Below are 57671 nucleotides of genomic sequence, written 5' to 3'. Positions count from 1 at the left end.
GTCCAGTCCCGCTGCATGTACCTGGGTGACCATCTCCGGACGGCCATCGGCGCTGATGACCACTCCGGGCACCGGTTCGCCCAGTTGTGTGCGTAGCCAGGCCATGACCTCGGTGCCGGTTTCGCCGTCGTCCAGGTGGTAGTCCACCAGCGCCAATTGCGGGCGGACCCCCTCCTTGAGCAGCGCGGCGCACTCATCACGGTTGCGCGCGGTCCAGACCTGGCAGCCCCAGCGTGTAAGCAGGCTGTTCATGCCGATCAGAATACTGTCTTCATTATCTACGCAGAGCACTTGCCCGCCGTTGAGGGGCTGCCCGTTCAGTTCGGTAGCCTTGTCTGGCGCGACTGCGCTGCTGAGGACCAGGGGCACGCTGACACTGAACACACTGCCTTTGCCAGGCCATGAACGCACCTGCAAGGGATGGCCGAGCACCCGGCACAGGCCGTCGGCAATCGCCAGTCCCAGTCCCAGGCCTTTCTCGGCGCGGGTCTGATGGCTGTCCAGGCGCTTGAATTCCTCGAAAATCACCTGCTGCTTGTCCAGCGGAATGCCTGGTCCCTGGTCCCAGACCTCCAGACTCAGTGAGTCTCCATGGCGACGCGCTCCCAGCAGTACCGGACCCTTGGCGTAGCGGAAGGCGTTGGTCAGGAAGTTCTGCAGGACCCGCCGCAACAGCTTGCTGTCGCTGTCAATACGCAGGCGACTGCCGCGCACGCGAAACTGCAAGCCCTGTTCCTGGGCCAGGGCCTTGAATTCGGTGCCCAGGGTGTCGAACAGTTCATTGAGGGCGAAGGGCTTGCGATCGGGGGTGATCTTGCCGTTTTCCAGGCGCGAGATGTCCAGCAGGTCGCTGATCAGGTCTTCTGCAGAGCGTAACGAACTGTCCAGGTGCTGGACCAGTTGCTGGGCGTCGGCAGACAGCCCATCGTCCTGGTGGGAGAGGGCGGCGGAGAACAGGCGTGCGGCGTTCAAGGGTTGCATCAGGTCATGACTGACCGCTGTCAGAAAGCGGGTCTTGGACTGGTTGGCGGCTTCCGCCGTGCCCTTGGCTTCGGTCAGCGCCGCGTTGAGTTGTGACAGTTCGTGGGTACGTTCGGCTACCCGCTGTTCCAGGCCTTCGTTGGCTTCGGTGAGGGCTTGTTCGGCTTCGCGGAACGGGGTGATGTCGGTGAAACTCATGACGAAGCCGCCGCCGGGCATTGGGTTGCCGATCAACTCGATGACCCGGCCATTGGGGAACAGTCGTTCGGAAGTGTGGGCCCGTCCCTGGCGCATCCAGTGCAGGCGCCGCGCCACGTGGACTTCCGCTTCGCCGGGGCCGCACAGGCCGCGTTCGGCATTGTGCCGAATGATGTCGGCAATTGGCCTACCGACACTGATCAAGCCTTCGGGGTAGTTGAACAGCTCCAGATAGCGACGGTTCCAGGCCACTAGTTTCAGCGACTGGTCCACCACGCTGATGCCCTGGGTGATGTTTTCGATCGCTCCCTGTAGCAGTGCACGGTTGAACTGCAGCACCTCGGATGCTTCGTCGGCGATACGTACCACATCCTCCAGTTGCATCTCCCGCCCTTCGATGGCGGCCTTGACCACGGCGCGGGTCGAGGAGGCCCCAAGGACCCCGGCCAGCAGGCGTTCGGTGTGCGCGATCCACTCGCCGTCGGCGTTCTGGTTGGGGTTGAAGCCTTTGCCCTGGCGGTAGGCGAAGCGGATGAAGCTCTGGCGGGCGCGTTCTTCACCGACAAAGCGGGCTGCCAGCTTCAGCAGGTCGTCGATCTGCACCGACAGCATCGAGCGTGAGCCGAGACGTCCGCTGATCTCCTGGCCGATGAAGCGCCCGGCTTGCCAGTGTTCGGAAACCCGGGTGCGCGATAGCACCGAGACCCAGGCGAACAGCGTGAAGTTGCCGGCCAGGGACAGCACTACGCCTTGGGTCAATGGGGTGATCGGCAGGTTCAGTGGGTTGCCGTGCAGCCAGGCCAAACCTGGGAAGCTGTTCAGGGACCAGCCCAGGCTGTGGGCGGCGATGGGTAGGACCAGGGTGTAGAACCAAAGGAAGGTGCCGGTTGCCAGGCCGGCGAAAACGCCGCGACGGTTGGCTTGTTTCCAGTACAACGCACCGAGCATGGCTGGGGCCAGTTGGGTCACGGCAGCGAAGGCGATCTGGCCGATGGTGGCCAGGCTGGCTGTGGAGCCCAGCAGGCGATAACTGACGTAGGCCAGTAACAAGATGGCGACGATGCTGACCCGGCGTACCGAGAGCATCCAGTGGCGGAAGACTTCGAAAGGCCGTTCGGCGTTTTTGTGCCGCAGCAGCCAGGGCAGCAGCATGTCGTTAGAAACCATAGTCGATAGCGCGACGCTGGCGACGATCACCATGCCGGTGGCCGCCGATGCGCCACCGATGAATGCCAACAGGGCCAGGGCCGGATGGGCCTGGGCCAGGGGCAGGCTGATGACGAAGGAGTCTGGCAACACACTGCTGGGCAGGAGCATTTGCCCAGCCAGGGCGATGGGCACTACAAACAGTGCGGCCAGGGCCAGGTAGGCCGGAAACACCCATTTGGCAAGGCGCAGATCCTGGGGTTCGATGTTCTCCACCACGGTGACGTGGAACTGCCGTGGCAGGCAGATGATCGCCATCATTGCTACACCGGTCTGGACCACCATCGACGGCCAGTTGATGGTTTCCTTCCAGTACTGCTCCAGGCGCGGTGCCAGCATGGCCTGGTTGAACAGGTCGTCGAAGCCGTCATACAGGCCAAAGGTCACAAAGGCGCCCACGGCGAGGAAGGCAAACAGCTTGACCAGGGATTCGAAGGCAATCGCCAGCACCATGCCCCGGTGGTGTTCGGTGGCGTCGAGGTTGCGGGTGCCGAAGACGATGGTGAACAGGGCCAGGATCAGCGACACGATCAGCGCCGTGTCCTGTGCTCGCGTGCCCATGGCGTCGGCTCCGGCGCCGATCAGCAGGTTGACCCCGAGCACGATGCCTTTGAGTTGCAGGGCAATGTAGGGCAGCACCCCCACCATGCAGATCAACGCCACCACCACTGCCAGGGACTGGGATTTGCCATAGCGGGCGGCAATGAAGTCGGCGATGGAGGTGATGTTCTCCTGTTTGCTGATCATCACCATCTTCTGCAACACCCAGGGCGCGAACACCAGCAGCAGGATGGGGCCCAGGTAGATCGGCAGGAACGCCCAGAGTTGTTCGGCGGCTTGGCCCACTGCGCCAAAGAAGGTCCAGCTGGTGCAATAGACGGCCAGCGACAGGCTGTATACCCAGGCCCGTACCCGCGGTGGCAGGGGCGTGCTGCGACGATCACCGTAGAAGGCGATGGCGAACATGATGGCCATATAGGCCAGGGCAACGGCGGCGATCAGCCCGCTGGACAACGACATGGAAACTCCGAAGCAAAGACGCCGGGCACCTCAGCCCGGCCAGACAGTCTGGCACGATGTTGAGTTGGCGTCAGTGTCGACCAAGGTCTCAGCGCGGCCTGATGTCGCACGGCTGTACAGCCGTGCGGGCGGGCTATGGCTGCAGGGCAATCTCGATCAGTTCATGGAGTTCCTGCACCGGCAGCGGTGCGGCGGAGAACAGAATTCGGAACACCGTGGGCGCTACTATCAGGTTCAGCAGGCGGTCGATGCCCGGCAGGTTTTCTTCGCTGCCCGGATAGCGTTCGATAATGCTCTGCAACTGAGCGCTGAGGATGGTCACGCAATAGCCTGGGGTCGCGCTGCATTGCACGTCGCGCATCATGTTGCGTCCAGGTTCCGAACTCATTTCATCCAGGTATTGCTCGGCCCAGGCCTGCAGGTCGCCGCGCAGGGTGCCGGTGTTGGCTGGTTCGCTATCCGGACGCATGCGCGCCAGGGCGACATCGGCTAGCAGGGCTGATAGGTCGCCCCAGCGACGATAGATGGTCGAGGGCGTGACCCCGGCGCGGCTGGCGATCTGCGGTACGGTCAGGGTCGAGCGTTCCTGTTCGTCAAGAAGCTCGCGGACCGCGGTATGGATGGACTCCTGAACCCGGGCGCTGCGACCGCCAGGGCGTAAACCTTCTCTAATAGTCATGGGGTCGAACCTTAACACAAAGAATTTGCTTTAAGCCCGTGACAGTCGCACACTCCACAAAAGCAAAATATTAGCTTTAGTGGAGCGTGTTCATGTCCGGTGTTATCGACACTTGCGTGTCTAACCGTCGCAGTCTGGTGTTTCTGGCCATTACCCTGCTCAGCTTTCTGGCGGCATCCAGCGTACCGACGCCGCTGTATCACCTGTATCAGGAATCCCTGCACTTCTCGCCGGCAGTCTTGACCCTGGTCTTCGGGGTCTATGCCTTGAGCTTGTTGGCGGCCTTGCTGACAGTGGGGTCGCTGTCGGATTACCTGGGGCGCCGGCCGGTGATTTTTGTCGCCTTGCTGATCAATATCCTGGCAATGCTGCTGTTCATCAATGAAAGCAGTGTGCAGTGGCTGATTGCTGCGCGCGTGATGCAGGGGTTTGCCACTGGCATGGCCACCAGCGTGCTCGGTGCCGCGTTGCTGGACACAGACCGCCGGCAGGGGCCCTTGGTCAATAGCGTTGCTCCATTGCTGGGGATGGCTTGTGGTGCCATGGGAGCCAGCCTGCTGGTGGAATTTGCGCCATGGCCGCTGCAACTGAGTTATTGGTTGCTGCTGGGAGTGTTCCTGGTCCAGGCGCTGTATGTCTGGCGTCTGCCGGAAAGTGTCAGTCCGCAAGCGGGTGCCTGGGCTTCCCTGCGGCCCAGGCTGCATGTCCCGCCACAAGCACGGTGGGCTTTATGGCTGGCGTTGCCGGTGGATGTGGCGGTCTGGGCGGTGGGCGGCTTTTATCTGTCCCTGGCGCCGTCCCTGGTGCGGGCCGCTACCGGGTCCACCTCGAACCTGATCGGCGGTGCACTGGTGGCCGTGCTGACACTCAGTGGCGCGCTGATGATCTTCTCCCTGCGTCAGCGCCCGGCGGACAAAGTCCTGCGTTTGGGGGCGGGCTTGTTGGCGGTGGGAGTGATGCTGATTCTCGGTGCGGTGCATAGCGCCAGCCTGATGCTGTTCTTCTTCGGCACCCTGGTGCTGGGCAGTGGCTTTGGCGCCGGATTTCTCGGTGCACTGCGCAGCGTGGTGCCTCTGGCCTTGCCTCACGAGCGGGCGGGCTTGATGTCGGCGTTTTATGTGTTGAGTTATCTGGCCTTTTGCCTGCCGGCGCTGCTGGCAGGAAGTCTCACGCGCAGCTTCGGCCTGATTGCCACCACCGATGGTTATGGGGCAGTGCTGATCCTGCTGTCCCTTGGCGCTCTGTTGGCCCTGATGCGCCGCCGCTCAGCCTCGGCTTGTGGCGCTGGACTCTGAATCAGGCGTCTCAAGGGCGTCGGTACTGCGCCCGATAAGCCGAAGGGGAGAGATGTAGCACTGCATTGAAATGCTGGCGCATGGATAGAGTGCTGACAAAGCCTGACTCCACGGCAATGGCGTCGATGCTCTGCTGGCTGGTTTCCAGCAGGCGCTGGGCATGGTTCAGGCGTCGACCAAGCAACCATTGGCCCAAGGTGGTGCCAGTCAGTTGGCGGAAATGCCGAGTGAAAGAGCGTCGACTCATGGTTGCGCGCTCAGCCAGTGAGTCCAGTGAGTGGTTCCGAGTGAAGTTCTCTCCCAGCCATTGCAACAGCTGCCCCATAGGATTGCGCTCGCCAGCCTGGGGCAGGGGGTGGTCGATGAATTGGGCCTGGCCGCCGGAACGATGAGGAGCGATCACCAAGCGACGGGCCAGCTTGTGGGCGCTCTGGGCGCCGCACAACTGTTGTAGCAGATACAGGCAGCAATCCAGCCCGGCAGCGGTACCTGCGGAAGTGAGCAGGGTACCGGCTTGGGCATATAGCACGTCGGCGTCCAGTTCCACCTCTGGGTATTTTTCGCTGAACGCCCGGGCCCAGTGCCAGTGAGTAGTGGCTTTGTGGCCATTCAAGAGCCCGGTCTCGGCCAGGACAAAGGCCCCGAGGCACAGTCCCACCAGGCGTGCGCCCCGCTGATGAGCGTTGTACAGCGCATCGAGCAGCACTTGGGGCGGTCGCTCCAGGCTGTCGCGCCAGGAAGGCATGACAATCACGTCAGCCTCGTGCAACTCGCTCAGGTCGTGGTGGACAGTGATCTCGAAACCGGCGGATGTTCGCAGTGGCAGGCTCTCGAAGGCACAGACTCGCACCTGAAAGCGTGGCAGTTCGAAATCCTGGTGTTGTTCATCGAATACCAGCAATGGTACTGACAGGTGAAAGGGGCTGATGCCATCAAAGGCGATCACCGCAACGCGCAAAGGTGGATCGACATCGGCGTGCATGCTTGGGCCAAGGTGAAAGGATTGGCCCGATTCTATCGGAAGGTGGCTTTCTGGCCACTTACTAACAGCGCTGACCAAGGTCACCCTGGATGCTCGCTTTTTGCTCTGAAGGAGTGCACACCATGTCCCCTGTATTTCGTTATCTGCTGATCGGTAATGACTGGCGTGCGCTGTGTCTCGCCTGCTACTGGGTTGAAGCCGCTCGACAACTGGGTGGAGCGATGGGAGCGCGGTGGGGGAGTAAGACATGAAGGTCATTCGCAGTGCCGAGTTTGTCGGTGATCGAGCCTGGGCGGCACTGGATATTGCCAGCATGAATGGCATCAGTACGCGCCTGCACTGGACCGACCAGCCCTATCGATGGCACATCAATGACGGCCAGGAAGTTTTTGTGGTCCTGACCGGCCGGGTGCAGATGCACTATCGCCAGGAAGGTCGGGAGCAGGCGGTGATGCTGGAGGTTGGAGATATCTTCTACGCCGACCTTGGCACCGAGCACGTGGCTCATCCGCAAGGGGTCGCCAGAGTGCTGGTGATCGAGTCCGAGGGCAGTGTCTAGCTGTATATTTATAAAATAGATAACAGATAGAGAAATTACCCGTTATATAGATATTCGATTAGGTTCTACCATTGGCTCCACCTCATCAGGGGACAGGAGACACGCCATGACATGTACCCATAGCAGCAAACCCGGCCACCGGCCCTTGAGCCATTTACAACACCCCCGCGAAGCCATTCGCCAATTCACCCCCAACTGGTTCGCGGCCACCATGGGCACCGGCGTCTTGGCGTTGGCCCTGGCCCAGTGGCCGGCCGAGGTTCCCGGGCTGCACCTGGTGGCCGAGGGGTTCTGGTGGCTGACCATCGCTTTGTTCGTGTTGTTTACGCTGATGTATACCGCGCGCTGGGTGTTGTTCTTCGATGAGGCGCGACGGATTTTCGGGCATTCCACGGTCTCGATGTTCTTTGGCACCATTCCGATGGGCCTGGCGACCATCATTAATGGCTTGCTGCTGTTCGGTATCCCTCGCTGGGGCGAGGGTGTCGTGAACCTGGCGCAAGTACTCTGGTGGCTGGATGTGGCGATGTCCCTGGCGTGCGGGATCCTGATCCCCTACATGATGTTCACCCGCCAGGAACACAGCATCGATCAGATGACCGCTGTCTGGCTGTTGCCGGTGGTGGCGGCTGAAGTGGCGGCGGCCAGTGGCGGCCTGCTGGCACCCCATCTGCAGGACGCCCACGGGCAACTGGTGATGCTCAGTACCAGCTATGTGCTGTGGGCCTTTTCGCTGCCGGTGGCATTCAGCATCCTGACCATCCTGCTGCTGCGCATGGCCCTGCATAAATTGCCCCACGAAAGCATGGCGGCCTCGAGCTGGCTGGCCTTGGGGCCGATTGGTACCGGCGCCCTGGGTATGCTGGTGCTGGGGGCCGATGCGCCGGCAATCTTCAGCGCCAACGGCTTGCCAGGTATCGGCGAGATTGCTGCCGGCCTGGGGCTTGTGGCAGGGCTGACGCTATGGGGGTTTGGCCTGTGGTGGATGCTGATGGCGGTGCTGATTACCCGACGCTACCTGCGTGAAGGCATCCCCTTCAACCTCGGCTGGTGGGGCTTCACCTTCCCGTTGGGCGTGTATTCGCTGGCCACCCTGAAACTGGGCAGCACCTTGCACCTGGGGTTCTTCAGTGTGTTCGGCGCGGTGCTGGTGGTGGCCCTGGCGGCGATGTGGCTGATCGTGGCCAAGCGCACGGTCCAGGGTGCATATAAAGGAGAGCTGTTTGTTTCGCCGTGTATTGCAAGCCTACGGAAATAATCGCCAAAGATAGGTAAGGTTGTGGCCTGGATCGACGTTCGACATTCCAATAACAGTATCCACGCCACTCAGGGACATGGAAGATGAGTCACCCCTCGCAGTTCACCTTGCTTCGCAAGCGGCGGTTTCTGCCGTTTTTCATCACGCAGTCCCTTGGCGCTTTCAACGACAACATCTTCAAGCAATCGTTGATCCTGGCCATTCTCTACAAGTTGAGCATCGAGGGTGATCGCTCGATCTGGGTCAACCTCTGTGCCTTGCTGTTCATCTTGCCGTTCTTTCTGTTTTCGGCCCTGGCCGGGCAGTTTGGCGAAAAGTTCGCCAAGGATGCGTTGATCCGCCTGATCAAGTTGGGTGAGATTGCGATCATGCTGGTGGGGGCGGTGGGATTCGTCTTCGATCACTTGTCGCTGATGCTGGTGGCGCTGTTCGCCATGGGCACCCATTCGGCGCTGTTCGGTCCGGTGAAGTATTCGATCTTGCCCCAGGCACTGCGTGAAGAAGAGTTGGTGGGAGGCAACGGCCTGGTGGAAATGGGCACCTTCCTGGCGATTCTGGCGGGCACTATCGGTGCCGGGATCATGATGTCCTCGGCGCATTACGCGCCGATTGTCTCGGGCGCCATCATCGGTGTCGCGGTGCTGGGCTATCTGGCTAGCCGGGCCATTCCCCGGGCCGCTGCGGCTACCCCGGACATGCGTCTGAACTGGAACATCTTCAGTCAGTCCTGGGCTACGTTGCGCCTGGGCCTAGGGCAGACCCCGGCGGTGTCTCGATCGATTGTCGGCAACTCCTGGTTCTGGTTCGTCGGGGCGATCTACCTGACCCAGATCCCGGCGTATGCCAAGGAGTGGATGCACGGCGACGAGACCGTGGTGACACTGATCCTTACCGTGTTCTCGGTGGGTATCGCATTAGGCTCGATGCTGTGCGAGAAGCTTTCAGGGCGCAAGGTCGAGATCGGTCTGGTGCCGTTCGGCTCCTTTGGCCTGACGGTCTTCGGCCTGTTGCTGTGGTGGCATTCTGGTGGGATTCCGGAAAGCGCCAACGGCCATGGCTGGATTGAAGTGCTGGGCTTTACCCATGCCTGGTGGGTGCTGTTCGACGTGCTGGGTCTTGGGGTCTTTGGTGGCTTCTACATTGTCCCGCTGTATGCGTTGATCCAGTCCCGTACTCCGGAGAATGAGCGAGCCCGAGTGATTGCGGCCAACAACATTCTCAATGCGCTGTTCATGGTGGTGTCGGCGATTGTCTCCATTGTCATGCTGAGCATGGTCGAACTGACCATTCCCCATCTGTTCCTGGTGGTGTCGCTGCTCAATATCGCGGTCAACGTCTACATCTTCAAAGTAGTGCCCGAGTTCAGCATGCGCTTCATGATCTGGCTGCTCAGCCATTCCATGTACCGTGTCGAGCATCGCAACCTGGAGCTGATTCCCGATGAGGGGGCAGCCTTGCTGGTGTGTAATCACGTGTCTTTCGTCGATGCCCTGCTGATCGGCGGAGCGGTCCGTCGGCCGATTCGCTTCGTGATGTACTACAAGATCTACAACCTGCCGGTGTTGAACTTCATCTTCCGTACCGCTGGGACCATCCCCATTGCTGGTCGGCACGAAGACCTGCAGATCTATGAAAAAGCGTTCAAGAAGATTGCCGAGTACCTGCGTGATGGTGAGTTGGTGTGCATTTTTCCCGAGGGTAAGTTGACTGCCGATGGCGAGATCAACGAGTTCAAGGGCGGCCTCACGCGGATTCTCGAAGAAACCCCAGTGCTGGTGATTCCCTTGGCTTTGCAAGGCTTGTGGGGGAGTTTCTTCAGTCGTGATCCGAACAAAGGCTTGTTCCATCGCTTCTGGTCGCGAGTGACCTTGGTGGCCGGGCCCATGGTGGCCGTGGAAGCTGCCGAGCCAGTGCAGTTGCAGGCGATGGTGGGGCAGTTGCGCGGACCCCGTCGCTAGTGATCTGACGGATACAAAAACGCCCGCAATGTTGCGGGCGTTTTTATTTCTGCGGCGGGGCTATCAGCTGGCGCTGACTTTCAATCCCACCAGGCCGGCGATGATCAGCGCCACACTGGCCAAGCGCATAATGGCCATGGATTCGCCGAACAGGATAATCCCGGCGATCACTGTGCCAATGGCGCCAACGCCGGTCCAGATCGCATAGGCGGTGCCCAGGGGCAGCTCCTTCATTGCCAGGCCCAGCAAGCCCAGGCTGATGGCCATCGCGATGATGGTCAGGGCGGTGGGCAGCGGACGGCTGAAGCCATCGGTGTATTTCAGGCCGACCGCCCAGCCCACTTCAAACAAACCGGCAAAAAACAAAATGATCCAGGACATGCGGACCTCATCGGTTGATGGGGTCGTCCCCAGAATTAATCACTCGATCGAGTCGCGAGGTCGTCCTCGCGCTGCGCAGTATACTGCTCAGCTTTCATCGGTCGATCAGTTTTTTGCTCAGTCATTGCTGAGTTGTGTTTCCGGTTCTTGCTCGGTTTCGTCGCGCATGCGACGGAAGTAGGTCGAGAGTAGGGCTCCGGAAATGTTGTGCCAGACACTGAACAACGCGCTGGGTACTGCCGCCAGCGGCGAAAAGTGCGCACTGGCCAGCGCCGCGCCTAAACCGGAGTTCTGCATGCCGACTTCCAGGGCCAGGGATTTGCGTTGGGCCAGCGGCAGCTTGAACACTCGCCCAGTGAAGTAGCCCAGCAAGTACCCGAAGCTGTTGTGCAGCATTACTACCGCCATGATCAGCAGGCCGGACTCGGCGATCTTCGCCTGGCTGGCGGCCACCACGGCGGTGACGATGATGACGATGCTGACCACCGAAACCAGTGGCAGTACTTCCACTGCACGTTGCACGCGATGGCCAAGCAGGCGCTGGGCCAGTACCCCCAGCACGATTGGCAGCAGCACCACTTGCAGGATCGACCAGAACAACTCCATGAAGGACACCGGTAACCAGGCTGAGGCCAGCAGCCAGATCAGCGCTGGAGTCAGCAGCGGCGCGAGCAGGGTGGTCACTGCGGCTATGGCCACCGACAGGGCCAGGTCGCCCCGAGCCAACCAGGTCATGACGTTGGACGAGGTGCCGCTTGGGCAGCAGCCGACAAGGATCACGCCGACGGCAATCTCCGGCGGCAGATGGAAGGCCTGGCAGAGCACCCAGGCCACACCGGGCATGATCACAAAATGCGCTACCACCCCCAGTGCTACGCGCCAGGGGTGGCGGGCTACCTCGGCAAAGTCCTCGAGCTTCAGGGTCAGGCCCATGCCGAACATCACCAGCCCCAGGAGGGGCACGATGGCGCCTTTGAGGCCGATGAACCAGCCAGGCTGAAAGAATGCCAGCACGGCAAAAATCAGTACCCAGTAAGCGAAGGTGTTGCCGACAAAGCGGCTCAGTGCAGCCAGTGCGCGCATGACCTGTTCCTTATTATGTGAAAACGCCACCGAAGGCGGTGGCGTCTGTTGCAGAGCGGCTATCCAGGCAAGGCGTCAGATGCCTTGTGGCGTCTCTTCGCCACCCAGGGCTTCGAATAGCGCCGGCAGGAAGTCGCCGAAGGTCAGCATCATCAGTGTGAAGCTGGCGTCCTGTTGGCCGAGGGCCTCATCGCCGCCGTCCTGTTCTGCTTGATCCTGCAGCAGGTCTTCGAACTTCAGGCGCTTGACCACCATCTTGTCGTCGAGCATGAAGGACAGTTTGTCCTGCCAGGCCAGGGACAGTTGAGTGACCACTTTGCCCGTACTCAGGTGCAGCTGGATTTCTTCGCTGGTCAGGTCCTGGCGCTTGCAGCGCACAATGCCGCCGTCTTCGTGGGTATCGCGCAGTTCGCATTCATCGAGGACAAAGAAGTCGTCGGCGGCTTTCTGGGTCTTGACCCAGTCGGTCATGATCGCCGTCGGGGCAATTTTCACGGTCAGTGGGCGTACGGGCAGGGTGCCGAGTACTTCGCGCAGAGTGGAGAGCAAGTCTTCGGCACGTTTCGGGCTGGCCGAGTTGACCAGGATCAGGCCCTGTTTCGGGGCGATGGCAGCGAAGGTCGAGGAGCGGCGGATAAAGGCGCGGGGCAGGAACGCCTGGATGATTTCATCCTTGATCTGATCGCGTTCCTTCTTATAGACCTTGCGCATCTGCTCGGCTTCGATCTCTTCGACCTTTTCCTTCACCGCGTCGCGTACCACGCTGCCTGGCAGAATGCGCTCTTCCTTGCGCGCCGCGACCAGCAGGAAGTCCTGGCTGACGTGGACCAAGGGGGCGTCTTCACCTTTGCCGAACGGAGCGACGAAACCGTAAGTGGTCAACTCCTGGCTTGCACAGGGGCGCGCCAGTTTGGTCGCCAGTGCAGTTTCCAGCGCCTGCGCATCAACAGGCAGATCTTGGGTCAGGCGGTAGATAAGCAGGTTCTTGAACCACATGGGGTGAATCTCTCCTTTATACAAAGGGGGGCATTATTCTCCGCGCAGCTCCATAGGCCAACCCTCCGCTAAGCCTTTGGAAGGCCTGATAAAATTATTTTAAAAAGTGCTTGCCAGAGTAATGGCTGCTCCGTAGAATGCGCGCCACACCGAACGTGAAGGGTGATTAGCTCAGCTGGGAGAGCGTCTGCCTTACAAGCAGAATGTCGGCGGTTCGATCCCGTCATCACCCACCATTCGCATTCAGTGTTACGCGCAGCGGTAGTTCAGTCGGTTAGAATACCGGCCTGTCACGCCGGGGGTCGCGGGTTCGAGTCCCGTCCGCTGCGCCATATTCGGTAACCTGGAACACTGAACGCCAGGTCACCACAGAAAGCCCGCTAGCGCGGGCTTTTTGCTGTAAGCAGTTGTTGTAAAGAGTTCCGTGGGTCGTGTTGCAGTTCATTGAAATTCGATTTTTTTAATAAAATTATTAATTAAATCAACACATTATGAATTTCTGTGGCATAATGCGCCCCGCAACGAAGGTAAAGGGTGATTAGCTCAGCTGGGAGAGCGTCTGCCTTACAAGCAGAATGTCGGCGGTTCGATCCCGTCATCACCCACCACTTACTTTCAACGCTACGCGCAGCGGTAGTTCAGTCGGTTAGAATACCGGCCTGTCACGCCGGGGGTCGCGGGTTCGAGTCCCGTCCGCTGCGCCATATTCGCTCCTTCAGGCCCACTGAACGCCTGGGAGCTACAAGAAAAGCGGCCTATGGCCGCTTTTTTTCGTTCATGGCCCAGCCACTGCATTTCTTGTCTGCTCTTGGCAGCACGCTGTCGATCCAGAAATCCCTCCCAAGCCGGCTCGGTTGTTTGAACGAGTGCGTTGAGGCCGCTCGATGAATTGGCGGTGATCCTCGGTGCATGGGTTGGCAACGGTCGCGACAGCGATATGCTCAACCACCCCGTGGCGCTAGGGGGCTGAGCACTCACAACAGCGCTCGGCTTAGCGGTAAAGCCACTCCCTGTGCCGGTGTCGTTTATGGCCTCAATGACAATCACTCGGTCTACGTCTGCGATACCAGCATCTTCAAGCCGCAGATCGTGTGTGACAGCGATGGTGCAATTCTGCAGTCGGATGTATTCGATAAAAATACATCCACACCTTGGATGCCAACTTCTGCAGCTTCACGTATACCGCCCCGCGCAACCTGATGCTGGGTGCCTGCTACGACTTCTGACGGTTGGCGAGGCATAAAAAAGCCCCGAACTTGTCGGGGCTTTTTTATGCGTGCAGATTACGGTTCGGCATTACGGCGGTGCCGATAGTCGCTGACCGCTTCATACACAGCTTTGCGCAAACGGTTGATGCCGCCAATCGGTCGATGGGCTTCCAGACCGAACCAGGGGTTGAAGGATTGGTTGTCACACGCCAGGTTCTGCGCCGGGGTATCGAAGTCCTGGGCGGGGATCTTCATTCGGGCCACTGTTTCAAACGCTGAATCACTCTCCTTCCACTGGATGCTGGTGTCTTCGATCGGCATGAAGCGGCTTGGGTCTTGGCGCTGGATCTGCAGGACAAAGCAGGCGGCGACTCGATCGGTCGACAGCTGTTGCAGCAGAGCACTGCGCAGGAAGTTCGGCAGGTCCTGATTTTGCGTCGGCAGCTTGTAGCTCGGACAGCTGTCCGGGTCCGGCAGTACTCGGAATTTAGCGTTGGCGTTGCCGAACTTGTAGGGCGAGACGGAAAAGTAAGTGGTCTGGGTCGGGCTGGCCGGTGCCGGTGACAGAGTCGCCAAAGCGATGAGCAGATGGCGGATCTGCCAACTGCGTGGATTCCAGGTGGGGAAGAAGGCGCCGACTTTCTTACCGTCCGCCTGAGCGCCGATGTTCTGTTGATACTCGGCCACATCACTGACGAAGAAGTTCGGATGGTTGAACATCACGAAATCCTGCTCGCGGCGACCCGACTCTGAGGGCAGCAGCTGCCGTCCTGGGACATCCAGCAGCTTGATCGCCATGCCACGGGCATCGCGAATGCTGTCGAACTGTGGATAAGCGTTGCCGTTGGACAGGCGCACCAGCGCTTGCCAGGTTTGCCCGGGAGTGGCGAACACTCCCTGGCGCAGTTGCGGATCCAGCTCCGCGAGCACCTGGACTTCGGCTTTCACGCAGCCGTGGGCCTTGGCATGGGCGTCACGCAGGTAGCGGGTGCCTTCGCGGTGCTGATCCACGATGCGCACGGCGGTCTGGATAATGTCTTGGGTGCGTGCGGTCTCATCCGTCGGAATCTGTTCTTCCACCGCCACCGGGCCGCGGTGCTGCCAGGCAAACCAGGCGCTGGCCAGGCCCCATCCGATCAGTCCGACGCACAGCAGAATCAGTACCAGCTTGCCCAGCAGGGCTCCTAGGCGTAGCCAGAGCCGGCCCAGCAGGGACGGCCGTTTTCTTGCGAGATCGAGTTTCATGGCAATTGCGACTCCAGCGGTCCGCCCAGAACTTTCAGGTATTCCAGCAATGCCCAGCGTTCTTCAGGCTGCAGCAGCGGGCCGATTACACCGTTACCGCGCTGACCGGCGCGGAACTCATGGCCACTGTTGTGGTTGCCACTGATACGGGTATCGAATTCAAAGCCGTTGGCGAATGCCTCGGTGCGATAGCCCAGGTGTTTCGGATCGTATTCGAAGGTGCCGCGATAGAACGTTGTCGAGCGCTCTGATTGCGGTGATAGCAACTGGTAAAGGCTGGGGACCGAGCCATTGTGCAGGAACGGCGGTGTGGCCCAGACCCCGGCCAGTGGGCGTGCCTTGTAGGCGCGCAGTTCACGTACGCCAATGGGCAGCCCGTAGCCGTCCAGGCGTGGGCGTTCTTCTGGGGTGACCTGGGCGTCGCGGTAGGCGCGCTCTTCGACGAAGGCAGTGATATAGGCCAGGCCCTTGGCCGCCGAGAGCTGATGCAGGTCCAGGGGCTCGGTCGGTGTCGGGTGCAGTTGAACGTTGGACTTGGTCAGTTCAGTGATGTCCCACTGCAAGGCACTCAAATCGTAGCGTAGGTCGGCGATGTTGCTGGCGGAGTTCGGGTCGGTGCCGATGACCGCGACAGGCAGCATCTTCAGTTGCTGCACCGGGCGCCCGTTGTTGTCGCTGACGCTGGGGACATGGCACCCGGCGCAATGGTTGGCAAACAGTTCCCGGCCTTTGGCTGCTAGCGGCTGGTCAATGGCTCCCAGCAATTCCTCCGGCCAGGTGGGCGGCTTGAGTCGTTGCAGGGTTTCTTCGATCTTGTTCAGATCGCGGACCCGGACGCTGGATGGATAACGAGACTCACCGCTGAGAGGTTGGCCGGCGTCATCGAACAGGTTCAGGGTTGCACCGACGCCAAGGGCTTCGCCGATATTGCGCGCCATGGGTTGTTGTGCCGAGCCGTTCCACTGCACCCAGTCGAAGGTCCAGATGTCCCATAGTTGTGGGTAATCCACGGGGGCATTGGCCACGCGGTAGTTCTCGGGGGAGATCGCATCACCGAAGCTGGCGTTGGCGATCCGGCCGAAGGCATCGGTGCGGCCGGGGCCCTCTTCGGTGGGATAAAGACCGCGGTGTGTGTCGTTCCAGGCCACCTTGAGGAAAGTGTCCAGCGAGACTTTGAGATCCTTGCGCAATTGTTCGTGTTGGGCGTTGTAGTCCTGGCCTAACACGTTGCGGGCGAAGCGCTCGAATTTCCACGGGTTGTAGTAGGTCGCCGTCAGGCTGGTCACCAGGGCCTGGCCGAAGCTGCCACCGCGCAGGGTCGGTACGCTTGAGGGCAGTACATGCTGGGCCGAGCCGCCATCGATTCGCAGTGCCTGATGGTTGAAGCGTAACTCGCCGGTGTGGCAGGCGGCGCAGGTGATGTCCAGATACTCGGCTTGGCTGCCGGGATTCTGGTGCCGGGCGAAACCCACGGGCAGGTTGCCGGGATTGTCGGCAGTAGCCTTTTGTCCCGGCTCCACCAGGAAGCCGAAGCGTGCCAAGTATTCGGGAGCCGCAAAGGGCTGCTGGGAGAAGGGCAGTTCCAGGGCGGTGAACCACTCATAGCGTAGGCCTTTGACCTGAGTGCCTTGAGGGGTGAAATAGAAGATCTGACGGTCGGCGGCATCCCATTGATTTAGGTAGTGCACCTTCTCGACCGGGATATAGGCGGGGAGTCTCGGATTAGCGATGTAGTACAGGACCACAGCCAGGGTCAGGCCGATCAGCACGGCAATTAACAGCAACACACGGTATAAGAGGCGCAAGATGTACGTCCTTGTCGAATTTCGCTTCCTTATGCCTGAGCTCAACTGACGCGGCAAGTAGCCATTACTTGAGCTAAGGTTACTCGCGCCCTTTCAAACGCCTAGTTGAGTTGTCTGGGCAGGGTGTACCCAGAGCACAAAAACGCTTTTAAAGACGTGAACTTATCGGACATTTACTACTCTTACGCCGGTAGCCATTGGTCGTGGTCGCCTGATAAGCTCGCGGCTTTATTCGATTGCCCTTTAGGCGCATGAACAAGGAAATAGCATGAAACAGCATCGGTTGGCGGCGGCGGTGGCCCTGGTTAGCCTGGTACTCGCGGGTTGTGACTCGCAGACCAGCGTAGAGCTGAAAACCCCGGCGCAAAAAGCTTCCTACGGGATCGGCCTGAACATGGGCAAAAGCCTTGCCCAGGAAGGCATGGATGACCTGGATTCGAAAGCGGTAGCCCAGGGCATTGAAGATGCCGTCGGCAAGAAAGAACAGAAGCTGAAAGATGAAGACTTGGTCGAAGCCTTTGCCGCGCTGCAAAAGCGTGCTGAAGAGCGCATGGCCAAGATGAGTGAAGAGTCGGCTGCGGCAGGCAAGAAGTTCCTCGAAGAAAACGGCAAGAAAGCGGGTGTGACTACTACCGCTTCCGGCCTGCAATACGAAGTGCTGAAGAAGGCCGACGGTGCTCAGCCGAAAGCGACCGACGTAGTGACCGTTCACTACACCGGTACCCTGACCAACGGCACAGTGTTCGACAGCTCGGTAGAGCGTGGCAGCCCGATCGATCTGCCGGTCAGCGGTGTGATCCCGGGTTGGGTCGAAGGCCTGCAACTGATGCACGTTGGTGAGAAGTACAAGCTGTTCATCCCAAGCGACCAGGCTTACGGCGCGCAAAGCCCAAGCCCGGCGATTCCAGCCAACTCGGTACTGGTATTCGAATTGGAGCTGCTGGGTATCAAGGATCCAGCCAAGCAGGACGCCGCCAAGTAACCTGCGTCAGCGCCTGAAGCAACGCCCCGTTTTTACGGGGCGTTGTCGTTTCTGCGGGACGCTGCTGGCAAATAATCCGAACCGGCAGCATCGTAGGCGGTCTGAACAGGGTGTTGGCGATGGCTAGTCGCTGAAGGCTGCCAAGTCAATGAAATTATGGGTTTTTTTATGTGAGTAAAAAACGCCCGATCTGAGCTCAGCCCTTATGAAACGGGGCTTGCAGCCGTGAAAAAGAGCTCTGTTCACAAGGTTATCCACAATTTGTGTGGATAACATTTCAGTGGGAGTGATGATGAAGGCACCCTGGAATTTTGCCCGTTTCCTACCCTTGGCCGGTCGGTTGCTGAGTCGCGGCCGTTTGCCGACGCTGTTGTTCGCGGTGGCCAGCAAAGGTGCCAGCCAGGGTGGACGCCTGGGTAAGGTCAAGGAGGACCTGCGGCTGTTGCAGGCGCTGTGCTTGGCCTACTGGCGGGGCGAGTACCGGGCCATCAGCCCCAAGGCCTTGTTGTCGGTGGTGGCGGGCCTGATGTACTTCCTCAGTCCGGTAGACGCGATTCCTGATTTCATCCCTGTATTCGGCATGCTCGATGACATTGCCGTGCTCGCGTGGTTGATGAAGACCCTGGATGACGAACTCAATGCCTTCCGCTCCTGGCGTAATCGCCAGGTGCCGGAAAAACTCGCGGTGGTCGAACGGCTGCCGGATACACTCCAACAGCTGCAACTGGAGGCACCACGGAAAAACTGAGGTGATTTTCTTACTCCCGTAACAATCATGCTCCCCGCGACCGCCGCCGCTGTTAGGATTACACTTCAAGGGAAAAGTCCGACTCGCTAAGTGTCGTTGTCCTACGGGGTAGTAATGGATATCCAGATTATTGAACGCGATGGCGAGCCCGAGTATGCGGTTCTGCCGTGGGCTCAGTATCAAGCTTTATTGACAGCCGCAGGCTTCACCGATCAAGCACCGCACGCTGCTGCAACGTCTCAGGCAGCGACACCAGCCCAGAGTCTTCCGGGCCTGGATCAACTACGAAATCTGCGTGAAGAGAAGGGCATCGCCATTGAGGCGTTGGCCCGCAAAGTAGGTATCAGTCCGTCTTACCTGGCCCTGATTGAAAGTGGCGAGCGTCTACCCGACGCTGCGATTCGCCGCAGCTTGGCTTGGGAGTTGACGGTGCCGGGGTGGAGGGAGCAATTGTGAGTGTAAGGATCAGTCGTCAGCACTGGGATGGGCTGTTGGGTGAGTTGGATCAGGCCCGTCGTCAACGCCATCTTTTAACCTATCGTGCGTTGCTGGAGCGTTTGCAGTTACCCAGCCCGGCCATGCAAACCTTGACCGCGGCGCTTGAACATCTGGCCGCCCTGGATGCGCGGGCCGAGCAGCCATTGCGCAGTTCCCTGGTGATCAGCCAGGGTGCCAGCCGTTTGCCGCGCACCGGATTCTTTGAATGCGTGGAGCGCCTGGGGCGTTTTTCCGGGCCTTCCGATGGCGTTGCCGCCGCTTCATGGCACGCCTCGGAAGTGGTGCGAGTGTTCGAGTACGAGTACCCCGAATCAGCGGAGGCTTAAATGTTCTGGCGACTCAAGGCACGGCTCAGTTACTGGCTGGCGCGACGGCTGTTTCATTGGCCATGGTTGGTCCGCGAACCTCGTAGTTGGCGCTGGATGGAAGGGCAGTTCGCGCGTATGGCCAACTTGGGCGACGTCGACGCGCAAAGTTTCTACGGGCACATCCTAACCTTTCGTGGGCGAGGGCTTGGGGCGCGGGAGGAGGGCATCCGCCTGCTGCGTCTGGCCGCGCTATCTGGTGACGGCAAAGCAGCCTATCAACTTGGCGTGATCAGTCTTGCCGGATCCACCAGCAAAGCGCCTGACGCTGCAGAGGCGGCGCGTTGGTGGAAGCTCTCAGCCCAGGCCGGGCATCCTCTGGCGGATCTCAAGCTGACGCAGTTAAATCAGTCGGCTGATCCCGATCCCGCGTCGGCTCATTGACAACGCTGGTACCCAGGCAGGCTGCGGTTTCCAGGCTATCGATCACATGGATACTGTAGCCCTGCACATTCTTGGCGTGATGCTTGGCTTGGGAAGCCAGCTCCGCCAATTGGCTGGAATCCAGTTGTCCACAGGCCTGTGGATACAAATGCACCACGCCGATGGACAGTGACAGCAGGGGGAACTCCTGGCGAACCCCTTGTCGATTGAGAGCGACAAAACAGCCGGCTTCCAGGTGTTCGCTGCGATAGAAGCGTCGACATTGGCTATGGAAGTCGTCCAGCAACTGGTTCAGCCGCTTGCGCCAGTCTTCCGGCCCCAGCACCAGCAGAAAATCATCCCCGCCAATATGCCCGACAAAGTCGCGGCTCGGGTCCACCCGATCATTCAGGCATTGCGCCAGGCACAGCAGGACTTCGTCGCCGCGGCCGTAGCCGTAGATATCGTTGAAGGGCTTGAAGCTGTCGATGTCCACATAGCAGATGACTGATTCTCGCCCTTGCTGCAACAGCCGGGTCAAGCACTGCTGGATTGGCACATTACCTGGTAGCAGGGTCAGTGGGTTGGCATAGCGGGCCTGCTGGATCTTCAGTTCGGTGATCAGCTTGAGTACGTCGATCACCCGGCCCAGCCCCAGGTAGTGGCCGTTTAGAGTGATGATGAAGTCTTCTTCAATGCGTTGCCGGGCACGGCTGGTGATCAGGCGGCTGACCTGTTGCAGGGATTGGCTGAGCTCAACGGCGAGGAAGTCATCGTTCATCAGCCGGCTGATGGGTTTGCGGGCGAAAAGATCGGTGGCAAAGGGCTTGAGCAAGGCGTCCGAGAGCGAATGCCGGTGGACGATCCCACAAGGCTGACCCTGCTCGTCAAGGACCGCCAGAGAGTTGAGATTGGCTTGCTGGCGGAAGGCCTCCAGCACGTTGGCGGTCGGAATGTCACGGGCCACCGCCGGCTGTTCTTTAAGCAGCGCACTGAGGTCGCTGCCTTCGTCGTTCAGCGCCACGCTGGTGTTGTCATGCTTGGGCATCATTGCCCGGGCATCCCGAGGTGGTTGTTCCTGAGGACGGCACAACAGGTAGCCCTGAATCAGATCAACGCCCATCTCGGTAAGCACTGCCAGTTCTTCGGCCATCTCGATCCCTTCGGCGATCACCAGGGCGCGGGAGGCCTTGGCGATCTGCAGGATCGAGCCGACGAACTCGCGCTTGAGGGCGTCCTGGTGGATGCCGTCGATGAAGTGCCGGTCGATCTTCACGTAGTCCGGTCGCAGCTCGGACCACAGGCGCAGGCTTGAGTAACCGGCGCCGAGGTCGTCCAGGGCAATGGAAAAGCCCATGTCGCGGTAATGATGCAGGGCATTCTGCAGCAGTTGGAAATCATCAATTGGCGTCTGCTCGGTGAGTTCGATCACCACCTGACTGGGTGGAATACCGAAGTCCTGGAGCAATTGCAGGGTGCGTCCGGGCTGGTGAGCTGCTTCCAGCAGGGATTCCGGAGAGACGTTGAGGAAGAGTTTGCCGGGTAGTTGCTGCTCGCTGAAACGTTTGCATGCGCTGTAGCGGCAGGCGATCTCCAGTTCGCTCAGGCGTCCAGCCTGGCGCGCTACCGCGAACAGCGCGACAGGGGAGTGCAGCGGGCTATTGGAGGGACCCCGACTCAAGGCCTCGTATCCGAGGATGCGTCGCTGCGAAAGGGAAACAATCGGCTGGAACAGGCTGTGTAGACTGCTTTGAGCCAGGATTGAACTCAATGCACTCAGCTGTTCGGTCGTGGTCATGGCGATCTCTGTCGATTAAAAAAGGACCTGCCGCCGCTCCTGATTCGGGAGCGGCGGCAGGTCCTTTATTTCACGACAGAATGATGACTGTTTAATGACGATCCGAGGAGCGATCGAATTAAATTGCCATCATCTTCAGTGCTTGGCCACCGAGGTGTTGAGCTTCAGATAGTCCAACAGAATGCGCCCGGTTTCACTCAGGTAGGCGTCGTCTTCCGGCTTGGTCTTGTCCGGCTCGGCAGCGGCCAGCGCGTCCTCGTCTTCTTTCTTCAGCTCTTTGAGCGGCTCTTCGCCCTTGGCCTTGCGGCGAGCGTTTTCCAGGGCCAGCTGCTTGGCTTCAATATCGGCATGCTGGGCACGGCGATCGGCTTCGTTGAGGCTGACGGTTTTTTCCGCCATCAGCTTCTGCGCCAGAGCCAGCTTGTCACGGATGAACACGAACTCCGGATCTTTCGCCGACCGGGCTTCATGCTCGGCCTTGAGCTGGGACAGGAACGGCTTGAACGGATCTATCGTCGGCTTGATGGCCGGGCGAATGGTGTCCCATGGCATTGCTTCAGGCAGGGCGCTTTCGCCAATTTCCTTGGTGTCGATGATCGACGGGTAACCGATATCCGGCAACACGCCCTGATGCTGGGTGCTCTGGCCGGAAACCCGGTAGAACTTGGCCAGGGTCAGTTTCAGCTCACCGTGGTTCAGAGGCTGAATGGTCTGCACCGTGCCTTTACCGAAGGTCTGGCCACCGATGATCAGCGCGCGGTGGTAGTCCTGCATGGCGCCGGCGAAAATCTCCGAAGCCGAAGCCGAGAGGCGGTTGACCAGCAGCGCCATCGGGCCTTTGTAGAAGGCGCCGGGGTTTTCGTCTTCCAGCACATCCACACGGCCATCGGCGTTGCGTACCAGGACGGTCGGGCCTTTGTCGATGAACAGGCTGGTCAGTTCAGTGGCTTCCTGAAGGGAGCCGCCGCCGTTGTTGCGCAGGTCGATGACCACGCCATCGACCTTGTCTTTCTGCAACTCGGTCAGCAGCTTCTTCACATCACGAGTGGTGCTCTTGTAGTCCGGATCGCCAGCACGGAAGGCCTTGAAGTCCAGGTAGAAGGCCGGGATCTCGATCACCCCGAGCTTGTAGTCCTTGCCGTCCTGCTTGAGGTTGAGGATCGACTTCTTCACCGCCTGATCTTCAAGCTTCACCGCTTCGCGAGTGATAGGTACGATCTTGCTGGTCTGGTCGTTTGGTGCATTGCTGGCCGGAATCACTTCCAGGCGCACCAGGGTGCCTTTCGGGCCACGAATCAACTTGACCACTTCGTCCAGGCGCCAGCCCACGACGTCGACCATTTCCTTGTCGCCCTGGGCGACACCGATGATCTTGTCCGCGGGAGCCACTTGCTTGGTCTTGTCCGCCGGACCTGCCGGCACCAGGCGCACGACCTTGACCTGGTCGTTATCGCTCTGCAACACGGCGCCGATACCTTCCAGCGACAGGCTCATGTTGATATCGAAGTTTTCCGCATTATCCGGCGACAGATAGTTGGTATGCGGATCGTAAGACATGGCGAAGGTATTGATGTAGGCCTGGAAGATGTCCTCGGCCCGGGTCTGGTCCAGGCGCGCCAACTGATTCTTGTAGCGCTTGGTCAGCGTTTCTTGAATCTGCTTGGGGTCTTTACCGGCAATCTTCATCCGCAGCACTTCGTCCTTGACGCGTTTGCGCCACAGGTCGTCGAGTTCGGCGGTGGTCTTGAGCCAAGGGGCGTCCTTGCGATCGATCAGCAAGGTTTCCTTGGCGGTGAAGTCGAACTTGTCGGCGCCTTTGTTGAGTTCAGCCAAGGCGAAGTCCAGACGGGATTTGACCCGGTCCAGGTAACGCTTGTAGATGGTGAACCCGGCGTTCAGGTCGCCGCTTTTAAGGAAGTCGTCAAACTGGGTTTTCCATTTGTCGAACTCCGCGATATCGCTGGCCAGGAAGTAGCTGCGTGATGGATCCAGCAGCTTCAGGTAGCTGTCGTAGATGATCACCGAGCGCGCATCATCCAGCGGCGGTTTGCTGTAATGGTGACGCTTGAGCAGTTCAACGACATTGAGGCTGGCAATTACCTCATCGCGATCAGGCTGAAGGTTGTCCCAGCTATTGGCTGCGAACGTATTGGTCGACATCGGCAGGAGGCCGAGACCAATGAAAAGAGCGAGGGCGGTGCTGGGGAACAAATGCTTCATGCTGATTCGACGCGGGGGCAATTGATAACGCATATTAGGCCGTCTTTGAAGTCGCCGGTTCCATGAGGGCCGGTCGCATAATGCAAAAAGCCCGGTGCTACCGCTCCGGGCTCAGTCCAGACTCACTATGGAGGCACTGTGAAAGCATTGCAAGGCGTTGAAGGTCATGTGGAGTGGGTTGAAGAGCCAAGCCCTGCTTGTGATGTCGGCCAAGTTCGCATTCGCGTGGCGGCGGCGGGCCTGAATCGGGCCGATCTGCTGCAGCGTGCAGGGCTCTACCCTCCGCCTCCCGGGGCCAGCCGAGTGCTGGGATTGGAGTGTTCCGGGGTGATCAGCGAGGTCGGCCCGGGCTCGTCCTGGCAGATCGGTGATCGGGTGTGCGCGCTGCTGGCAGGCGGTGGCATGGCCGAAGAGGTGGTGGTGGATGCACGCCATGTGCTGCCGGTGCCAGAGGGCGTGTCCCTGGCGGAAGCCGCGGCCCTGCCCGAGGTATACAGCACGGCCTGGCTGAACCTGTTCCAGCTGGCAGCGCTCAAGCCGGGAGAGAAGGTACTGTTGCACGCGGGGGCCAGCGGCGTCGGTTCGGCGGCTATCCAGCTGTGCAAGGCATTTGGCAACCCGTGCTGGGTCAGCGTCGGTTCGGCCGATCGTCTGGTCTATTGTGAAAGCCTCGGCGCTCAAGGCGGTGTGGTGCGTACCGAGGGTCTTGAGGCGCTGCGCGACTTTGGGCCTTTTGATGTGATTCTCGACCCGGTAGGGGCCAACTACGCCGTCAACAACCTCAAGTTGCTGGCCCTCGATGGGCGCTGGGTACTGATCGGTCTGATGGGCGGGCGTGAAGCGCAATTGGACTTGGCCTTGGTGTTGGCCAAACGCATCCAATTACTGGGTTCGACCCTGCGCAGCCGCGACGAACAGTTCAAGGCCGATCTATTGAGCGACCTTGGACAGAACGTTTGGCCGCTGTTTAGCGAAGGGCGGCTGAGTCCGCAACTGGCCAAGACCTTCCCGATCCAGGACGCTGAAGCGGCCTTTGCCGAGCTGGCGACCAATCAGGTTTCGGGCAAGCTGGTGCTGGTGATCGACCCCAGCCTCAGCTGATCCTCATGGCCGGCTTGCTCACGAAGCTGTTGTTGGGTCGAAAGACCTCTTTGCCGGCCCAGCTCCTACACTAAGCTGCTTTGGCAATAAGCAACGGGACGGTGTTGCATTATTTCCAGTGGTGGATCGGCCAACCGGCCTTCTCTGCGTGTTCACGCAGCACCGGGTCCGGATTCACCACCTGCGGGTAATCCACCCGCAGCAGCAATGGCAGGTCGTTACGGGAGTCAGAGTAGAAGGTCGCCCCTTCCAGGTTCTCTTCTTCAGCGTCCAGCCACTCCAGCAAACGGGTGATCTTGCCTTCACGGTAGGTCAGGGTGCCGACGGTATGGCCGCTGTACACGCCGTGCAGTACTTCCAGCTCGATCCCCAGCACCTCATCGATGCCCAGGCGCGCGGCAATCGGTTTCACCAGGTGAGTACCAGAGGCCGAGATTACCAGGATCCGGTCGCCGGCCTTGCGGTGGGCGGCAATGGCCTTGCAGGCGTCGCTGAAGATGAGCGGTTCGATCACGTCTTCAACCCAGGGCTCCACCAAGTGCGCCACTTCTTCCGGGGTACGCCCGGCCATGGGTTCCAGGCTGAAGGCCATGAACTCTTCCATGGCCAGCTTGCCGTGACTGTAGGCGTCCATCAGTTCGTAGTTGCGACGCATGAATGACTCTCTGTCGACCCAGCCCATGCGGGCCATCTGCTCGCTCCAGAGCGTCGCGCAGTCGCCGTGAATCAGGGTTTCGTCCAGATCAAAAATTGCCAGGGCCATCAGTGCAGCTCTCTCTTCAAGTTCAATCGCATGAAAGGCATCAGGCTACCTCACACAGGGCCGTCGGATCGATGGAAAGCGCCAGGCGTTGTCCGTCGGCATGCAGGTCATCGGCCGAGCGGTTGAGGACATCGACCACCAGTTCCACGCCGCGTGCCTCGATCCGATAGCGGATTACATTGCCCAGCAGGCTGTGGCTGCGGATCAGTGCGTCGAGTTGGCCTTCCTTGCGCAGTTCGATAGCTTCCGGGCGAATGGCGATACGGCTGTTGACCGGGCGCTGCAGCAGTTTGCTGGCGCTTTCGGCGTCCAGCAGGTTGTAGTTGCCGATAAAACCTGCGGCGAAGGCATCCACCGGTGCGGTGTAGAGGGTTTCGGCATCACCGCTCTGGACGATCTTGCCCTGGTTCATCAGGAAGATCCGGTCGGACATGGTCAAGGCTTCCTCCTGATCATGGGTGACGAAGATGGTCGTCAGGCCCAGCTCCCGCTGGATATTGCGGATCTGTTCACGCAGGTGCTTGCGAATCCGTGCATCCAGGGCCGACAGCGGTTCGTCCAGCAGCAACAGGCGCGGTCGGGTTACCAGGGAGCGGGCCAGTGCCACCCGTTGGCATTGGCCACCAGAGAGTTGGTGCGGATAACGGCTGGCGAAGTCGTTGAGCTCCACCAGTTGCAGGACTTCAAGTCCCCGCTTGTGGCTGTCATCGGGGTTGACCTTCTGCATGCGCAGGCCGAAGGCAACGTTCTGCTCCACGGTCATGTTGGGGAACAGCGCGTAGCTCTGGAACACCATGCCGATCCCGCGTTTCTGCGGGCTCAGGGGCACGATGTCCTGGCCGTCGAGGAGAATCTTGCCATTATCCACCGGGGTCAGCCCGGCGATGCAGCGCAGCAGGGTGGACTTGCCGCAACCGGAAGGGCCGAGCAGGGTGACGAACTCGCCTTTGTGGATTTCGCAGTTGATGTCGCTGAACACCGGGGTGCCCGCATAGTGCTTTTGCAGGTGTTGGACGCTGACGAAGCTCATTGGCTTTTGTCCTTGTTCAAGATGTTGGCGGCCCAGGTCAGAACCAGCACAAAGAAGAAGTAGGAAATCACCAGGGCGCTGGTGAAGTGGCCGCTGCTGTTGCGCATGTTGTTCAGGTACACCTGCAGGGTTTCATAGCGGGTACCCACCAGGATGTTGGCGAACACGAACTCGCCGAACAGGAAGGAGAAGGACAGCAACAAGGCCACCATCAAGCCTTTGCGCAGGTTCGGCAGCACCACCAGGAACGCCGCTTGCCAGGTACTGGCACCGAGCAGTTGGGCGGCGTCCATCAGGTCTCGCAGATTGATCGCCTGGAGGTTGTTGGTGATGGCCCGATACATGAACGGCAGCGCTACGGTGAAGTAGCAACCGATCAGGATCCACGGTGTGCCGACCATGGCGAAGGGACCTGAACCATAGAGCTGCAGCAGGCCCACCGAGGACACCACCGGCGGCACCGCGAAAGGCAGCAGGATCAGGATGTTCATCAGCGCGTCGAGCTTGGGGAAGTGGTAGTGCACCACAAACAGCAGCGGCAGGATCAACACCACGGAAAGGATCAGCGCTCCGACGCAGACCAGCAGCGACTGGCCGAAGGCATTGAGAAAGCGCGGGTCGCTCCACAGTTGCAGGTACCACTTGAAGGTGAACCCGCTGGGCAGGATGGTCGCCGACCAGCTGCTGGCAATGGAGTAGACGAATGTCCCCAGCAGCGGCAGCAACAGAATAGCGAACAGCAGGTAGACCACGAATCGGTGGTACAGGGCGGCGGAGCCGGGTTCAGCGCGAGACATGGTAGCTCCTCTTCAGCAGCAACTGATGGACGATGGTCACTAGGGTCATCAGCGCCACCAGCACCACCGCCAGAGCGCTGGCCATGTTCGGATCCAGGGAGATGTCCCCGGAAACCATGGCGGCGATGCGGATCGGCAGCACGTTGAAGTTGCCGGTGGTCAGGGCATATACCGTGGCGTAGGCACCCAGGGCGTTGGCCAGCAAGATCACGAAGGTGCCCAGCAGCGCCGGGGTCAGCACCGGCAGGCCGATGTGCCGCCAGAACTGCCAGCCGCTGGCCCCCAGCAGTGCGGCGGATTCGCGCCAGTCTTCGCGCAGTGCATCGAAGGCCGGGTAAAGCAGCAGCACCCCCAGGGGGATCTGGAAGTAGGTGTAGAGAATGATCAGCCCGGTCTTGGAGTACAGGTTGAAGTCCTGAATGATCCCCGACTGCTTGAGCATGATGGTGATGGTGCCGTTGAAGCCCAGCAGGATGATGAAGGCAAAGGCCAGGGGCACCCCGGCGAAGTTGCTGGTCATGTTGGCGAAGGCATTGACGAAGTTGCGCAGGCGCGAATCCACCCGGCGCAGGGAATAGCTGCCCAGCACCGCGATGATGATGCCGAACACGCTGGACCAGAAACTGATCTCCAGGCTGTACTGGATGGCCTGCAGGTAGAACTTCGAACTGAAGATCTTGCTGAAGTTGGCCAGGCCCCAGCCGAACTCCTCCGATTGCAGGCTGTTGATCAGTACCCACACCAGCGGGGCGATCTGGAACACGATGAAGAACAGGGCAAAGGGCACCAGGCACAAGGCCGCCAGCCATTTGCCGCGGGTGACTGAATTCACTTCAACAGCTCCCGGCAGAAAGGTTTGTCATGGGCCACGCCCAGCAGTTGGCAGACGGTGCCGCACAGTTCGGTCTGTTTCGGCGCGGCAGCGGGATCGAGGCTGAAGGCGTTGCCGAACACGAACAGCGGGACTTCCCGCTCCTCGGCCAGCAGGCCGTTGTGTGAACGGTCGTTGTTCATGCCGTGGTCGGCCGTCACCAGCACCTGGTAGCCGGCATCCAGCCAGCCTTGCAGGTAGTCGGCGAGGATGATGTCCGCCGAGCGCGCGCTGTTGCGATATTGCGAACTGTCCAGGCCATGCTTGTGTCCGGCGTCGTCGATGTTCATCGGGTGCACCAGCAGCAGGTTGGGCTGATGGCGCAGGCGCAGGTCTTCGGCGTCGGCGAACAGGTGGGAGTCGGGGTAGTGATCGCTCCAGTAGAAATGGCCGTACTGGATCGGCAATTCAGGGTTGGCAGTGTGCCGGTCTTGCGGGGCATTGAAGGGCGAACGGTTGTACAGCTCGCTGACCCAGTGGTAGGCCGCGGCGGCAGTGGTCAGGCCGGCATCGCGGGCGTAGTGGAAGAGGCTGCGCTGGTTGGACAGGCGCGAGACCTGGTTGTGCACGATGCCGCTGTCGATCGGACGCACGCCCGTGAGGATGCATTCGTACAGCGGGCGCGAGAGCGCGGGTAGTTCGCATTGCAGCTTGTATAACGCAGCACGGCCGGCGCCGACGTAGGCCTGCAAGTGCCCCATGGCGTGTCGGGCGACTTCGTGGTTGAGGCCATCGAGCACCACAAGGATGACGTTGTGCTTCATGAGGTGGAGGGCTCCGGGATCGGGTGTGTAGGCGCCAGCTTGCCGGCGAGTGGCTTGTGTGCGCTTGTCTGTGCAGCGCCTTTGAGCCATTCGCCGGCAAGCCGGCTCCTACAGGGATGCAGCATTACTGCATATTGATGATGACTTCTTCCTGCCACTTCTGCGGCAAGGCCTTGGAGGTTTTTTCCCAGGCGTCGGCATCCTTGATCGGTGTCACATGCTTGTACTGCTCGTTGGGCAGCAGGTTGGCCTGTACTTCGGTCGGCAGGGTCAGGTGTTCGGCGCGGATTGGCCGAGCGTTGCCGCGGGCGAGGTTGATCTGGCCGGCATCGCTGAAGATGTATTCACGGGTCAGCTTGGCAGCGTTCGGGTGCTTGGCGTACTTGTTGATGATGGTGGTGTAGCCGGAGATCACCGAGCCGTCGGACGGAATCAGCACTGTGTAGTCGTCTTTGTTGACCATCTTGTTGCGGTAGCTCAGGCCGTTGAAGTCCCAGACTACGCCGACCTCTACTTCACCCTTTTCCATGGTGGCGATGGTCGGGTTGGCGAGGGACAGGCGACCTTGCTTGGCGATCTCGGCGAACATCAGCAGTGCCGGCTGGATGTTCTTTTCGTCACCGCCCTTGGCGATGGCAGCAGCCAGTACGCCGTTGGCGGCCTGGGCGGCGGTGCTCACGTCACCGATAGACACCTTGTACTTGCCTTTTTCCAGGTCGGCCCAGCTCTTCGGCGCTTCGGAACCGTGCAGCAGCTTCTTGTTGATGATGAAGGCAATGGTGCCGGTGTAGGCCAGTGCCCAGTTGCCATCCTTGTCCTTGGCCCAGTCCGGGACCTGCGCCCAGGTGCTTGGCTTATAGGGCTGGGCGACGCCCTGCTTGACTGCGATGGGGCCGAAGGCTGCGCCGACATCGCCGATATCGGCGCTGGCATTGTCTTTTTCCGCGGCGAACTTGGCGATTTCCTGGGCCGAGCTCATGTCGGTGTCGATGTGCTTGAGGCCGTAGGTCTTGGCCAGGTCTTCCCAGGTACCTTTCCAGTTGGCCCAGTCGTCGGGCATGCCGACGCTGTTGACGGCGCCTTCCGCTTTGGCAGCGGCTTCCAGGGTTTTCAAATCGTTATCAGCGGCCATGGCGGCGGTGCACATGGCAATGGTCGAGCCTAACAGTGATGCCAGGAAAAGCTGTTTCATCCGAAGCTCCTTTGGGCGTGTTCAACGCTGCGTTTTATCGACAGTCTTGCGGTGGGTTGGTCTAGGTCAGCAATACCTGAGCCAATTTAGGCGGGTTGGATGACACTTTGATGTCGGCGCCAACGATCGGCGCATGGATTCGGGCGCAGGTCCGGGGCTGCGAAATAAGCGTAGACCATGGCCAAACACCCGCAGTGCAAGGATCTGGCGGGTAATTTGCAGGTTCGTGGCCGGCCCGTTCAGCGCCTTTGTCATCTCTCAGTCATATGCATTGCCTAGGCTTTCGACACGGATGCAAAGCGCTGCCCCGGCCACTGCGCTGCCCTGAAACAGTGCTGGTCTAGTCCAGATAGGTAACGTTGATGCGTATTGATGCAACCAAAGCGGTGACAGCCATCGGCCAGGTCCTGCAAGAGCAGATCGCCCACGGCCTGTTGGCGCCCGGCAGCAAGCTGCCGGCCGAGCGCAAGCTCAGCGAACTGTTCGACACCACCCGCATCACCGTACGCGAGGCCTTGTTGCAGCTGGAGGCCCAAGGGCAGATCTACCGTGAGGAGCGCCGTGGCTGGTTTGTCTCGCCGCCGCGCCTGGCCTACAACCTGATGCAGCGTAGCCACTTCCACGCCATGGTCAGCGCCCAGGGCCGGGTGCCGTCCACAGAGGTGATTTCCGCGCGCCTGCAACCGGCATCAGCGGCGGTCTGCGCCTGGCTGCAATTGCCAGCGCTGTCCAGCGTGATCCAGATCTGCCGCGCGCGGCGTATCGATGAGCGGCTGGTGCTGTACGTCGAGCACTACCTGAACCCCAAGTATTTTCCGAAGATTCTCGATCTGGACCTGAACCAGTCGATCACCGAGCTCTATGCCCGGCATTACGATCTGCATTACGGACGGGTGCGCTTCGAAATCGTGCCCACCTCATTGCAGCCGGAAGCGGCGGCGGCCTTGAAGGTGTCGGTGGGCAGTCCCGGACTGCGGATTGCCCGGGTCAACTATGACCAGCACGAACGGCTGATCGACTGTGACCTGGAGTTCTGGCGCCATGACGCGATTCACGTAAGCGTCGATGTGCAGCAAGACAGTCGTGTGTAGAAGCCGGCTAGCCGGCCCTTACTGGATCATTCCTTTTCCGCGCCGCCACCGGCAGTGATCACCTGGATGCTCATGCGTGGAGTCGCGAGGTCGAGCCCGGCCTCGTCGAGATGGCGCTTGAGGGACAGGTTGAAAGCTCGGGACACTTCCCATTGCTTGATGGGTGCCGTCTTGAAGCGAGCGCGGAGGATGGCGCTGCCGGACTCGAAACTCTCGACCCCCTGGATCTCCAGTGGCGACCAGATGTTGCGCCGTTGCAGAGGATCTGTGCGCATCTTCTGGCCGACATCGCGCATCAGCCTGATCGCATCGTCGATCTCCATGTTGTAGGGGATCGCCACGCGGAAGATCGCGTAGCCGAACTCCCGAGAGTAGTTCTTGATGCTCTTGATCTCGCTGAACGGGATGGTGTGGACGATGCCGTCGATGTCCCGCAGGCGTACGGTGCGGATGGTCAAGCCTTCGACGGTGCCGAGGTGGCCGCCGACATCCACGTAGTCATCGATGGCCAGGGAGTCCTCGATGATGATGAACAGGCCAGTGATCAGGTCCGCTACCAGTGATTGGGCACCGAAGCCGATGGCCAGGCCGATGACACCGGCACCGGCCAGCAACGGTGTGACGTTCATGCCCATGTTGGCCAGGGCAACGATGGTGGCGATGATGAAAATCGCCACGAACAGCACGTTGCGGATCAGCGGCATCATGGTCTGTGCGCGGGCGTTGGCCAGGCCCTTGCGTGAGCGGGTCAGGGCGTGATGCACCGCGGTGTCGCTGAGAATCCAGATCAGCCAGGCGAAGATCAGGGTGCCGGCGAGGCTGAACAGCTTGACGCTGATTTCATGGCCGTCGCCTTCGGTAAAGCGGATCAGCGACATGCCCCAGACTCTCAGGCCAAGCTCGATGAACGCCAACCAGACCGCCAAATGGGCGAGGGTGTAGAAGAAGCTTTTCAGTCGTTCTGAATACAGGGCATGGCGTTTGTGCCCACGTAGGGGCTTGAGGGCGTGGCGGCGTACCAGGCCGTTGATCACCATGCACAGCACCAGCAATACCGTACACAACAGTGACTGGCGCAGGGCAGTGCTGGTGTCGCCGGCGGAGACAAAGGTGGCGAACAGCGAGATGCCCACTAGCACCAGAGCTGGCAGGTACCAGAAGGTCCCGATGATTTCGATGGTGTCGCTCAAGGCCCGGCGAGTCAGGCGCCGTGACAGTGGCTGGTTGCGGATCAGGTGGGCGATCGGCCGACGGAAACGCAAGATGAACACGCCAGTGGACAGCGCCGCCATGACATTGGCGAAGGTTGCGGCGGTGTGGGCCAGGTGCGGGCCGAGGCTGGCCACCAGTCGTGGGTCGCCTAGCGCTTCGCCAAAGGCCGCGAAGCTGCCGATCCACCATAAGGGACGGAAGGCCTGGCGGCGCAGAATGTAAAGCGCCCGGTGCCGGTTGGGGCCATCGAGCACGGAGAACGCGACCACGCAGATCGCCGAGAAACAGGTGCCGACCACCAGGGCGTAGGCCAGCACCATGGCCAGTTGCTTGCCCAGGGAGGACGGCAGGGAATAGGTCAGGTAGACGGTGATCAGCAGGGCAATCAACCAGGGGCCGAGCTTGCGCAGGGCAAACCGCAGCAGGTCCCAGGTCTTGGGGTGCTGGGGCAGGTCTTCGGTCAGGCCAAAGCGCAGGCGTACTCGGTGGCTGAGCCAGATCAGCGCTGCCGCCAGCAGGCTCCAGACCATGAGGATCAAGGCAAAGGCAAAGATTATCGGTAGCCACTCGCTGGCCGGCAGCATCAGCGCCGCGAGTTCGCCCTTGGCCTGATCGAATTCGTTGGACCAGCGCGTGACAGGGCTGTCGGCCCCGGAGAACTGTTTCTCGAGATTCGACAGGGTGCCGCCAATCAGGCCGAGTACGCCTTCTTCGGCATCTGGCTGGGCTTTTTTCGTGGCGTCGCGCAGCTTTTTCAGGTCGGCCAGCAACTTGGCCCGTTGCTGGTCGTTTTCCAGGGACTTGATCACTTCGTCCAGTGATTGCCCCAGAGGCTCTTCAGCCTGAGGCTGGGCTTTGCTCTGATTGCCCAACAACCCCGGCAACCCGACGGCCTGGGCACTGTTCATGGGCAACAGGGTCAGCAGGCAGACAAGCACATAGCAGGGCAGGGCGAAAAGACGAGCGAACACTGGGCGGTCAACCTCGGAGAAAGATGGATCGGCCGAGTGTACGAGGCCGCCAAATTCAATGCGAGGGTGAGCGCTGCATTTATTCCGCGAGTTTGGCGAGGATCTTGTAAACCACGGTGCCCAGAATCAGCAGCATGCCGACCCACATACTGAACACACCGAGGTTCTTGTCCCGGAAATTGAAGCCGATGGCCAGGAGGAGCATGCCCGTAAGGATCGGGATGAGCATGGAATGAAACGAAGACATCGAGATCATGACGACGGCCTTGTCAGAAGGAGTACTCATAAGTCTAGGTCGCTTTGCCACGACCCGGGTTGATGTGCATCAGAAACTGGCAGGCGCACCCGCCAGGGTCTGTGTCGCTGCAGCTCAGGGCAATTCGTGGCTGGCGTAGAACGCGCTCAGCACTTTCACCAGGTGGGCCAGGTCATGGCTGCCACAGAGTTCGCGGATCGAGTGCATGGCAAAGGTCGGCAGGCCGATGTCCACGGTACGCACTCCCAGGTGGCTGGCGGTGATCGGGCCAATGGTCGAGCCGCAACCCATGTCGCTGCGTACCACGAAACTCTGCACCGGGACTTCTTCGGCCATGCACAGGTGACGGAAGAAACCGGCCGTTTCGCTGTTGGTGGCGTACCGCTGGTTGCTGTTGACCTTGATCACCGGGCCGGCGTTGAGTTTCGGGCCGTGGTTGGCATCGTGCTTGTCGGCGTAGTTGGGGTGTACGCCGTGGGCGTTGTCGGCGGAAATCAGCAGCGACTTCTGAATGGTCCGGACAAATTCGTCGCCTTCAGGCAACAGGCGGCGCAAGGTCTGTTCGAGCATTGGGCCGTCGGCGCCGCAGGCCGAGCAGGAGCCTACTTCTTCATGGTCGTTGCACACCAGTACGCAGGTTTCTTCGCTATCGGCTGTCAACAGGGCCTGCAGCCCGGCGTAGCAGGACAGCAGGTTGTCCAGGCGCGCGCCGGCAATGAAGTCCCCGTGCAGACCAACCACCGCTGCGCTCTGGGTGTCGTAGAAACTCAGCTCGTAGTCCAGTACCACATCGGCGTTCAGGCCATGTTCGCGGGCCAGCTGGTCGGTCAGTACGGCACGAAAGTCCACCCGCTCATCACCGGCGAACTGGGCAAGGATCGGCGGCAGTTCGTTCTGCGGGTTGATCGCCCAGCCCTGGTTGGCTTCACGGTTGAGGTGAATGGCCAGATTGGGAATGATCGCGATGGGAGCCTTGAAGTCGATCAGCTGGCTTTCCACCTTGCCGTCGCGGCGGAAGGTCACGCGGCCGGCCAGGGACAGGTCGCGGTCAAACCAGGGGGCCAGCAGCGCGCCGCCATAGACTTCGACACCCAATTGCCAGAAGCCCTGGCGCTGCAGTTCCGGCTGAGGTTTGACCCGCAGGCAAGGGCTGTCGGTATGAGCGCCTACCAGGCGGATGCCACCTTGCAACGGAGAGTGCCGACCCATTTTGAAGGCGACGATCGAGGAGTCGTTACGGGTGACGTAATAGCGGCCGTTGGCTTCGATGGCCCAGGGCTCGCGCTCGTCGAGTCGCTGGTAACCTGCCGCCTCCAGGCGTTGAACAAGGCTGGTAGTGGCATGGAAAGGGGTAGGGGAGGCCTTGAGGAAGTCGATCAGGCCTTGGTTCAACTCTTCGCGCATAAGTAGCTCCAGACAGCAGTGGCGCGAGTTTAACGTATTGGCTGGAAAAGTGGCTGTGCAGGAGTGCCCTGCAGGAGCCGATAGCCGGCTCCTGCAACGAGCTTTGTCAGAACGGGGCCGGGCACTCGAAGCGCAGGCGCTCACTTGTCTGCGGATGGGTGAAGCTGAGCATGCTGGCGTGCAGGCATAGCCGTGGCCAGGCAGCCAGGGCTTGCGGGTGGGCGTAGAGACCGTCGCCCAGCAGCGGGTGGCCGATGGAGAGCATGTGTACCCGTAGCTGATGGGAGCGGCCAGTGATCGGCGTCAGTTCGACTCGGCACCAATCGTCATAGCGTTCCAATACCCGCCAGAAGGTCAGCGCATGCTTGCCGAACTCGTGGTCCACCACGTGCCGCGGCTTGGTCGGCGGGTCGTAACGCAGCGGCAGATCGATGCTGCCACTGTCCAGTTCCGGCTGGCCCCAGCACAACGCGGTGTAGGCCTTTTCGGTTTCACGGTCATGAAATTGTCGGGACAACTCACGATGGCTATCCGCATCACGGGCCAGGAGAATGATTCCGGAGGTCTCCCAGTCCAAACGGTGGACAATGCGGGCCTCGGGGTAACCGTTTTCCTGCAGGCGAGTGATCAGGCAGTCCTTGTTGTCGTCGGCACGACCGGGGACGGAAAGCAGCAGGGTGGGTTTGTTCACCACCAGGACGGCGGTGTCCTGATGCAGGATGTGAATATTCGACAACGGCATTAAAACAGCCTCGTAACAAACGCCAACGGCGGCTCGCCGACCCCATGCCGTGCATGAGGTCAGCGAGCCGCCGTGGCTCCCGTCGGATCAATCAGCGATCAGGCAGGGTGATATTGAGTTCCAGGATCGAGCAGCTGCCTTGGTTTTCCAAGGCGACGTGCACGTCGTCGGACCCGATATTGACGTACTTGCGGATCACTTCCACCAGTTCCTTCTGCAAGGCTGGCAAGTAATCAGGGGTGCTGCGCTGGCCGCGTTCATGCGCCACGATGATCTGTAGACGCTCTTTCGCTACCGACGCGGTGCTGACCTTTTTGTTAGCACGAAAGAAGTCAAAAAGATTCATTATCTACCTCCAAACAGACGCTCGAAGAATCCCTTCTTCTCGACATCAAGGAACCGGTGTTCCACGGTTTTGCCCAGCAGGCGGTCGACCGCATCGCTGTAGGCCTGGCCTGCATCGCTCTGGTCGTCGAGAATCACCGGTACACCCTGGTTGGAGGCCTTGAGCACCGCCTGGGATTCCGGGATGACGCCCAGCAGGGTCACTGCGAGAATTTCTTTGACGTCTTCAACACCAAGCATTTCACCGTTGCTAACGCGCTCCGGGTTGTAACGAGTCAGCAGCAGGTGTTCCTTGATCGCGTCTTCGCCTTTTTCGGCGCGCCGGGATTTGCTGGCCAAAAGACCCAGCATACGGTCGGAGTCGCGGACCGAGGAAACTTCAGGGTTGGTCACGACGATCGCTTCGTCAGCGAAGTACATGGCCAGGTGTGCGCCTTTCTCGATACTGGCAGGGGAGTCGCAGACCACGAACTCGAAGGTTTCCTTGAGTTCCATCAGGACTTTTTCCACGCCTTCCAGAGTCAGCGCGTCTTTGTCGCGGGTCTGGCTGGCGGCGAGTACGTAGAGGTTTTCCAGGCGCTTGTCTTTGATCAGGGCTTGTTGCAGGTTGGCTTCGCCGTTCACCACATTGACGAAGTCATACACCACGCGACGCTCGCAGCCCATGATCAGGTCGAGGTTACGCAGGCCGACGTCGAAGTCGACGATCACTGTTTTGTGGCCGCGCAGAGCGAGGCCGGTACCGATAGCGGCGCTGGTGGTGGTTTTACCCACACCACCCTTGCCGGATGTAACCACGAGAATCTTGGCCAAGGTGTTTCACCCCTAAGGAAAAAGGACTTTTAGCCCCTGAAAAACATCTCTTGAAAACTACTGCAGTCGGACAGCCTTGGCTGGAGTTCGGTCAGCGGCAGGGTTTATCGTCGATAAACACTGCAGATTGCCAATTTCCTACTTCGTTTGAGCCGTATTCGCTACGTTTTAGAGATGCTTGGAAAATGCGGCAGTATCCGTTAAAGACGTGTGATGTTCAACACGTCACCCGACAGGCTGACCTGGACTCCCGAGCCCCACAATGGGTCGCGTCGCAAGTCTTCGGAAACCTTGTACTGACCGGCAATGGACACAAGTTCAGCGCTCAATTGCTGACAGAAAATCCGTGCCTTGGTGTCGCCTTTGACACCGGCCAGGGCTCGACCACGCATTGGGCCGTATACATGGATATTGCCATCGGCGAGAAGTTCCGCGCCTGGGCTGACCGAGGACACTACTACCAGATCGCCACCCTGGGCATAGATCTGTTGTCCGCCGCGTACTGGCGAAGTAATGATACGGGTTGGCTTGACGGTCGGCTCCGGCGGCTTTTCCGGGACCTTCTTGACCTCGCTTTCCGGTGGCTCGAGCGGCCGTTCCCGGGCGCCGGAAGGCGGTAGCACCGGCAGGTCGACGGCAATTGCCGCAGCGATGTCTTCGATGCGGCTGGCGCGGATTGCCAAGGTGCGCAGGCCGTGTTGGCGGCAAACACGCATCAGTCCGGGCAAATCCACCGAGCCTTCAGAGGCGGGCAACTTGTCCAGCGCCAGGACCAACGGTGCGTTGCTGAAGAAGTTCGGCGCTTGGGCGACCTTCGCGGCCAATTGGCGATCGAGGCCTTCGAGGTCGTTGCGGGCCAGTTCCAGCACCGTGATGGCGAGCATGCTGCCCTTTAACTGGAACACAGGATCTTGGTCTAGCGATTCGGTTTGGCTCATGGTCTGCAGAAGGCGGCTTGTCACTAAAAGTGCCGAGACTTATAGCGAGAACGCCCGCGGGCCGCAAGCCAGGTCGAACCGATGTAGAATGCGCGACCTTGTTGTCTGTCCGGAATCTGTAATGGATCGCCCGCGTTTTCGAGCTGCATTCTTGTTTCCACGTTTCTGGCCGCTGTGGCTGGGGCTTGGCGTGTTATGGCTGATCGTCCAGCTGCCTTATCCTGTGCTCCTGCAAATCGGTCGTGCCCTGGGGGCGCTGATGTACCGGGTCGCCGGTGAGCGGCGGCGAATTGCCAAGCGTAACCTGGAGCTGTGTTTCCCGGAAAAGTCCCCCGAGGAGCGCAAGCGCTTGCTCAAGGAAAACTTCGCCTCTACCGGGATTGCCTTCTTCGAGATGGCCATGAGCTGGTGGTGGTCCAGGTCGCGCCTGGCGCGCCTGGCCCATGTCGAAGGATTGGAGCACCTCAAGCAGGCGCAGCGTGAAGGTCGTGGGGTGATTCTCATGGCCCTGCACTTCACTACCCTGGAAATCGGTGCGGCATTGCTGGGGCAGCTACACACCATTGATGGCATGTACCGCGAACACAAGAACCCGCTGTTTGATTTCATCCAGCGCCGTGGCCGTGAGCGACACAACCTTGACTCCCTGGCCGTGGAGCGCGAGGACGTACGTGGCATGCTCAAACTGCTGCGCTCCGGTCGAGCGATCTGGTACGCGCCGGATCAGGACTACGGCGCCAAGCAAAGTGTGTTCGTGCCGCTGTTCGGCATCCAGGCGGCTACTGTCACCGCCACCAGTAAGTTCGCTCGTTTGGGCAAGGCCTTGGTGGTGCCCTTCACCCAGGAACGCCTGGCCGACGGCAGTGGCTACCGTATGGTGATCCATGCGCCATTGGCGGATTTCCCTGGAGCCACTGAAGAAGAGGATTGCCTGCGAATCAATCAATGGGTTGAGAGCGCGTTACGCGCCTGTCCCGAGCAATACCTCTGGGCCCACCGACGCTTCAAAAGCCGGCCGCCGGGCGAGCCCAAGCTCTACAAGAAGCGCGGCTGACTCCCTGGCATTGACTACCGGCCCTTGTGCGCCATGGATGGAGTGAATTGATGAGTGCGGCGGAACCGGTTACAGGGTTGATTCTTTCCGGCGGTGGTGCCCGGGCGGCCTACCAGGTAGGTGTGCTGGAGGCGATTGCCGAGCTGTTGGGGCCGGGTGTACGCAATCCGTTTCCGGTGATCGTCGGCACGTCCGCCGGGGCTATCAATGCCGTGAGCCTGGCCAGTGGCGCCACAGATTTTTCGATGGCGATCCAGCGTCTTACGGCATTCTGGCGTAGCTTGCGCAGCGATCAGGTGATGCGCAGTGATTGGCCTGGAGTGATTCGTCAGGCCAGCCGTTTTGTTGGCCACAGCTTGTTGGGCCTGGGCGCCCAGGTACCGGTGGCGCTGATCAACAACTCGCCACTGCGGGAGTTGCTCAACCAGCACATGCATCTTTCGGGAATCAACCAAGCCATCTCCCAGGGACAGTTGCACGCGGTGGCGGTGACGGCCTTCGGCTATGAGTCCGGCCAGGCAGTGACGTTCTATCAAGGCGGCGGAGTGATCGATCCCTGGCTGCGCCATCGGCGGATCGGTATTCCCACTCATCTGACGGTCGATCACTTGCTTGCCAGTTCGGCGATCCCGCTGTTGTTCGCACCGGTGAAGCTTGATCAGGAGTATTTCGGCGACGGTGCGGTACGCCAGTCGGCGCCCATCAGCCCGGCTTTGCACCTCGGGGCCAGCCGGGTGCTGGTGGTTGGGGTCAGCGGCAACCCGCGGGGCAACGACCCGGACAACACCATGCAACGAACCTACACCGGGCAGCAGCCGACTCTGGCGCAGATCGGTGGGCATATGCTCAACAGCACCTTCATTGACAGCCTGGAAGGCGATATCGAGTTGCTGGAGCGACTCAATCACTTCAGTCGGTTGTTACCTGGCAGTACTGCTGATCGCGGCCTGGCTATCGCGCCGGTGGAAGTGCTGGTGATTGCCCCGAGCCAGCCGATCGATGAGATCGCCGCACGGCATCGGCAGGAGTTGCCGGCGGCGCTGCGGTTGTTCCTGCGTGGGCCGGGAGCGACCCGGACCAGCGGTGCGGGGGTCTTGAGCTACCTGTTGTTCGAAGCGGCTTACTGCAGTGAGCTGATTGAGTTGGGGCGTAGTGATGCCCTGGCCAAGCGTGAAGAGTTATCACGCTTTCTTGGGCTGAGGGGCACGTCGTTGGCCTGAGGCTGCTGTCATTGATGAGCTTTTGTCGCTGCCATGCGCGATGGGCTGGCAACGCATGTGCCTGTGTCTTCCTCTCTAAAATCGCGTTTCTCTGTGATTTATAGCCGCGATGATTATTTAAGAATCCTCTCATTACAAAGGTCTCGGATGACTTGGATTATGGCGGTGATCAATGTCGATCATCATTCTCGCCGCCCTTCCTAATGTCGCTGACTGTTAATTGCCGAGGTTTTCTTAGGAGGTGGCGGCTGTAGTACCGCAGGGAGGGGGTATGCAGCGATTTTTCCGCTTGACGCTGTTGGGCATATTTACAATGCCTTTGTCAGGTTTGGGGCTGGCCAGTGACTATGGCCAGGTCGATATCTCCGATCCCACTGGCAGCAGTTCGATGAACCTGTCTCCGGGCGACTCCGTGACCTATGACGGCCCGGGCGCGGCCATCGACGTTTCGATCAAGGGTAATAGCCTGAGTGCTGAAGGGATCACCGTCAGTGCCGGTTCGCCAGTCGGATCTTTTACCGCAGGGGTCAAGGCCAGCAAGGGCGGACGTGTGAACTTGGCCGACAGTCAGGTGCTCAGCTATCGCACCTATGCGCTAGAAGCTGTAGGTGCCGATAGTGTGATCAATGCTTCCGGCACTTCGCTCGTCTCCCTGAGTTCGTTTGGTGCGTACGCACATCTTGGTGGCCGCATCACACTTGATGGCGGCAGCATCAGCACTACAGGGTCCTATGGTTATGGGGTGGACGCCTCGGACGCGGGGTCAGTCCTGACCGCCAGCAACCTGACGATCTCCACCAACGGCAATAACGCGGATGGTGCGTCGGTGGTGGGTGGCGCCTCCATGACGCTGGAGGCGGTCGCGATCAATGCCACAGGTGCTTCCGCCGAGGGTCTGTATGTCAGGGGGGCGGGTTCGACACTGGCCTTTATCAATAGCCATGGAGTATCTGCCAGTAGCTTTGGCGCGCGGGTTGGAGGTGGGTCGTTCTCCATGCTGGGTGGCAGCCTCACTGGCCATGATGATGCGGTGTATCTGGGATATGACTATGACGGTATCGGGTCGACTGCCGATATCCGCGATGCAACGTTGATCTCCAGCAACGGCTATGGACTCAACCTCAATGGCGACAATGCCAGTGCGACGTTGAACAACGTCAGCATCATTACCTCCAGCTCCAAAGCGGGTGGAATATTCATGTTCATGCCCGGGTCGAAGTTGATTGCCGATCGATTCAGTATTGATAATCAGGGGACTGACAACGCTCGCGGACTGGACAATCGCGCCGGGCAGGCAACGCTGACGAACGGCAGCATCACCACCCATGGCGTTAATTCATATGGCTTGTACCTGGTGAGTCAGTTCGATAACGCCAGTATTCATGCGAGCCGTGTCGGCATCGAAACATTCGGCGCCGGATCCATCGGTGCGTTGTCGCTACTCTCTGGGTCCGAGCTGCGTCTAGACCAGTCCTGGGTTACCACTCACGGGAGTGGTGCATCAGGTCTTGTGTTGGGCAATGGCGCAATGGCGAGCCTGGAGAGCTCCCGGCTGACCACTCACGGAGATGCTGGGTCTGGTATATGGAGTTATGTCACCAGCGGAACGGCAAGCAATACCCTGTCATTGACCGACAGCCATGTCAGTACCCAGAACGCGGCGGCTCTGCTGGTCAGCGGCGGCAATCACCGATTTACCCTGATTGACTCAGACCTTGTGGCGCGTAGTGCCGGGCAGGAGGCACAGGGAGTTGTTCTGCAGACTGGCCAAGGATCTTTAAACAACGTTCTTATCGACACTGGGCAAGTCAGTGTGGAGGCCAGTGGTTCATCGCTGACTGGCGACGTTTTTGCCCAGAGCGGCAGAGTGGATCTGAGTCTTAGAGCCGGCTCGGTGCTGAACGGCGCGGTGTATTCCGATGAGGGTGGGCGGGTCAATAGCTTGCTGCTTGACGCTAGCAGCCAGTGGAATGTGCGCAACGATTCGACATTGGGCACCCTGAGCAACAGTGGCACCCTGGCGTTCGTCGCAGCGCCGGGCAATGGTTTCAAGACCTTGACGGTTAACGACTATCTTGGGGGCGGCACGCTGGTGGTCAACACTCAACTGGGTGACGACAACTCCCCCACCGATCGAATGATCATCGACGGTGGCGCGGCAAGTGGCAAAACTGCCGTGCGCGTGCTCAATGCCGGAGGTGTAGGCGGGCTGACTGAGGAAGGGATTCGCCTAGTTCAGACGATCAACGGGGGCACCAGCACCGCTGATGCCTTCTATCTGGACAGCGGCTCCAGTGGTTATCGTGCGAGTGCGGACAGTCTGTCGATCAATGGCTATGAGTACAGCCTGGCTCAGGGGGGGAACGCAGGCTTGGCTCAGGACTGGTATCTGATTTCCCCGCCCGGCTCGGTTCGTCAAGTTGCGCCGGAAAGTGGCGCTCATGTTGGCAATCAGATGGCCACCAGGACGATGTTCAGCCATAGCCTGCAGGACCGTGCAACCAAGCGTAGCCTTGCTGCCGATGGCCAGGACTCGGGGCTTTGGCTACGTGTCCAGGGGCGTCATGACAATGGTTTGCGCATGGCTGAAGGCAAGGTCGATATCGATTCCAGTAGCGACATGGTGCAGTTGGGCGGGGCTTTGCTACGCAGGCCTCTGGGCATGGAGGGCGCGTTCTATGCCGGGCTGATGGCGGGTTATGGCGATGCGCGGATCGACTCGACCTCGGCCTTGATACGCCGAGACACCGATACTGCCGTTCACTCTCGAGCGCATGGCAAGGTTTCAGGGTATTCGGTGGGGGGGTACGGCACGTTTTACGCTGATGATGTCAGCCGGCTTGGTGCCTATGTCGATACCTGGTTGCAGTACGGTCGTTATACCAACCAGATCAGCAGTGAACTGGGGTCTGCCAGCTATGATTCGACCTTGTGGTCGGCATCGATCGAATCGGGCTATGGATTCTTGCCGTTCGCCACGGGCTCCAGCTTGAGTGAGTGGGTTTTCGAACCTCGTGCGCAACTGATCTATAGCCGCTATGCCGCCAAGAATGCGCAGCTGCAAAGCACTGGCATGCGCAGTACGGATGCCGATGCCTGGAGTTCCAGTACTGGAGTGCGGTTCTACCCGAAGGCCTGGCAAGATTTGGCAGACTTGGCGATCCGCCCCTTTGTCGAAACCAACTGGCTGCATACCGAGGGCACCCCTTCGGTGCAAATGGGCTCGACAACATTGAGTGCACAGCCATCGCGTGATGCCTTGGAGTTGAAGCTGGGGGTGAACATTCGCGCCAGTCGAGAGTTAGAGGTTTCCAGTCATGTGTTTGGCCATGAAGGCAGTGCCGGGCAGTACGGGTATGGTGGGCAACTGAACCTGAGCTATAGCTGGTAACGCTGGCAGGTTTATCAGGGGTACGTGTCTGATATCTGGCAAGGGCGATGGCCCCCTGGCCATGGGGGCCATCCATGGCGTTATTGCATTGAGTGCGGCAGGTAGTCCTGCATGAACTGACGGATCACACTGGCAAAGTCCTCATCCGCCGTGAAGCCCAGTTCCCGGGCGTAAGACGCGCTGAACGCGCCCGGCCAGGAGCCGACGATACGCTCGATGTTGGCATCCGGGCGTAGCTCAATACGCTGGGCCGCCTCGTCTCCCGCCACCTCTCGTAGTGCACTGATCATCTGTTCCACTGTCAGTGAAAGGCCAGGCATATTGATGACCGGGCCTTGGCTCAAGCGCGCCCCAGTGAGTTCATGGCCGTGAATCAGATTGGCAATGGCCTGAGCCGGAGACATCAACCACAGTCGGGTATTCAAGGCTACCGGGCAGACACTAGGCTGGCCGTGGAGCGGTTCACGGATGATACCGCTGGCAAAGCTGGACGCGGCAAGGTTCGGTTTGCCCGGACGCACGACGATGGTCGGCATGCGCAAGCTTCGGCCATCGACGAAGCCTCGTCGGCTGTAGTCCGCGAGTAGCAGGTCATTCATGGCTTTCTGGGTGCCATAGGAGCTCTGTGGAGCCCAAACCTGATCATCGCCGACGGTATCCGGTAGCTGGCCACCGAAGACCGCGACGGAGCTGGTCATCACCCACTTCGGGCAGGTGCCCAACTGGCGTGCCCGTTCCAACAGGTTTTGGGTGGCACTGAAGTTGACCCGCATCCCCAACTCGAAGTCACTCTCCGCCTGGCTGGAGACCACGGCGGCCAGGTGAAAGATGCTATCGGTGTCGGCGTCGATCAAATTGGCCAGTACCTGTTCATCGGTGATATCTCCGCCTTTGACCTGAACCCGAGGGTCATCGAGACCCTGCACGGGTTCCCGGTCGAACGCGATGATTTGGCTGATGGGCTGCAGTTGGCCGTGACGGTCGGTCAGTGAGCCACGCTGCAGCAAGGCTGCGATCAGGCGTCGTCCAAGAAAACCGGCCGCGCCAGTGACAAGAATATTCATGAGTGACTCCAATGATCAGCGATTGACGAGTTTTCCGGGAATTTTGAAGACCAGCAGGGCGCCGATGAACAACGCGCTGGCCATGACGTACATGCCGATCGTGGTGCTCTGGGTCAGGTCTTTGAGAAAGCCCATCAGGTAGGGCGAAACAAAGCCCGCAAGGTTGCCCCAGGAGTTGATCAGGGCAATGCCGGCCGCCGCTGCGGTACCGCCGAGAAAGGCCGTGGGCAGGCTCCAGAACAGAGGCAGGGTACTGAAGGCACCCATGGCGCCCAGGGTCAGGCCGATCATCGACACGGTGAAGTTGTCACTCCAGGTGGCGGAGATCATCAGGCCTATGCCACCGAGCACCGCAGTCAACGCCAGATGCCAGCGGCGTTCGCGCAGTCGGTCAGCACTACGGGAGATCAGCACCATGGTCAGCGCCGCTGCGGCGTAGGGAATTGCCGTGAGCATGCCGACCTCGAACACATCGCTCACGCCTGCCTGGCGGATCAGCGAAGGCAGCCAGAAGCCGACGGTGTAGAAGCCGGCGATCATGCAGAAGTAGATAGCGGTCAGCAGCCAGATCCGCGGCTGCTTGAACACTTGCCTGACGCTATGAATCTGATGGCCGTCGGTCTCGGCGTCGATCCGGGTCTGTAGCAGTCCTTTCTCTTCGCGGGTCAGCCAGCCGGCATCGGCGATACGGTCGCTGAGGCAGTAGATCACTAGGCCGCCGACGAGGATCGATGGCAAGCCCTCGAGGAAGAACATCCATTGCCAGCCGGCAAGTCCGTGATAGCCATTGAGGGCGCTCATGATCCAGCCGGACAAGGGTGCGCCAATCAATCCCGAGAGTGGTACGGCGGTGGCGAACAGGGCATACATCTTGCCGCGGCGGTTGGTAGGGAACCAATACGACAAGTACAGAATGACCCCGGGGTAGAACCCTGCTTCGGCAATACCCAGCAAAAAACGCATGACATAGAAGGAGGTGGGGGTGCTGACGAAGGCCATGCACGAGGAAATGATCCCCCAACTGATCATGATGCGGGCGATCCACAAGCGCGCACCGACCCGATGCAGGATCAGGTTGCTGGGGATTTCCACCAGGAAGTAGGCGATGAAGAAGATCCCGGCGCCCAGGCCGTAGACCGCTTCGGAGAACTGCAGGTCTTCGGACATCTGCAACTTGGCGAAGCCGACGTTGACCCGGTCCAGGTAGGCCACCAGGTAGCACAACAGCAGCAACGGTAGGATGCGCCAGGCGACTTTGCGATAGGCCAGGTCCTCGAACGTCGCGGTGGTGGAGCGGGCAGCTGTTTGCGACAGTGATTCAGGCATGTCTTTACCCATCCTTGTTTCTTGTATTTGGGTGATTTTGTTTTTATCGGACTCGCTGAGGTGTCTTAGATATCATAATACATCATACGAATTCAATGGTCGGACAGTGAACGGGACGGCGTGCCTGAAATGCAGTACCGTTAGCCAATTTGAATACAGAGATACCCATGTCGAAGCCTGATAACACTTCCCTTGCCGTCGATTCTCTGACAACGCTCAAGGATTCGGCCAAGGGCACGCTGGCGGATCAGGTAACCGCAGCACTCAAGGCACACATCGCCAGTGGTGAGGCCTTGCCGGGCTCGCGCTTGCCCACTGAACCTGTCCTGTCCGAGCGTTTTGGCGTTAGCCGTACGGTTATCCGCGAGGCGGTTTCGCGCTTGAAGTCAGCCGGCCTGGTGGAGGTGCGTCAGGGCAGCGGCACCGTGGTCTGCGAGGGTGCACATATCAAGGCATTCACCATTGATCTGGATGTGCGCGGGTCAATCGAGGCGGTGCTCAGGGTCACCGAGTTACGGCGTGGCATTGAAGGCGAGGCAGCGGCGCTGGCGGCTCAGCGGCATACCCCTGAACATTTGCAGGCTATTCATCAGGCGTTGCAGGCCATCGATATCGCCGAGCAGGCGGGCCAGGACGGTGTTGAGCAGGACTTGGCATTCCACTTCTCGATTTCCCAAGCCACCGGTAATCCGCTGTACCCCTCGCTGCATGAGTTCATTGCGCAGTTCATCAAGGAGGCGATCCGCATCACCCGCTCCAATGAGGAGCGCCGACGGGATCTGACACGCACAGTGCATGACGAACATTTCGCGGTCTATGCGGCGATCGCGGCGCGGGATGTCGAGGGCGCGCGGCAGGCGGCGCTAAGCCATATTCACAATGCGGTGGAACGGCTCAAAAGTGCCGATCCGGCATTTTGGCGGGACCCTGGATCGCGCCTTGCCTGATGGCGAGGGGCGAGGCCGCAGTTTGATCTAGCGCCGAGGCTGCGCATCGACCTGGGTTGCCTGCTCTCATCGGTGACATGAGAGCAGGCCGTGTCACGCACCCATCAGAAGTGGTACTTGACCAATAGGCTGGCGGTATCCTGGTTGGTCTCGAAGGCGCGGGAGTCCTGGATGCCGTACTTGTTCTTCCAATAGTCGTACTCGAAACCGACGTACAACTGCTTGGCACCCCAGTTCAGTGCCTTGCCCAGGTCGTACTTGACCTGCGGGTTGAAGTGCAGGTTGGCGTGGTAGGTACCCTTGGAGTTCTGGTCGTTGTCCACCACCCAGTCCATGTAGCCGTCGATCAGGATGTCCGAGCGCCCCATAGGGATGGTGTAGGACCACACCGGAGTGATCTGCCAGACGTTGTCACCCGGGCGGCTGCCCTCGGTGTGGCGCTGATAGAAGTTCAACTGGAAGTAGTCGAAGCCGGGCACTGCCAGATCGAAGCCCGGGCCGATCAGGTAGGACTCGTTGTCGCCTTCGCCGAATTCGTAGGTGAACGCCAGGAGCACATCCTTGATCGGGCCAAACTCCAGCTTCTGGTCGAAGATCTTGCCGAACGACAGCCGCGGACTGAACTCACCGTAGTAGGTATCCGGGCCAACGTTGCCGTCTTCCTTGCCGTTGTAGAAGATGCGGTCGAGGAAGAAGAAGTTGTCGCCGTACTTCCAGGCATCGGCATGTTCGAAAGTCACCGTTTGTTGAATCTGCGGATTGACCTCGAAGTTCTTGCCGTACAAGTAAGTCAGGCTGTTGTTCTGCCATTGCAGTAGGTCGCCAGCTACGGCCTGCCCTCCGGCCAGCAGGCTGGCGGCCAGCATCAGGCGTGTGCACATCGGTTTCATTCGGTTGCTCCCAAAGTAGGTAGTTCCACGTTTTTTGTCTCGGCGCTCTGATTTGGCGCCTTTTCTCTTGCTGTAAAAAACCATCCGATCGGTCAGCTTTTTTGCTTTTAGCAAGAGCTGAGCCAAGGCCGAAAAAAAGCAAAAAAACTCACGCCCGGCTGTTGCGATACAGTCGGTCGAGAGTTTTTTCAGCATTGATTTCGAATGCCTTGATACCTGTCTGGGCCGGGATAAGTTGGCTTTCAGGTCAGGTTTTTCATCCGGGCTTTTTTTTAGACCAGATTTGCGCGGCCGCGGAGAATACTGGCTCCCACGGCAGGGCTCAAGTGCTCCGCAACAGCGCACTTGCAGCCACTTTGGGGCAGGCATGCCGGCCATCTCAGAAAAGCATCCGTAATGGCTGGCAATAGGAGAGGGGTGACTGCGAGCAGTCAGGGTCATCACCTGGCGTCGATGGCCGTTGAACGGCCACCCTCAGACGAAGCTGGGCAGGCTGCATGATTGTTGCTCCCTGTTTGTTTTTATTTTCAAGGCGCAGCGTTTAGCGGGCAGTGGTCGGTCTTTGACTGACGATCGCTGCGGACATACATGAAAGATGAAGCAAGGCTCAGGGCGCCGATCCAGCGCCCTGGTCACGACTCAATGCTGATGAGCTTCCTGAGGACTGCTGGTGGCTCGCTCGGTGCCTCCAAGGATGTTGAACAGCAGGTTCAACAGCAATGCACTCAAGGTCGCCATGGCGATGCCGCTGTGGGTAATGGGGCTCATCCACAGCGGTAGGTGGGCAAAGAACTCCGGACGGACCACTGGAATCAGGCCCATGCCGATGCTCACCGCTACCAGCAGCTGATTGCGTCGATCGGCGATGTCGGCTTCCTGGAGGATCTTGATCCCAGTGGCCGCCACCATGCCGAACATCGCGATTGCCGCACCGCCCAGTACTGCCGGAGGAATTGAAGCCACCAGAAAGGCCGCCTTGGGCAGCAGGCTGAGGATGATCAGCAGGCCGCCAGCGACTATGGTCACGGAGCGGCAGCGGACTCCGGTCATCTGCACCAGGCCAATGTTCTGGGCGAAGGAGGAATGGGTGAAGGTATTAAGAAAACCGGCGAAGAAGGAGGCCCCGGCGTCACAAAGCAGGCCACGACGCAGCATGCGTGGAGTCACTTCCTGGCCGGTAATCTTGCCCAGGGCGAGGAACATCCCGGTGGACTCGACGAAGATGATCACTACCACCAGGCACATGGACAGGATCGGGGCCAGATGGAACGTCGGCATGCCGAAGTGCAGTGGCGTGACGATTTGCAACCAAGGCGCCTGGGCCATGCCACTAAGGTCCACCATGCCGATCAGGCCGCACAATATGTAGCCCAGGCCCATGCCGATCAGCACCGAGATATTCACCCAGAAACCACGCATGAAGCGATGGATCAGTAGGATAGTGCCCAGCACCAGTGCGGCAATGCTCAGATAGATCGGTGAACCGAATTGCGCAGCGGTGCTGCCGCCGCCGGCCCAGTTCACCGCCACGGGAAACAGTGATAAACCGATCGAGGTGATCACCGTTCCCGTGACCAGGGGGGGGAAGAAACGCACCACTTTGGACATGAACGGGGCAATCAGCATGCCGAAGAAACCGGCGGCGATGGTGGCGCCGAAGATCCCCTGCATGCCGATACCGGGCATGCCGGCCATCGCCACCATGCTGCCTACGGCGGCGAAACTGGCTCCCATCATTACCGGCATGCGAATGCCCATGGGGCCGATACCGAAGGATTGGACGATGGTGGCGATCCCGGCCACCAGCAGGTCGGCGTTGATCAGGAAGGCGATTTCTTCACGACTCAGGCCCGCGGCCTGTCCGATGATCAGCGGTACCGCAATTGCACCGCCATACATCAGCAGAACGTGTTGCAGCCCCACCAGGATCAGTTGCAGGAAGGGCAAACGCTGGATGGCGGGCGCATCGGGGACGCACTGTTCGGATGAATCGGACATGCAACACCTCGGATCTTTTTTATTCTTGTGATTTAACCGCTGCGTGGTTGCGCACAGCGTGTCTGCAACAGGTGAATGTTGATCGGCTGAGGGCAAGCAAGCCCGCCCCTACAGATAAGTCCGGTTCTGTAGGGGCGAGCTTGCTCGCAGAGCAGCCTGACAGGCTCTGATCAGTTGGTCTGGGCTCCCTGGGCAATCCAGGCGCCGATCAGTTCACGTTCCTGCTGGGTCATCTGGGTGATGTTGCCCAACGGCATGATCTGACTGGCAACAGCCTGGGCCTGGATGCGTGCAGCCTGCAGGCGGATCTGTTCGGGGGTATCGAACATCACTCCGGCTGGTGCAGTGCTGAACAGGGGGCTGGTGGGCTTGGCCGAATGGCAGACCGCGCAACGCTCCTGAATCACACTGTGCACCTTGTTGAACGTGGGGCCCGTATTGGATGCCTGCGCCGGTGCCGGTGCGGTTGCTGCCGGGGTTTCCGCGGCCGTCGGCGTTGCGGGCTTGGCACCACCACCCAGGGCGGTTTCCGGCAGTGGCTGGTACTCGATCTGGGCAGGAGTCTTGGCTACTTCAGGGGTGCTTGGGGCTGGTGTCGGCCCCGTCACGTAAGCCAGGCAGATCATGCCCAGTGCCGCGACCGGTAGGGTCCAGGCAAACTTGTGGCTGTCGTGACGGGTGTTGAAGTAGTGACGGACCAACACTGCCAGGACCGCGATACCGGCCAGGATCAACCAGTTGTACTGGCTGCCGTAGGTGCTCGGGAAGTGGTTGCTGATCATGATGAACAGCACGGGCAGGGTGAAGTAGTTGTTGTGACGCGAACGCAGCAGGCCCTTGGCCGGCAGGCTCGGGTCCGGGGTGCGGTTTTCCGCGATCGCCGCCACCAGCGCGCGCTGGGCCGGCATGATGATGCGGAATACGTTGCCCACCATGATGGTGCCGATGATCGCGCCCACATGCAGGTAAGCGCCACGGCCGCTGAACACCTTGCTGAAGCCATACGCCGCGCCGATCAGCAGGAGGAACAGGATGAGGCCGAGCAGGGCGGGTTTCTTGCCCAGTGGCGAATCGCAGAGGAAGTCGTAGACGAACCAGCCTGCGATCAACGCAGCGACGCCGATGGCTACACCTTCAGGACCGCTCAGGCCGCTGCCAGGGGCAACCAGATAGAGCATCGGGTTGAGATAGAACACCAGGCACAGCAGGGCGATCCCTGACATCCAGGTGAAGTAGGCTTCCCACTTGAACCAGTGCAGGTTCTCCGGCATCGAGGGTGGAGCCAGCTTGTATTTTTCCAGGTGGTAGATACCACCACCGTGAATCGCCCAGAGGTCGCCGGACAGGCCATCCTTGGGATTGACGCGGTTGAGATTGTTCTCCAGCCAGACGAAGTAGAACGATGCGCCGATCCAGGCCACACCCGTGATCATATGTATCCAACGCACGCTCAGGTTGAGCCATTCCAACAGATGTGCTTCCACAGTCTTTACCTCTTGCCTGTCACCCTTAGTTGTTGGGTGATCAGACCTTCTCTTATTGGTGGGGGGCGAGGATCAAACGCTCATCCTCTTTGAAGAAATGCTCATCGCAGTTATTGCCATTGCCACTGCGATCAACCACCAGGAAGTCATCCCGCTTTTCGATCGTCAGCACCGGGTGGTGCCAAACGCCGCGATGGTAATTGATGCCCTGCCTGCCATTACTGACAAAGGCGCGGACCAAGCCTGATACAGGTTCATCGCCAAGTGGCGCAACCACGATCAGAAAAGGGTTGCCGAGCAGCGGAATGAAAGCCTGGCTGCCCAGCGGATGGCGTTCCAGCATGCAGATGGTCATGGGCATTTCCTGCGCATCGGCGCGGAAGATGCTGATGATTGCCTGATCCTCCGGCTGGGCGGTTTCAACCGTCGCCAGGCGGTGGAAGCGCATGGTCGAACCATTGTTGATCATGAAGTGATCGCTGCCGTCGGTTTCGATCACGTCACCAAAGGGGGCGAAGGCTTCTTTGCTCAGGGGCTCAATCATTAGTGTGCGCATGCTGTTCTTCTTATCTTGAGTGGGTGTTGGTCTGTTTGTATTGCCATCGCGAGCAAGCTCGCTCCTACACACTTGCACGCGAACCAGCAGGAGCGGGTTTGCCCGTGATCGAGGGCACCTTTATTTCGCCACCTTGCCCAGGATGCGCAGGCGGCTGACGCCTCCATCCGGGAATAGGTTCAGGCGGATATGGGTAATCGGCCCCAGCGCCTTGATCTGCTCGGCGAAGCTATGCTCGGCGTGCATTTCCAGCTTCTGGCTCGGCAGCAGTTCACGCCAGAACAGGCTCTGGGTTTCAATCTGGCTGTCGGTGCCACCCTTGACGAAGGCGCCCTGTATCGAACAGGAGTCCGGGTAGTTGCCCTTGAAGTGCAGGGTATCGACGATGATCTTCTCGATTTCACCGGCGTGACCCAGGGCGATGATCACCCAGTCATTGCCCGGGGTACGACGACGGGCGGTTTCCCAGCCGTCGCCCATGTTGATGCCTCGACCCGGGTTAAGGATGTTGCCCATGCGCCCGAAGTGTTCATCGGAGCAAGCCAGGGCGCGCCCGCCGTTGAGGGCCGCAGCCAGGTCGACTTGTTCATTGTTGCCGATGGTCGACCAGTCGCGGTATGGAACGCCGTAGACCCGCAGACGGGCTACGCCGCCATCCGGGTAGATGTTGAAGCGCAGGTGGCTGAACGGCTGGTCGTTGTTGATCTCGTGATAGTGGTGGCTGTTGCCTTGCAGCTCGACCGCCGACAGCACTTCGACCCACAGGGTGTCATCGGTGGGTTCGCCTTCAGGCAGGAAGCAGGCTTCCAGGGACGCCGATGGTGGGAAATTGCCGGTGAAGAATGAGGTGTCGATATCCACGCCCTTGATTCGGCCGGGTACGCCCAGGCGGATCACTGCGCTGTCGTAGCCTTCGAAGCGTTTGCGGCGCGATTCCCAACCGTCCATCCATTTGCCGTTGTCATCGAACACGCCTTCCTTCCATACCGCCGGGGTGGGTTGGAACAGCCGATTCGCGTCAGCGAACCAGTCATCGGTGACCGAGATTATCTTGGTGCCCAAGCGGGCATCGGCCAGGTTGACGAACTTCTCGAAAGGTACGGCGCAAGCTTTCATTTTTCTTGTCTGCCTTGAAATAGGTGGCTGGAGATGCCGCAGGGCCCTGGTGGTGGCACAGGCTGAGCCGATTTCTCGGGGCGTCAGGGGTTGGCCGCTACAGGCTCAGTAGTCGGAACAAGGCGATTTTGTTGATCTCTGCCAGCGCGCACTTGAACTCGGTATCCACCGAGTTGTGGATACGAGTTTCGAACGCTGCGAGGATCTGATGCCGGTTGCTGCCTTTCACCGCCATGATGAACGGAAACTTGAACTTGGCCTTGTAGGCATCGTTCAGTTCGGTGAAGCGCTGAAACTCTTCGGCCGTGCACTGATGAATACCGGCGCCAGCCTGTTCATGGGTGCTGGCTTCGGTCAGCTGTCCCTGGACAGCAGCTTTGCCGGCCAGGTCCGGGTGAGCGTTGATCAGTGCCAGTTGGCTGGCGTGATCGGCGCTCAAGAGAATATCGCTCATGCGCTGGTGCAAGGTTTCGATCTGGTCGACGGAAGCGTCGAGGCCCAGGTCATAGGCTTTTTCAGCAACCCATGGGGAGTGTTCGTAGATATCGGCGAAGGCTTTGACAAAGGCTTCGCGGCTCAGGGTCGAGGGCTTGAGGCTCTGGAAGGCAGTCATTTCGCCGCTCCCTGGTAAGGATGGGTCTGTTGCCAATGGCGGGCGATGTCGACCCGGCGGGTGAACCAGACCTGTTCGTGGCCTTTGACGTATTCGATGAAGCGCTTGAGCGACGCCAGGCGTGCCGGACGGCCTATCAGCCGGCAGTGCAAACCGATGGAAAGCATCTTCGGCGCTTCGGCGCCTTCAGCGTAGAGCACATCAAAGGCGTCTTTCAGGTAGTGGAAGAAATCGTCTCCGGTGTTGAAGCCCTGTACCTGAGTAAAACGCATGTCGTTGGTGTCCAGGGTGTAAGGGATCACCAAGTGCGCTTTGCCGGTCGGATTATTGGGCTCCCAGTAGGGCAGGTCATCGTCGTAGGTGTCGCAGTCATAAAGGAAGCCGCCTTCCTCCATCACCAGGCGCCGGGTGTTCGGGCCGGTGCGGCCGGTGTACCAGCCCAGGGGGCGCTCGCCGGTGATTTCGGTGAGGATGCGGATCGCTTCGAGCATGTGCTCGCGTTCCTGGGCCTCGTCCATGTACTGGTAGTCGATCCAGCGGTAGCCATGGCTGCAGATCTCGTGGCCGGCCTCGACCATGGTCCGGATCACATCCGGGTGACGCTGGGCGGCCATGGCTACGGCAAAGATGGTCATGGGAATGTCGAATTCCTTGAACAGCTTGAGGATCCGCCAGACCCCGGCACGGCTGCCATACTCGTACAGCGACTCCATGCTCATGTTGCGCTCGCCCTGCAGCGGCTGCGCCGAAACCATTTCCGAAAGGAAGGCCTCCGATTCCTTGTCGCCATGAAGGATGTTGCGCTCGCCACCTTCCTCGTAGTTGAGCACGAAGGACAGTGCGACTCGGGCATTGCCTGGCCAGTGAGGGTGAGGAGGGGTGGAACCGTAACCGATCAGGTCGCGAGGGTAGTCAGCGCTCACTGCAGTCTTCCTTCTTGTTCGTGATGACGTTGGCGTGGCGGGACCTGAAGCTGGGAAGCCAGGTAGGCGTCACTGCGATGGGGTGATTGTATACAAGTTTATGATCACTTTGTAAGCCTGATTTTTTGCATTTTTCCGCATTCGTCGCTATGGACGGTACCTGCAAGAAACTTGCCTGAATGGTCAGTTAATGGATCGCAAGTCGTCTGTTGCCGTGCTGTTGAGGTCGACTCATCAGGTGTGGGAAAGCAGCCGCCGAGGGTGAATGTTTGTGATTATTATTGTGTACAATTTTTTTTAAAAGTGTCTTAATCATCGCCTCGTCACAGCCTTTCATCCGCCGAATCGCCGTGGCTCCCTTTTAATCACTGACTTCGGGAGGCGCGAGGCCTGAACGCTTCAGTTGCGCCAGGCACGCAGAATCAATGGGACGTTTGACTACACACGTTTTGGATGCCGCACATGGCTGCCCAGGCAGCGCTATCAAGGTCGAGTTGTACCGGATTGAAGGGACCCAGCTGGAGTTGGTCGCCAGTACCCTGACCAACAGCGACGGCCGTTGCGATGCGCCACTGCTGCAGGGTGATGACTACCGTTCCGGGGTGTACCAACTGCAATTCCATGCCGGCGACTACTACCGCGCCCGTGGCGTGCAACTGCCCCAGCCGGCTTTCCTCGATGTGGTGGTGCTGCGGTTCGGCATCAGCGCTGAGCAGGAGCATTACCACGTGCCGTTGTTGATCTCGCCTTACAGCTATTCGACCTACAGAGGAAGCTAGGACTTTCCCCCAAGAATCCTGCGCAAATAGCTTCTTTGGTCTTTGCCCGCTCACACTGCGGGCTTTTTTTCGCCTGTTACATAGCCTTCGCCGGCAAGTAATGTGTTCAACGACTCAGCAAGGACGCAGCACCGGCGCTGCTGAACAGTCCGGCGCTGATGCGGTTGAACCAACGTTGACCCTTGCCGCTGCGCAAGTAGCGCGCAGCACCGTGGGCGCTGAGGCCGTAGGCCAGTTTGCAGGCCAGGTCCAGCAGGGTCCAGGTGACGATCATGACCAGCAGTTGTGGCAGGAATGGCTGCTGGGTGCTGAGAAACTGCGGCAGGAAGGCGGCGAAGAACAGAATGTCCTTCGGATTGCTGGCTCCCAGGACAAAGGCGCGCCCGAACAGTGCGCGAAAGCGCGGTTTCGGTGCGGCTTCAGGCACCACGGCGCCGTGGGATGGTTGCCGCGACTGCTGCCAGCTCTGCCAGGCGAGATAAAACAGATAGAGGGCGCCGACAACCTTCAGGGCGCTGAACAGTTGTTCCGAAGCCAGCAACAGTGCTCCCAGGCCCAGCGCCGAAGCGTTCAACAGGCAGATTGAGGCCAACACCCCGCCAAGAAAGGCCGGGTAGGAGCGACGCAGCCCATAGTTCAGGCTGTTGCTGATCATCAGCAACGACAAAGGCCCCGGGATCAGGATCACTACCAGAGCAGCAGCACCGAACAGCAGCCAGGTTTCCAGGCTCATCACTTTTTCCCTAATGCACAAAGGCCCCATCCGACAGGATGGGGCGGATAAAACAGGCGGGCTTACAAGAAAATGAACTTGGCGATGAATATCGCGCACAGTACATACAGGCTGATGGAGATTTCCTTGTGTTTACCGGTCCCGGCCTTCAGCACCACGTAGGTGATGAAACCCAGGGCAATACCATCAGCGACGGAAAAAGTCAGGGGCATCATGATCGCCGTGACAATCGCCGGAATGCTGTCGGTGGCCTCGTCCCAGTTGATATGCGCCATGCCGCCCATCATCAACATGGCCACGTAGATCAAGGCGCCGGCAGTGGCGTAGGCGGGGATCATGCCTGCCAGTGGGGCAAAAAACATGGCGGCAATGAATAGCACGCCCACGGTCACTGCAGTAAGACCTGTCCGACCACCCGCGGCCACACCTGCGGCACTTTCCACGTAGCTGGTCACTGGCGGCACCCCAACCACTGCGCCGAAGACGCTGGAGGCACTGTCAGCTTTTAGCGCGCGGGAGAGGTTTTCAATCTTGCCATCAGCGTTCACCAGGCCAGCGCGCTGAGCCACGCCCATCAGGGTGCCGGCGGTGTCGAACATGTGTACGAAGAGAAAGGCCAGGACCACGCTGATCATGCTGACGTTGAACACTCCGGCGATGTCCATGGCCATCCAGGTCGGCGCCAAGCTCGGCGGGGTCGACATAATGCCGTTGTAGTGCACCAGGCCCAGGCCCCAACCGGCCAGGGTCACGGCGATAATGCTGATGAGAATTGCGCCGAACACCCGGTGATAGCTGAGCACCGCGATCATCAGAAAGCAGATGGCCGCCAGCAGCGGACCGGGCTCGCGCAGGGAGCCGAGCTTGATCAGGGTGGCCGGGCTATCGACGATGATACCGGCGGTCTTCAGGCCGATCAGTCCAAGAAACAGTCCGACCCCGGCGCCCATGGCGAAACGCAGGCTTACCGGAATACTGTTGAGCAGCCATTCACGGATCCGTGACAGGGTCAGGATCATGAACAGCACGCCGGAGATGAATACCGCGCCGAGAGCGGTTTCCCAGTTGTAGCCCATGGTGCCGACCACGGTGTAGGTGAAGAAGGCATTGAGGCCCATGCCCGGTGCCAGCCCCACCGGCCAGTTGGCGTACAGGCCCATCAACAGGCAGCCCAGGGCGGCGGCGATGCAGGTGGCAACAAAGGCGGCGCCATGATCGATGCCGGCGTCGGCCATGATGTTGGGGTTGACGAAAATGATGTAAGCCATGGTGATGAAGGTTGTCAGACCGGCAATCAGCTCGGTCTTCACCGTGGTGCCATGCAACCTGAGTTTGAAGATGCGCTCCAGCCAACGGCTGTTCAGCGAGGGCGAGAGGTCCAGCGAAGAGGCTTCGGATTTGCGGCTTTCCACAGCAAGTACTCCTCAAGAGTTTTATTGTTTTTTCTAGAACCGGGCAC

General features: G+C 59.8%; 50 protein-coding genes and 4 tRNA genes (1 of these 54 running past the window's edge). 20 read left to right on the top strand and 34 right to left on the bottom strand.

All coding sequences use genetic code 11. From position 1 onward, the window contains the following. Together GV818_RS07355 and GV818_RS07350 are read right to left on the bottom strand one after the other, a co-directional pair. Positions 1–3405: the 5' portion of a hybrid sensor histidine kinase/response regulator gene (locus GV818_RS07355; protein ID WP_161776218.1), read on the bottom strand. Its footprint begins 69 nt before the window's first position; the window shows 3405 of its 3474 coding nt (coding positions 1–3405); its start codon is at positions 3403–3405; its stop codon lies off the left edge, out of view. A gap of 133 nt (positions 3406–3538) precedes the next feature. After that, on the bottom strand, positions 3539–4084 hold the full coding sequence (locus GV818_RS07350) for a TetR/AcrR family transcriptional regulator (RefSeq protein ID WP_161755922.1): 546 nt from the start codon (positions 4082–4084) through the stop codon (positions 3539–3541). A gap of 92 nt (positions 4085–4176) precedes the next feature. Between GV818_RS07350 and GV818_RS07345 the strand changes: the two genes are divergently transcribed. Continuing rightward, on the top strand, positions 4177–5379 hold the full coding sequence (locus tag GV818_RS07345) for an MFS transporter (protein ID WP_161776216.1): 1203 nt from the start codon (positions 4177–4179) through the stop codon (positions 5377–5379). A gap of 10 nt (positions 5380–5389) precedes the next feature. On the opposite strand, the gene GV818_RS07340 is transcribed toward GV818_RS07345, so the two are convergent. Next, positions 5390–6361 carry a GlxA family transcriptional regulator gene (locus GV818_RS07340; RefSeq protein ID WP_161776214.1) on the bottom strand — a complete coding sequence of 324 codons (972 nt, stop codon included), beginning with the start codon at positions 6359–6361 and terminating at the stop codon, positions 5390–5392. 247 nt (positions 6362–6608) lie between these two features. Between GV818_RS07340 and GV818_RS07335 the strand changes: the two genes are divergently transcribed. The 3 genes from GV818_RS07335 to GV818_RS07325 all read left to right on the top strand — a co-directional run bounded on the left by GV818_RS07335 (position 6609) and on the right by GV818_RS07325 (position 10136). Next, positions 6609–6920 carry a cupin gene (locus tag GV818_RS07335; RefSeq protein ID WP_161755919.1) on the top strand — a complete coding sequence of 104 codons (312 nt, stop codon included), beginning with the start codon at positions 6609–6611 and terminating at the stop codon, positions 6918–6920. A 106-nt stretch (positions 6921–7026) separates the two neighbouring features. Then, a complete protein-coding gene (locus GV818_RS07330) occupies positions 7027–8178 on the top strand; it encodes a TDT family transporter (protein ID WP_161776212.1) in 1152 nt (383 codons plus the stop codon). Between the two features lie 83 nt (positions 8179–8261). Then, positions 8262–10136, top strand: coding sequence for an MFS transporter (locus tag GV818_RS07325; protein WP_161776210.1), 1875 nt, complete (start codon positions 8262–8264; stop codon positions 10134–10136). Positions 10137–10199: 63 nt separating this feature from the next. Here the strand turns inward: GV818_RS07325 and sugE are convergent, their stop codons facing one another. The 3 genes from sugE to rdgC all read right to left on the bottom strand — a co-directional run bounded on the left by sugE (position 10200) and on the right by rdgC (position 12596). Beyond that, the gene (sugE, locus tag GV818_RS07320) at positions 10200–10517 is read right to left on the bottom strand and encodes a quaternary ammonium compound efflux SMR transporter SugE (RefSeq protein ID WP_161755916.1); all 318 of its coding nucleotides are present in this window, start codon (positions 10515–10517) and stop codon (positions 10200–10202) included. 117 nt (positions 10518–10634) lie between these two features. Next, entirely contained in the window at positions 10635–11600 is a 966-nt protein-coding gene (locus tag GV818_RS07315; protein WP_161776209.1) for a bile acid:sodium symporter family protein, read from the bottom strand. Between the two features lie 75 nt (positions 11601–11675). Continuing rightward, positions 11676–12596, bottom strand: a complete 921-nt coding sequence (gene rdgC, locus GV818_RS07310) for a recombination-associated protein RdgC (RefSeq protein WP_161755915.1) — start codon at positions 12594–12596, stop codon at positions 11676–11678. 160 nt (positions 12597–12756) lie between these two features. On the opposite strand from rdgC, the gene GV818_RS07305 reads away from it, so the two are divergent. The 4 genes from GV818_RS07305 (at position 12757) to GV818_RS07290 (ending at position 13300) form a co-directional block, all read left to right on the top strand. Beyond that, positions 12757–12832, top strand: a tRNA-Val gene (locus tag GV818_RS07305). 19 nt (positions 12833–12851) lie between these two features. Further along, positions 12852–12928: transfer RNA gene (locus tag GV818_RS07300), tRNA-Asp, on the top strand. A gap of 200 nt (positions 12929–13128) precedes the next feature. Further along, positions 13129–13204 (top strand) — tRNA-Val (locus tag GV818_RS07295). A 19-nt stretch (positions 13205–13223) separates the two neighbouring features. Next, positions 13224–13300 (top strand) — tRNA-Asp (locus GV818_RS07290). Between the two features lie 579 nt (positions 13301–13879). On the opposite strand, the gene GV818_RS07285 is transcribed toward GV818_RS07290, so the two are convergent. Both GV818_RS07285 and GV818_RS07280 read right to left on the bottom strand, forming a co-directional pair. After that, a complete protein-coding gene (locus tag GV818_RS07285) occupies positions 13880–15049 on the bottom strand; it encodes a catalase family protein (RefSeq protein ID WP_161776208.1) in 1170 nt (389 codons plus the stop codon). Next, entirely contained in the window at positions 15046–16854 is a 1809-nt protein-coding gene (locus GV818_RS07280) for a di-heme-cytochrome C peroxidase (RefSeq protein ID WP_178124786.1), read from the bottom strand. The genes GV818_RS07285 and GV818_RS07280 overlap by 4 nt, the downstream gene beginning before the upstream one ends. 268 nt (positions 16855–17122) lie before the next feature. Between GV818_RS07280 and GV818_RS07275 the strand changes: the two genes are divergently transcribed. The 5 genes from GV818_RS07275 to GV818_RS07255 all read left to right on the top strand — a co-directional run bounded on the left by GV818_RS07275 (position 17123) and on the right by GV818_RS07255 (position 19831). Continuing rightward, complete coding sequence (locus GV818_RS07275; protein ID WP_161755913.1) at positions 17123–17836, top strand: FKBP-type peptidyl-prolyl cis-trans isomerase; 714 nt, start codon at positions 17123–17125, stop codon at positions 17834–17836. A 292-nt stretch (positions 17837–18128) separates the two neighbouring features. After that, positions 18129–18584, top strand: a complete 456-nt coding sequence (locus GV818_RS07270) for a YkvA family protein (RefSeq protein ID WP_161776207.1) — start codon at positions 18129–18131, stop codon at positions 18582–18584. Positions 18585–18698: 114 nt separating this feature from the next. Further along, positions 18699–19040 (top strand): helix-turn-helix domain-containing protein, encoded by a 342-nt coding sequence (locus tag GV818_RS07265; protein WP_161776206.1) that lies wholly within the window; start codon positions 18699–18701, stop codon positions 19038–19040. Beyond that, positions 19037–19408: a hypothetical protein gene (locus GV818_RS07260; protein ID WP_003179080.1), complete on the top strand. Its 372-nt coding sequence runs from the start codon at positions 19037–19039 to the stop codon at positions 19406–19408. The genes GV818_RS07265 and GV818_RS07260 overlap by 4 nt, the downstream gene beginning before the upstream one ends. Continuing rightward, positions 19409–19831 carry a sel1 repeat family protein gene (locus GV818_RS07255; RefSeq protein ID WP_161755910.1) on the top strand — a complete coding sequence of 141 codons (423 nt, stop codon included), beginning with the start codon at positions 19409–19411 and terminating at the stop codon, positions 19829–19831. On the opposite strand, the gene GV818_RS07250 is transcribed toward GV818_RS07255, so the two are convergent. Both GV818_RS07250 and GV818_RS07245 read right to left on the bottom strand, forming a co-directional pair. Then, positions 19776–21608 (bottom strand): bifunctional diguanylate cyclase/phosphodiesterase, encoded by a 1833-nt coding sequence (locus GV818_RS07250; protein ID WP_161755909.1) that lies wholly within the window; start codon positions 21606–21608, stop codon positions 19776–19778. The two genes, GV818_RS07255 and GV818_RS07250, sit on opposite strands and share 56 nt — an antisense overlap. A 135-nt stretch (positions 21609–21743) precedes the next feature. Continuing rightward, positions 21744–23828, bottom strand: coding sequence for a carboxy terminal-processing peptidase (locus tag GV818_RS07245; protein WP_178124784.1), 2085 nt, complete (start codon positions 23826–23828; stop codon positions 21744–21746). Positions 23829–23966: 138 nt separating this feature from the next. On the opposite strand from GV818_RS07245, the gene GV818_RS07240 reads away from it, so the two are divergent. After that, positions 23967–24929 carry a zinc-binding dehydrogenase gene (locus GV818_RS07240; protein ID WP_161755907.1) on the top strand — a complete coding sequence of 321 codons (963 nt, stop codon included), beginning with the start codon at positions 23967–23969 and terminating at the stop codon, positions 24927–24929. A gap of 109 nt (positions 24930–25038) precedes the next feature. Here the strand turns inward: GV818_RS07240 and GV818_RS07235 are convergent, their stop codons facing one another. The 6 genes from GV818_RS07235 to GV818_RS07210 form a co-directional block, all read right to left on the bottom strand. Next, a complete protein-coding gene (locus GV818_RS07235; protein WP_161776205.1) occupies positions 25039–25692 on the bottom strand; it encodes an HAD family hydrolase in 654 nt (217 codons plus the stop codon). A gap of 40 nt (positions 25693–25732) precedes the next feature. Further along, the gene (locus GV818_RS07230) at positions 25733–26722 is read right to left on the bottom strand and encodes an ABC transporter ATP-binding protein (protein WP_161755905.1); all 990 of its coding nucleotides are present in this window, start codon (positions 26720–26722) and stop codon (positions 25733–25735) included. After that, the gene (locus GV818_RS07225; RefSeq protein WP_161755904.1) at positions 26719–27519 is read right to left on the bottom strand and encodes an ABC transporter permease; all 801 of its coding nucleotides are present in this window, start codon (positions 27517–27519) and stop codon (positions 26719–26721) included. The genes GV818_RS07230 and GV818_RS07225 overlap by 4 nt, the downstream gene beginning before the upstream one ends. Next, positions 27506–28351, bottom strand: coding sequence for an ABC transporter permease (locus GV818_RS07220; RefSeq protein WP_161776204.1), 846 nt, complete (start codon positions 28349–28351; stop codon positions 27506–27508). Before GV818_RS07220 ends, GV818_RS07225 begins: the two co-directional genes overlap by 14 nt. Next, a complete protein-coding gene (locus GV818_RS07215; RefSeq protein ID WP_161776203.1) occupies positions 28348–29154 on the bottom strand; it encodes an alkaline phosphatase family protein in 807 nt (268 codons plus the stop codon). Before GV818_RS07215 ends, GV818_RS07220 begins: the two co-directional genes overlap by 4 nt. Positions 29155–29278: 124 nt before the next feature. Further along, positions 29279–30346: an ABC transporter substrate-binding protein gene (locus GV818_RS07210; protein ID WP_161776201.1), complete on the bottom strand. Its 1068-nt coding sequence runs from the start codon at positions 30344–30346 to the stop codon at positions 29279–29281. Positions 30347–30708: 362 nt separating this feature from the next. Between GV818_RS07210 and GV818_RS07205 the strand changes: the two genes are divergently transcribed. After that, positions 30709–31437 carry a UTRA domain-containing protein gene (locus GV818_RS07205; protein WP_161755900.1) on the top strand — a complete coding sequence of 243 codons (729 nt, stop codon included), beginning with the start codon at positions 30709–30711 and terminating at the stop codon, positions 31435–31437. Positions 31438–31463: 26 nt separating this feature from the next. Here GV818_RS07205 and GV818_RS07200 read toward each other — a convergent pair whose 3' ends face one another. The 7 genes from GV818_RS07200 to minC all read right to left on the bottom strand — a co-directional run bounded on the left by GV818_RS07200 (position 31464) and on the right by minC (position 38118). Further along, a complete protein-coding gene (locus GV818_RS07200) occupies positions 31464–33620 on the bottom strand; it encodes a mechanosensitive ion channel family protein (protein ID WP_161776199.1) in 2157 nt (718 codons plus the stop codon). A 79-nt stretch (positions 33621–33699) separates the two neighbouring features. Further along, positions 33700–33906: a hypothetical protein gene (locus tag GV818_RS07195; protein WP_161755898.1), complete on the bottom strand. Its 207-nt coding sequence runs from the start codon at positions 33904–33906 to the stop codon at positions 33700–33702. 84 nt (positions 33907–33990) lie between these two features. Next, positions 33991–35280 carry a M18 family aminopeptidase gene (locus GV818_RS07190; RefSeq protein WP_161776198.1) on the bottom strand — a complete coding sequence of 430 codons (1290 nt, stop codon included), beginning with the start codon at positions 35278–35280 and terminating at the stop codon, positions 33991–33993. 106 nt (positions 35281–35386) lie between these two features. Next, positions 35387–36022 (bottom strand): RluA family pseudouridine synthase, encoded by a 636-nt coding sequence (locus tag GV818_RS07185; protein ID WP_161755896.1) that lies wholly within the window; start codon positions 36020–36022, stop codon positions 35387–35389. Between the two features lie 91 nt (positions 36023–36113). After that, positions 36114–36368 (bottom strand): cell division topological specificity factor MinE, encoded by a 255-nt coding sequence (minE, locus tag GV818_RS07180; RefSeq protein WP_019693048.1) that lies wholly within the window; start codon positions 36366–36368, stop codon positions 36114–36116. Further along, entirely contained in the window at positions 36368–37180 is an 813-nt protein-coding gene (minD, locus tag GV818_RS07175; RefSeq protein ID WP_161776197.1) for a septum site-determining protein MinD, read from the bottom strand. The genes minE and minD overlap by 1 nt, the downstream gene beginning before the upstream one ends. A 200-nt stretch (positions 37181–37380) precedes the next feature. Beyond that, a complete protein-coding gene (minC, locus tag GV818_RS07170; RefSeq protein WP_161755895.1) occupies positions 37381–38118 on the bottom strand; it encodes a septum site-determining protein MinC in 738 nt (245 codons plus the stop codon). A gap of 121 nt (positions 38119–38239) precedes the next feature. Between minC and GV818_RS07165 the strand changes: the two genes are divergently transcribed. The 3 genes from GV818_RS07165 (at position 38240) to GV818_RS07155 (ending at position 43783) form a co-directional block, all read left to right on the top strand. Continuing rightward, positions 38240–39172 (top strand): lipid A biosynthesis lauroyl acyltransferase, encoded by a 933-nt coding sequence (locus GV818_RS07165; RefSeq protein WP_161755894.1) that lies wholly within the window; start codon positions 38240–38242, stop codon positions 39170–39172. A gap of 50 nt (positions 39173–39222) precedes the next feature. After that, positions 39223–40392, top strand: coding sequence for a patatin-like phospholipase family protein (locus tag GV818_RS07160; protein ID WP_161776196.1), 1170 nt, complete (start codon positions 39223–39225; stop codon positions 40390–40392). Between the two features lie 271 nt (positions 40393–40663). After that, positions 40664–43783 carry an autotransporter outer membrane beta-barrel domain-containing protein gene (locus GV818_RS07155; protein ID WP_256679436.1) on the top strand — a complete coding sequence of 1040 codons (3120 nt, stop codon included), beginning with the start codon at positions 40664–40666 and terminating at the stop codon, positions 43781–43783. 80 nt (positions 43784–43863) lie between these two features. Here GV818_RS07155 and denD read toward each other — a convergent pair whose 3' ends face one another. After that, on the bottom strand, positions 43864–44847 hold the full coding sequence (gene denD, locus GV818_RS07150) for a D-erythronate dehydrogenase (RefSeq protein WP_161755892.1): 984 nt from the start codon (positions 44845–44847) through the stop codon (positions 43864–43866). A gap of 15 nt (positions 44848–44862) precedes the next feature. Then, positions 44863–46173, bottom strand: a complete 1311-nt coding sequence (locus tag GV818_RS07145) for an MFS transporter (protein ID WP_161776195.1) — start codon at positions 46171–46173, stop codon at positions 44863–44865. Positions 46174–46334: 161 nt separating this feature from the next. Here GV818_RS07145 and GV818_RS07140 point away from each other — a divergent pair, with 161 nt between their 5' ends. Beyond that, the gene (locus tag GV818_RS07140) at positions 46335–47120 is read left to right on the top strand and encodes a FadR/GntR family transcriptional regulator (RefSeq protein ID WP_161776347.1); all 786 of its coding nucleotides are present in this window, start codon (positions 46335–46337) and stop codon (positions 47118–47120) included. A gap of 104 nt (positions 47121–47224) precedes the next feature. Here GV818_RS07140 and GV818_RS07135 read toward each other — a convergent pair whose 3' ends face one another. The 7 genes from GV818_RS07135 to puuE all read right to left on the bottom strand — a co-directional run bounded on the left by GV818_RS07135 (position 47225) and on the right by puuE (position 54700). Next, a complete protein-coding gene (locus GV818_RS07135; protein WP_161755890.1) occupies positions 47225–48010 on the bottom strand; it encodes an outer membrane protein OmpK in 786 nt (261 codons plus the stop codon). Between the two features lie 639 nt (positions 48011–48649). After that, positions 48650–50008 (bottom strand): nucleobase:cation symporter-2 family protein, encoded by a 1359-nt coding sequence (locus GV818_RS07130; protein WP_161755889.1) that lies wholly within the window; start codon positions 50006–50008, stop codon positions 48650–48652. A 170-nt stretch (positions 50009–50178) separates the two neighbouring features. Next, a complete protein-coding gene (locus GV818_RS07125; protein ID WP_161776194.1) occupies positions 50179–51492 on the bottom strand; it encodes a urate hydroxylase PuuD in 1314 nt (437 codons plus the stop codon). Positions 51493–51544: 52 nt separating this feature from the next. After that, entirely contained in the window at positions 51545–52048 is a 504-nt protein-coding gene (locus GV818_RS07120) for an ureidoglycolate lyase (RefSeq protein WP_161776346.1), read from the bottom strand. Between the two features lie 120 nt (positions 52049–52168). After that, entirely contained in the window at positions 52169–53164 is a 996-nt protein-coding gene (alc, locus tag GV818_RS07115; RefSeq protein ID WP_161755887.1) for an allantoicase, read from the bottom strand. A gap of 97 nt (positions 53165–53261) precedes the next feature. After that, complete coding sequence (gene uraD, locus GV818_RS07110; RefSeq protein WP_161755886.1) at positions 53262–53777, bottom strand: 2-oxo-4-hydroxy-4-carboxy-5-ureidoimidazoline decarboxylase; 516 nt, start codon at positions 53775–53777, stop codon at positions 53262–53264. After that, complete coding sequence (gene puuE / locus GV818_RS07105) at positions 53774–54700, bottom strand: allantoinase PuuE (RefSeq protein WP_161776193.1); 927 nt, start codon at positions 54698–54700, stop codon at positions 53774–53776. Before puuE ends, uraD begins: the two co-directional genes overlap by 4 nt. 425 nt (positions 54701–55125) lie before the next feature. Between puuE and uraH the strand changes: the two genes are divergently transcribed. Then, positions 55126–55479 (top strand): hydroxyisourate hydrolase, encoded by a 354-nt coding sequence (gene uraH / locus GV818_RS07100; protein ID WP_161755884.1) that lies wholly within the window; start codon positions 55126–55128, stop codon positions 55477–55479. Between the two features lie 106 nt (positions 55480–55585). Here uraH and GV818_RS07095 read toward each other — a convergent pair whose 3' ends face one another. Further along, entirely contained in the window at positions 55586–56212 is a 627-nt protein-coding gene (locus tag GV818_RS07095) for a LysE family translocator (protein ID WP_161755883.1), read from the bottom strand. A 62-nt stretch (positions 56213–56274) separates the two neighbouring features. Next, positions 56275–57624 carry an NCS2 family permease gene (locus GV818_RS07090; protein ID WP_161776191.1) on the bottom strand — a complete coding sequence of 450 codons (1350 nt, stop codon included), beginning with the start codon at positions 57622–57624 and terminating at the stop codon, positions 56275–56277. Positions 57625–57671 lie beyond the last annotated feature (47 nt).

This window comes from Pseudomonas sp. Fl4BN1 (assembly GCF_009908285.1).
Classification (GTDB): Bacteria; Pseudomonadota; Gammaproteobacteria; order Pseudomonadales; family Pseudomonadaceae; genus Aquipseudomonas.
This window is presented reverse-complemented; position numbering and strand designations above follow the sequence as displayed.

Bases quoted from the DNA above. Each gene is read 5' to 3' on its own strand.
- GV818_RS07350 (WP_161755922.1), bottom strand. From the start codon at position 4,084: ATGACTATTAGAGAAGGTTTACGCCCTGGCGGTCGCAGCGCCCGGGTT.
- GV818_RS07345 (WP_161776216.1), top strand. From the start codon at position 4,177: ATGTCCGGTGTTATCGACACTTGCGTGTCTAACCGTCGCAGTCTGGTG.
- GV818_RS07340 (WP_161776214.1), bottom strand. From the start codon at position 6,361: ATGCACGCCGATGTCGATCCACCTTTGCGCGTTGCGGTGATCGCCTTT.
- GV818_RS07335 (WP_161755919.1), top strand. From the start codon at position 6,609: ATGAAGGTCATTCGCAGTGCCGAGTTTGTCGGTGATCGAGCCTGGGCG.
- GV818_RS07330 (WP_161776212.1), top strand. From the start codon at position 7,027: ATGACATGTACCCATAGCAGCAAACCCGGCCACCGGCCCTTGAGCCAT.
- GV818_RS07325 (WP_161776210.1), top strand. From the start codon at position 8,262: ATGAGTCACCCCTCGCAGTTCACCTTGCTTCGCAAGCGGCGGTTTCTG.
- sugE (WP_161755916.1), bottom strand. From the start codon at position 10,517: ATGTCCTGGATCATTTTGTTTTTTGCCGGTTTGTTTGAAGTGGGCTGG.
- GV818_RS07315 (WP_161776209.1), bottom strand. From the start codon at position 11,600: ATGCGCGCACTGGCTGCACTGAGCCGCTTTGTCGGCAACACCTTCGCT.
- rdgC (WP_161755915.1), bottom strand. From the start codon at position 12,596: ATGTGGTTCAAGAACCTGCTTATCTACCGCCTGACCCAAGATCTGCCT.
- GV818_RS07285 (WP_161776208.1), bottom strand. From the start codon at position 15,049: ATGAAACTCGATCTCGCAAGAAAACGGCCGTCCCTGCTGGGCCGGCTC.
- GV818_RS07275 (WP_161755913.1), top strand. From the start codon at position 17,123: ATGAAACAGCATCGGTTGGCGGCGGCGGTGGCCCTGGTTAGCCTGGTA.
- GV818_RS07270 (WP_161776207.1), top strand. From the start codon at position 18,129: ATGAAGGCACCCTGGAATTTTGCCCGTTTCCTACCCTTGGCCGGTCGG.
- GV818_RS07265 (WP_161776206.1), top strand. From the start codon at position 18,699: ATGGATATCCAGATTATTGAACGCGATGGCGAGCCCGAGTATGCGGTT.
- GV818_RS07255 (WP_161755910.1), top strand. From the start codon at position 19,409: ATGTTCTGGCGACTCAAGGCACGGCTCAGTTACTGGCTGGCGCGACGG.
- GV818_RS07250 (WP_161755909.1), bottom strand. From the start codon at position 21,608: ATGACCACGACCGAACAGCTGAGTGCATTGAGTTCAATCCTGGCTCAA.
- GV818_RS07245 (WP_178124784.1), bottom strand. From the start codon at position 23,828: ATGAAGCATTTGTTCCCCAGCACCGCCCTCGCTCTTTTCATTGGTCTC.
- GV818_RS07235 (WP_161776205.1), bottom strand. From the start codon at position 25,692: ATGGCCCTGGCAATTTTTGATCTGGACGAAACCCTGATTCACGGCGAC.
- GV818_RS07230 (WP_161755905.1), bottom strand. From the start codon at position 26,722: ATGAGCTTCGTCAGCGTCCAACACCTGCAAAAGCACTATGCGGGCACC.
- GV818_RS07225 (WP_161755904.1), bottom strand. From the start codon at position 27,519: ATGTCTCGCGCTGAACCCGGCTCCGCCGCCCTGTACCACCGATTCGTG.
- GV818_RS07215 (WP_161776203.1), bottom strand. From the start codon at position 29,154: ATGAAGCACAACGTCATCCTTGTGGTGCTCGATGGCCTCAACCACGAA.
- GV818_RS07210 (WP_161776201.1), bottom strand. From the start codon at position 30,346: ATGAAACAGCTTTTCCTGGCATCACTGTTAGGCTCGACCATTGCCATG.
- GV818_RS07205 (WP_161755900.1), top strand. From the start codon at position 30,709: ATGCGTATTGATGCAACCAAAGCGGTGACAGCCATCGGCCAGGTCCTG.
- GV818_RS07195 (WP_161755898.1), bottom strand. From the start codon at position 33,906: ATGAGTACTCCTTCTGACAAGGCCGTCGTCATGATCTCGATGTCTTCG.
- GV818_RS07190 (WP_161776198.1), bottom strand. From the start codon at position 35,280: ATGCGCGAAGAGTTGAACCAAGGCCTGATCGACTTCCTCAAGGCCTCC.
- GV818_RS07185 (WP_161755896.1), bottom strand. From the start codon at position 36,022: ATGCCGTTGTCGAATATTCACATCCTGCATCAGGACACCGCCGTCCTG.
- minE (WP_019693048.1), bottom strand. From the start codon at position 36,368: ATGAATCTTTTTGACTTCTTTCGTGCTAACAAAAAGGTCAGCACCGCG.
- minC (WP_161755895.1), bottom strand. From the start codon at position 38,118: ATGAGCCAAACCGAATCGCTAGACCAAGATCCTGTGTTCCAGTTAAAG.
- GV818_RS07165 (WP_161755894.1), top strand. From the start codon at position 38,240: ATGGATCGCCCGCGTTTTCGAGCTGCATTCTTGTTTCCACGTTTCTGG.
- GV818_RS07160 (WP_161776196.1), top strand. From the start codon at position 39,223: ATGAGTGCGGCGGAACCGGTTACAGGGTTGATTCTTTCCGGCGGTGGT.
- GV818_RS07155 (WP_256679436.1), top strand. From the start codon at position 40,664: ATGCAGCGATTTTTCCGCTTGACGCTGTTGGGCATATTTACAATGCCT.
- denD (WP_161755892.1), bottom strand. From the start codon at position 44,847: ATGAATATTCTTGTCACTGGCGCGGCCGGTTTTCTTGGACGACGCCTG.
- GV818_RS07145 (WP_161776195.1), bottom strand. From the start codon at position 46,173: ATGCCTGAATCACTGTCGCAAACAGCTGCCCGCTCCACCACCGCGACG.
- GV818_RS07135 (WP_161755890.1), bottom strand. From the start codon at position 48,010: ATGAAACCGATGTGCACACGCCTGATGCTGGCCGCCAGCCTGCTGGCC.
- GV818_RS07130 (WP_161755889.1), bottom strand. From the start codon at position 50,008: ATGTCCGATTCATCCGAACAGTGCGTCCCCGATGCGCCCGCCATCCAG.
- GV818_RS07120 (WP_161776346.1), bottom strand. From the start codon at position 52,048: ATGCGCACACTAATGATTGAGCCCCTGAGCAAAGAAGCCTTCGCCCCC.
- alc (WP_161755887.1), bottom strand. From the start codon at position 53,164: ATGAAAGCTTGCGCCGTACCTTTCGAGAAGTTCGTCAACCTGGCCGAT.
- uraD (WP_161755886.1), bottom strand. From the start codon at position 53,777: ATGACTGCCTTCCAGAGCCTCAAGCCCTCGACCCTGAGCCGCGAAGCC.
- uraH (WP_161755884.1), top strand. From the start codon at position 55,126: ATGGGACGTTTGACTACACACGTTTTGGATGCCGCACATGGCTGCCCA.
- GV818_RS07095 (WP_161755883.1), bottom strand. From the start codon at position 56,212: ATGAGCCTGGAAACCTGGCTGCTGTTCGGTGCTGCTGCTCTGGTAGTG.